The organism is Nocardia sp. 852002-51101_SCH5132738 (assembly GCF_001665695.1).
Classification (GTDB): Bacteria; Actinomycetota; Actinomycetes; order Mycobacteriales; family Mycobacteriaceae; genus Nocardia; species Nocardia nova.
The window spans coordinates 1-57,671 of record NZ_LZML01000160.1; the positions used below are offsets into that span (position 1 = coordinate 1).

The 57,671-nt window shown below is 67.5% G+C and carries 55 protein-coding genes (1 of these 55 running past the window's edge); 24 read left to right on the forward strand and 31 right to left on the reverse strand.

Annotated features, from left to right (window positions below; genetic code table 11):
* Nucleotides 1-256 precede the first annotated feature (256 nt).
* Nucleotides 257-1,921 carry a cutinase family protein gene (locus tag A5789_RS24890; protein ID WP_064927347.1) on the reverse strand — a complete coding sequence of 555 codons (1,665 nt, stop codon included), beginning with the start codon at nt 1,919-1,921 and terminating at the stop codon, nt 257-259.
* A 251-nt stretch (nt 1,922-2,172) separates the two neighbouring features.
* Between A5789_RS24890 and A5789_RS24895 the strand changes: the two genes are divergently transcribed.
* The gene (locus A5789_RS24895) at nt 2,173-2,757 is read left to right on the forward strand and encodes a helix-turn-helix domain-containing protein (protein WP_063026037.1); all 585 of its coding nucleotides are present in this window, start codon (nt 2,173-2,175) and stop codon (nt 2,755-2,757) included.
* A gap of 46 nt (nt 2,758-2,803) precedes the next feature.
* The gene (locus A5789_RS24900) at nt 2,804-3,655 is read left to right on the forward strand and encodes a helix-turn-helix domain-containing protein (RefSeq protein WP_064906341.1); all 852 of its coding nucleotides are present in this window, start codon (nt 2,804-2,806) and stop codon (nt 3,653-3,655) included.
* Here the strand turns inward: A5789_RS24900 and dnaB are convergent.
* The 5 genes from dnaB to rpsF form a co-directional block, all read right to left on the reverse strand.
* Nucleotides 3,624-6,254 (reverse strand): replicative DNA helicase, encoded by a 2,631-nt coding sequence (dnaB, locus tag A5789_RS24905; RefSeq protein WP_064906342.1) that lies wholly within the window; start codon nt 6,252-6,254, stop codon nt 3,624-3,626. The genes A5789_RS24900 and dnaB overlap by 32 nt on opposite strands.
* A gap of 786 nt (nt 6,255-7,040) precedes the next feature.
* Nucleotides 7,041-7,496, reverse strand: a complete 456-nt coding sequence (gene rplI / locus A5789_RS24910; RefSeq protein WP_064906343.1) for a 50S ribosomal protein L9 — start codon at nt 7,494-7,496, stop codon at nt 7,041-7,043.
* A gap of 16 nt (nt 7,497-7,512) precedes the next feature.
* Nucleotides 7,513-7,785, reverse strand: coding sequence for a 30S ribosomal protein S18 (rpsR, locus tag A5789_RS24915; RefSeq protein WP_025353551.1), 273 nt, complete (start codon nt 7,783-7,785; stop codon nt 7,513-7,515).
* Nucleotides 7,786-7,843: 58 nt separating this feature from the next.
* On the reverse strand, nt 7,844-8,389 hold the full coding sequence (locus A5789_RS24920) for a single-stranded DNA-binding protein (protein WP_064906345.1): 546 nt from the start codon (nt 8,387-8,389) through the stop codon (nt 7,844-7,846).
* A gap of 110 nt (nt 8,390-8,499) precedes the next feature.
* Nucleotides 8,500-8,790 carry a 30S ribosomal protein S6 gene (gene rpsF, locus A5789_RS24925; RefSeq protein ID WP_030514152.1) on the reverse strand — a complete coding sequence of 97 codons (291 nt, stop codon included), beginning with the start codon at nt 8,788-8,790 and terminating at the stop codon, nt 8,500-8,502.
* Between the two features lie 260 nt (nt 8,791-9,050).
* Here rpsF and A5789_RS24930 point away from each other — a divergent pair, with 260 nt between their 5' ends.
* Nucleotides 9,051-10,421 (forward strand): glycosyltransferase 87 family protein, encoded by a 1,371-nt coding sequence (locus tag A5789_RS24930; RefSeq protein WP_064906347.1) that lies wholly within the window; start codon nt 9,051-9,053, stop codon nt 10,419-10,421.
* A 1-nt stretch (nt 10,422) separates the two neighbouring features.
* Here the strand turns inward: A5789_RS24930 and A5789_RS24935 are convergent, their stop codons facing one another.
* Nucleotides 10,423-10,962, reverse strand: coding sequence for an ABATE domain-containing protein (locus A5789_RS24935; RefSeq protein WP_064906349.1), 540 nt, complete (start codon nt 10,960-10,962; stop codon nt 10,423-10,425).
* 83 nt (nt 10,963-11,045) lie between these two features.
* On the opposite strand from A5789_RS24935, the gene A5789_RS24940 reads away from it, so the two are divergent.
* Entirely contained in the window at nt 11,046-11,990 is a 945-nt protein-coding gene (locus A5789_RS24940) for a DMT family transporter (protein ID WP_227463095.1), read from the forward strand.
* A gap of 24 nt (nt 11,991-12,014) precedes the next feature.
* Here A5789_RS24940 and A5789_RS24945 read toward each other — a convergent pair whose 3' ends face one another.
* Nucleotides 12,015-12,380 (reverse strand): MerR family transcriptional regulator, encoded by a 366-nt coding sequence (locus A5789_RS24945; RefSeq protein ID WP_063014400.1) that lies wholly within the window; start codon nt 12,378-12,380, stop codon nt 12,015-12,017.
* Between the two features lie 48 nt (nt 12,381-12,428).
* Between A5789_RS24945 and A5789_RS24950 the strand changes: the two genes are divergently transcribed.
* Complete coding sequence (locus A5789_RS24950) at nt 12,429-13,517, forward strand: alkene reductase (protein WP_064906351.1); 1,089 nt, start codon at nt 12,429-12,431, stop codon at nt 13,515-13,517.
* 141 nt (nt 13,518-13,658) lie between these two features.
* Here A5789_RS24950 and A5789_RS24955 read toward each other — a convergent pair whose 3' ends face one another.
* The 4 genes from A5789_RS24955 to A5789_RS24970 all read right to left on the reverse strand — a co-directional run bounded on the left by A5789_RS24955 (nt 13,659) and on the right by A5789_RS24970 (nt 19,577).
* The gene (locus A5789_RS24955; protein WP_064906353.1) at nt 13,659-14,411 is read right to left on the reverse strand and encodes an isocitrate lyase/phosphoenolpyruvate mutase family protein; all 753 of its coding nucleotides are present in this window, start codon (nt 14,409-14,411) and stop codon (nt 13,659-13,661) included.
* Nucleotides 14,408-16,123 carry a glycosyltransferase family 87 protein gene (locus A5789_RS24960; protein WP_064906395.1) on the reverse strand — a complete coding sequence of 572 codons (1,716 nt, stop codon included), beginning with the start codon at nt 16,121-16,123 and terminating at the stop codon, nt 14,408-14,410. Before A5789_RS24960 ends, A5789_RS24955 begins: the two co-directional genes overlap by 4 nt.
* A 29-nt stretch (nt 16,124-16,152) precedes the next feature.
* On the reverse strand, nt 16,153-18,804 hold the full coding sequence (locus A5789_RS24965) for a transglycosylase domain-containing protein (protein ID WP_227463094.1): 2,652 nt from the start codon (nt 18,802-18,804) through the stop codon (nt 16,153-16,155).
* Nucleotides 18,805-19,163: 359 nt separating this feature from the next.
* Nucleotides 19,164-19,577, reverse strand: coding sequence for a DUF5318 domain-containing protein (locus A5789_RS24970; RefSeq protein WP_030514161.1), 414 nt, complete (start codon nt 19,575-19,577; stop codon nt 19,164-19,166).
* Nucleotides 19,578-19,723: 146 nt separating this feature from the next.
* On the opposite strand from A5789_RS24970, the gene A5789_RS24975 reads away from it, so the two are divergent.
* Nucleotides 19,724-20,281 (forward strand): PadR family transcriptional regulator, encoded by a 558-nt coding sequence (locus A5789_RS24975; RefSeq protein ID WP_036507131.1) that lies wholly within the window; start codon nt 19,724-19,726, stop codon nt 20,279-20,281.
* Nucleotides 20,274-21,368 (forward strand): inositol-3-phosphate synthase, encoded by a 1,095-nt coding sequence (locus A5789_RS24980; RefSeq protein WP_064906355.1) that lies wholly within the window; start codon nt 20,274-20,276, stop codon nt 21,366-21,368. The genes A5789_RS24975 and A5789_RS24980 overlap by 8 nt, the downstream gene beginning before the upstream one ends.
* A gap of 250 nt (nt 21,369-21,618) precedes the next feature.
* On the opposite strand, the gene A5789_RS24985 is transcribed toward A5789_RS24980, so the two are convergent.
* The 3 genes from A5789_RS24985 to A5789_RS24995 form a co-directional block, all read right to left on the reverse strand.
* Nucleotides 21,619-22,044: a GyrI-like domain-containing protein gene (locus A5789_RS24985; protein ID WP_030514164.1), complete on the reverse strand. Its 426-nt coding sequence runs from the start codon at nt 22,042-22,044 to the stop codon at nt 21,619-21,621.
* A gap of 6 nt (nt 22,045-22,050) precedes the next feature.
* On the reverse strand, nt 22,051-22,554 hold the full coding sequence (locus tag A5789_RS24990; RefSeq protein WP_063011594.1) for a GyrI-like domain-containing protein: 504 nt from the start codon (nt 22,552-22,554) through the stop codon (nt 22,051-22,053).
* Between the two features lie 111 nt (nt 22,555-22,665).
* Entirely contained in the window at nt 22,666-24,963 is a 2,298-nt protein-coding gene (locus A5789_RS24995; protein WP_064923392.1) for a transglycosylase domain-containing protein, read from the reverse strand.
* Between the two features lie 1,547 nt (nt 24,964-26,510).
* On the opposite strand from A5789_RS24995, the gene A5789_RS37445 reads away from it, so the two are divergent.
* Nucleotides 26,511-26,666 (forward strand): hypothetical protein, encoded by a 156-nt coding sequence (locus A5789_RS37445; protein WP_197516717.1) that lies wholly within the window; start codon nt 26,511-26,513, stop codon nt 26,664-26,666.
* A complete protein-coding gene (locus A5789_RS25005; RefSeq protein WP_227463093.1) occupies nt 26,660-27,316 on the forward strand; it encodes an HAD-IA family hydrolase in 657 nt (218 codons plus the stop codon). The genes A5789_RS37445 and A5789_RS25005 overlap by 7 nt, the downstream gene beginning before the upstream one ends.
* On the opposite strand, the gene A5789_RS25010 is transcribed toward A5789_RS25005, so the two are convergent.
* The 3 genes from A5789_RS25010 to A5789_RS25020 all read right to left on the reverse strand — a co-directional run bounded on the left by A5789_RS25010 (nt 27,306) and on the right by A5789_RS25020 (nt 30,489).
* Nucleotides 27,306-28,157 (reverse strand): carbohydrate ABC transporter permease, encoded by an 852-nt coding sequence (locus A5789_RS25010; protein WP_063011542.1) that lies wholly within the window; start codon nt 28,155-28,157, stop codon nt 27,306-27,308. The genes A5789_RS25005 and A5789_RS25010 overlap by 11 nt on opposite strands.
* Nucleotides 28,157-29,140, reverse strand: a complete 984-nt coding sequence (locus A5789_RS25015; RefSeq protein ID WP_051043442.1) for a carbohydrate ABC transporter permease — start codon at nt 29,138-29,140, stop codon at nt 28,157-28,159. The genes A5789_RS25010 and A5789_RS25015 overlap by 1 nt, the downstream gene beginning before the upstream one ends.
* Before the next feature lie 86 nt (nt 29,141-29,226).
* The gene (locus A5789_RS25020; RefSeq protein ID WP_030514173.1) at nt 29,227-30,489 is read right to left on the reverse strand and encodes an extracellular solute-binding protein; all 1,263 of its coding nucleotides are present in this window, start codon (nt 30,487-30,489) and stop codon (nt 29,227-29,229) included.
* Nucleotides 30,490-30,778: 289 nt separating this feature from the next.
* Between A5789_RS25020 and A5789_RS25025 the strand changes: the two genes are divergently transcribed.
* On the forward strand, nt 30,779-31,618 hold the full coding sequence (locus A5789_RS25025) for a DUF2786 domain-containing protein (protein ID WP_063011588.1): 840 nt from the start codon (nt 30,779-30,781) through the stop codon (nt 31,616-31,618).
* A 64-nt stretch (nt 31,619-31,682) separates the two neighbouring features.
* Nucleotides 31,683-32,195, forward strand: a complete 513-nt coding sequence (locus A5789_RS25030) for a TIGR04338 family metallohydrolase (RefSeq protein WP_064904946.1) — start codon at nt 31,683-31,685, stop codon at nt 32,193-32,195.
* A gap of 42 nt (nt 32,196-32,237) precedes the next feature.
* On the opposite strand, the gene A5789_RS25035 is transcribed toward A5789_RS25030, so the two are convergent.
* Nucleotides 32,238-33,035: a VOC family protein gene (locus A5789_RS25035; protein ID WP_030514176.1), complete on the reverse strand. Its 798-nt coding sequence runs from the start codon at nt 33,033-33,035 to the stop codon at nt 32,238-32,240.
* 122 nt (nt 33,036-33,157) lie between these two features.
* Nucleotides 33,158-34,129, reverse strand: a complete 972-nt coding sequence (locus A5789_RS25040; RefSeq protein ID WP_227463092.1) for an o-succinylbenzoate synthase — start codon at nt 34,127-34,129, stop codon at nt 33,158-33,160.
* 92 nt (nt 34,130-34,221) lie between these two features.
* On the opposite strand from A5789_RS25040, the gene A5789_RS25045 reads away from it, so the two are divergent.
* Nucleotides 34,222-34,566 (forward strand): hypothetical protein, encoded by a 345-nt coding sequence (locus A5789_RS25045; protein ID WP_064904944.1) that lies wholly within the window; start codon nt 34,222-34,224, stop codon nt 34,564-34,566.
* A 3-nt stretch (nt 34,567-34,569) separates the two neighbouring features.
* Here the strand turns inward: A5789_RS25045 and A5789_RS25050 are convergent, their stop codons facing one another.
* Nucleotides 34,570-35,739, reverse strand: coding sequence for a thiolase family protein (locus tag A5789_RS25050; protein ID WP_064904943.1), 1,170 nt, complete (start codon nt 35,737-35,739; stop codon nt 34,570-34,572).
* Nucleotides 35,740-35,847: 108 nt separating this feature from the next.
* Between A5789_RS25050 and A5789_RS25055 the strand changes: the two genes are divergently transcribed.
* Nucleotides 35,848-36,366, forward strand: coding sequence for a helix-turn-helix domain-containing protein (locus A5789_RS25055; protein ID WP_064904955.1), 519 nt, complete (start codon nt 35,848-35,850; stop codon nt 36,364-36,366).
* 94 nt (nt 36,367-36,460) lie between these two features.
* Here the strand turns inward: A5789_RS25055 and A5789_RS25060 are convergent, their stop codons facing one another.
* Nucleotides 36,461-37,540, reverse strand: a complete 1,080-nt coding sequence (locus tag A5789_RS25060) for an ABC transporter ATP-binding protein (protein WP_063011534.1) — start codon at nt 37,538-37,540, stop codon at nt 36,461-36,463.
* A 168-nt stretch (nt 37,541-37,708) separates the two neighbouring features.
* On the opposite strand from A5789_RS25060, the gene A5789_RS25065 reads away from it, so the two are divergent.
* The 4 genes from A5789_RS25065 to A5789_RS25075 all read left to right on the forward strand — a co-directional run bounded on the left by A5789_RS25065 (nt 37,709) and on the right by A5789_RS25075 (nt 41,262).
* The gene (locus A5789_RS25065; protein WP_030514182.1) at nt 37,709-38,503 is read left to right on the forward strand and encodes an LLM class F420-dependent oxidoreductase; all 795 of its coding nucleotides are present in this window, start codon (nt 37,709-37,711) and stop codon (nt 38,501-38,503) included.
* A gap of 138 nt (nt 38,504-38,641) precedes the next feature.
* Nucleotides 38,642-40,438 carry an ABC transporter substrate-binding protein/permease gene (locus A5789_RS25070; protein WP_064904942.1) on the forward strand — a complete coding sequence of 599 codons (1,797 nt, stop codon included), beginning with the start codon at nt 38,642-38,644 and terminating at the stop codon, nt 40,436-40,438.
* Complete coding sequence (locus tag A5789_RS36895; RefSeq protein ID WP_156773027.1) at nt 40,435-40,590, forward strand: hypothetical protein; 156 nt, start codon at nt 40,435-40,437, stop codon at nt 40,588-40,590. The genes A5789_RS25070 and A5789_RS36895 overlap by 4 nt, the downstream gene beginning before the upstream one ends.
* On the forward strand, nt 40,591-41,262 hold the full coding sequence (locus A5789_RS25075; protein ID WP_156773028.1) for an amino acid ABC transporter ATP-binding protein: 672 nt from the start codon (nt 40,591-40,593) through the stop codon (nt 41,260-41,262).
* Here A5789_RS25075 and A5789_RS25080 read toward each other — a convergent pair.
* Nucleotides 41,259-42,017: a glycoside hydrolase family 25 protein gene (locus A5789_RS25080; protein WP_064904941.1), complete on the reverse strand. Its 759-nt coding sequence runs from the start codon at nt 42,015-42,017 to the stop codon at nt 41,259-41,261. The two genes, A5789_RS25075 and A5789_RS25080, sit on opposite strands and share 4 nt — an antisense overlap.
* Before the next feature lie 51 nt (nt 42,018-42,068).
* Complete coding sequence (locus A5789_RS25085; RefSeq protein ID WP_064904948.1) at nt 42,069-43,403, reverse strand: hypothetical protein; 1,335 nt, start codon at nt 43,401-43,403, stop codon at nt 42,069-42,071.
* A gap of 334 nt (nt 43,404-43,737) precedes the next feature.
* Here A5789_RS25085 and A5789_RS25090 point away from each other — a divergent pair, with 334 nt between their 5' ends.
* Complete coding sequence (locus A5789_RS25090) at nt 43,738-44,448, forward strand: SDR family oxidoreductase (protein WP_064923388.1); 711 nt, start codon at nt 43,738-43,740, stop codon at nt 44,446-44,448.
* Between the two features lie 141 nt (nt 44,449-44,589).
* Complete coding sequence (locus tag A5789_RS25095) at nt 44,590-45,411, forward strand: polysaccharide deacetylase family protein (RefSeq protein ID WP_064923386.1); 822 nt, start codon at nt 44,590-44,592, stop codon at nt 45,409-45,411.
* Nucleotides 45,412-45,431: 20 nt separating this feature from the next.
* Here the strand turns inward: A5789_RS25095 and leuS are convergent, their stop codons facing one another.
* A complete protein-coding gene (leuS, locus tag A5789_RS25100) occupies nt 45,432-48,344 on the reverse strand; it encodes a leucine--tRNA ligase (RefSeq protein WP_063011576.1) in 2,913 nt (970 codons plus the stop codon).
* A gap of 243 nt (nt 48,345-48,587) precedes the next feature.
* On the opposite strand from leuS, the gene A5789_RS25105 reads away from it, so the two are divergent.
* A complete protein-coding gene (locus tag A5789_RS25105; protein ID WP_231509088.1) occupies nt 48,588-48,986 on the forward strand; it encodes an SdpI family protein in 399 nt (132 codons plus the stop codon).
* A gap of 25 nt (nt 48,987-49,011) precedes the next feature.
* Nucleotides 49,012-49,623: an HAD family hydrolase gene (locus tag A5789_RS25110; RefSeq protein WP_064906558.1), complete on the forward strand. Its 612-nt coding sequence runs from the start codon at nt 49,012-49,014 to the stop codon at nt 49,621-49,623.
* A 19-nt stretch (nt 49,624-49,642) separates the two neighbouring features.
* On the opposite strand, the gene A5789_RS25115 is transcribed toward A5789_RS25110, so the two are convergent.
* From A5789_RS25115 to A5789_RS25140, 6 genes are all read right to left on the reverse strand, one after another.
* Nucleotides 49,643-50,032, reverse strand: coding sequence for a cupin domain-containing protein (locus A5789_RS25115; RefSeq protein WP_063011519.1), 390 nt, complete (start codon nt 50,030-50,032; stop codon nt 49,643-49,645).
* Between the two features lie 40 nt (nt 50,033-50,072).
* Entirely contained in the window at nt 50,073-50,405 is a 333-nt protein-coding gene (locus tag A5789_RS25120) for a YnfA family protein (protein ID WP_063011517.1), read from the reverse strand.
* A 72-nt stretch (nt 50,406-50,477) separates the two neighbouring features.
* Nucleotides 50,478-51,827, reverse strand: a complete 1,350-nt coding sequence (gene gdhA / locus A5789_RS25125) for an NADP-specific glutamate dehydrogenase (RefSeq protein ID WP_063011515.1) — start codon at nt 51,825-51,827, stop codon at nt 50,478-50,480.
* A 143-nt stretch (nt 51,828-51,970) separates the two neighbouring features.
* Nucleotides 51,971-52,735, reverse strand: a complete 765-nt coding sequence (locus tag A5789_RS25130) for an ABC transporter permease (RefSeq protein WP_064906557.1) — start codon at nt 52,733-52,735, stop codon at nt 51,971-51,973.
* Complete coding sequence (locus tag A5789_RS25135; RefSeq protein ID WP_064906555.1) at nt 52,732-53,670, reverse strand: ATP-binding cassette domain-containing protein; 939 nt, start codon at nt 53,668-53,670, stop codon at nt 52,732-52,734. The genes A5789_RS25130 and A5789_RS25135 overlap by 4 nt, the downstream gene beginning before the upstream one ends.
* 132 nt (nt 53,671-53,802) lie before the next feature.
* Nucleotides 53,803-54,318 carry an EXLDI protein gene (locus tag A5789_RS25140; RefSeq protein WP_030514196.1) on the reverse strand — a complete coding sequence of 172 codons (516 nt, stop codon included), beginning with the start codon at nt 54,316-54,318 and terminating at the stop codon, nt 53,803-53,805.
* 159 nt (nt 54,319-54,477) lie between these two features.
* Between A5789_RS25140 and A5789_RS25145 the strand changes: the two genes are divergently transcribed.
* The 3 genes in view from A5789_RS25145 to A5789_RS25155 are tightly spaced (at most 12 nt apart) and all read left to right on the forward strand, a layout consistent with a single transcriptional unit that may run on beyond the window.
* Nucleotides 54,478-56,160 (forward strand): thiamine pyrophosphate-binding protein, encoded by a 1,683-nt coding sequence (locus tag A5789_RS25145; RefSeq protein ID WP_064906554.1) that lies wholly within the window; start codon nt 54,478-54,480, stop codon nt 56,158-56,160.
* Nucleotides 56,157-56,825: a hypothetical protein gene (locus tag A5789_RS25150; protein ID WP_063011506.1), complete on the forward strand. Its 669-nt coding sequence runs from the start codon at nt 56,157-56,159 to the stop codon at nt 56,823-56,825. Before A5789_RS25145 ends, A5789_RS25150 begins: the two co-directional genes overlap by 4 nt.
* Nucleotides 56,826-56,837: 12 nt before the next feature.
* Nucleotides 56,838-57,671 carry the 5' portion of a 3-oxoacyl-ACP synthase III family protein gene (locus A5789_RS25155; RefSeq protein ID WP_063011504.1) on the forward strand. Its footprint extends 204 nt past the window's final position, so only the first 834 of its 1,038 coding nucleotides appear in the window; it begins with the start codon at nt 56,838-56,840; the stop codon falls past the right edge of the window.

Below are 57,671 nucleotides of genomic sequence, written 5' to 3' on the forward strand. Positions count from 1 at the left end.
CGGCACCGACCACCACCCAGTCGCCCACCACCCAATCGACGACCACCGAGCCGACGACGACGCAGCCGACCAGCACGTCGGCGGCGCCGACCACGACGGCCACGAAGTAGCCGACCCCAGGTGAGCCGACAACGGCCGGGCCCGTAGCAACGGGCCCGGCCGTTTCAGTTGGCCGCTCGCTCGGCGAGCATCGCGGACGCGGTCAGTTCGACCGATCGGACGCGGTCGGCGATATCGGTGGCGTGGTGGACGAGAATCAGCTCGTCGGCTCCGATCGAGGCGGCGAATTCGTCGATTGGGTGGTGGGCGACTGGGTGGTGGTCGGTGCCGTGGTCTCGACCGGGGCCGCGACCTGCGTCCGAGCCGGCGGTTCGGCCGGCGCGACGGTGGTAGTCGTGGTGGCCGGGGCCTGCGTGGTGGTCGGCGCCGTGCTGCTGCTGGTGGTCGTCGGCGTCGCGGTCGTCGGCGCGGGCGCAGTGGTGGTCGGTGCCGGGCTCGTGGTCGTCGCCGCCTTGGCGTCCGCCGCCTTGGTGTCCTGGACGGTCTTGTATGCCGCCTGGACGTCGGCCTGGGTCGGCTGCGACTTCGGGTCGATCTGCTGACCCGCCTGCGCCTGCTGCGCCAGATGGGTGAGCCACGCCGCCGCATACTCGGCCGAGGTCATCGGCTTGCCGTTCGCGGCATCCGAATCGCGCCAGTAGTCGAAGTGGTGACCGGTGCCGTTGGGGCCCAGGGTCAGCTGGTACGGATCACTCATGATCACCGGGATCGTGTTCTGGTTGGTGACGATCAGGCCGATGATCTCGTTGAGCACCTTCTGCGGCAGATAGGCCAGCGGCGCCATCTGATCGGTCGAAATCGACTGTGCCGGAGCGGGTGCGGGCGGATTGTCGCCCGGCTTGTAGCCCGGCTCGGACACCTTCAGCAGCACCTGCAGGAACGTCTCGTTACTGGCCATCCAATTCGGCTGCGATGCGATGTAGGAGAAGGCGTTCATCGCGATCCGGCCCAGCGTGACCGCCACGTCCTGACCCGTCGCGGGCGTCAGCCCCTCGTTCTGCAAGGCGTCGACGTTCAACTGCCGGCCCACGTTCGCGGCCAGCTGCAGCAGCGAAATGTTCTGCGGCGCAGCGCACGTGAGATCGCCTTCGGAGCAGAAGGAGGCGACCTTGCCGTTCAGCGCACCGAAGTCGCCGGCCTGGTCGGGCAGCGCGCCCTGTCCGGAGATCGGCTTGTTGCCGTTCTGGTAGTTCTGATCGAAACCGTCGGGATGGTTGGGATCCTGGGCGCCGGGGAACGGACCATCGCCCGCGGTACGACCGGCATCCGCCAGAATCACCACGCCCAGAACGTTCTTCGGGTCGACGACATCGTATTTGCCGGCGGCGCCCGGCTGATCGTGGCCGATGCCCATGGCCACGCGGCGCGCGACGTCGGCGCCCTCGCTGTAGCCGACGATGGAGAACTTGGTGTCCGGGCAGGCCTGCGCGATGTCGTGCATGACCTTCTCGGCATTGGCCACACCGGTGTCGACCGCTTGCTCGTAGGTGCTCATATTCGCCGGATACGCGACGTACACCGCGGCGTAGGAACCCGGATCGACCTTGTCGGCGGGTGCGTTGACCACCGGATCGACCCAGTGACTGCTGTAATCACTCGACAGCGCCGCCGGCAGCGCATTGCCGTTCGCGTCGACCAGCATGGCCGTCTTGTTCGGGTCCGGGCTGTCGTTGCGACCGGCCACCGAGATGGTCACCATGTCATGACATTCGGTGACCGACGAGGTGAGCCGCGTATCGCGGGTCTCGGGCGTCGCCATCAGGCCCCACGAGGCCGCGACAATGGCCGCCACCCCCAAAACTGCTGGTCCGGCGGCCGCAGAGGCAATGCGGTGCCGTTTGATGAACTCGCGAAGAGCCATGTCCTGATCCCCAATTCGGTCCGACAAGAAAGCGGGACAGGCCCCCCGACGGGCCGTGTGTGTCACGAGAGGTGTCGGGAACCACAGGCCCGGTGTTACCAGCCGGAACAGTTCTGTGATCTGAACCGCGACGTGTAAACACGAAGCCTTCCCGCAGCGATAAGGCCTTTTTCTCCGCCGCGACGACGACCACTTTGACGATCCGGCAAATTTCTTTGCGTTCGGGGCGCGCCACCGGTCACGGTGAGGGCGTGGACGACGGCTTCGAACCGGTAGTGGCAGCGCTGGGACCACGGCTGCGTGAGTTGCGCCGACGTAGCGGCAGGACGCTGGCCGAGCTTTCGGCCGGAACAGCGATTCCGGTCAGCACCCTGTCGCGGCTCGAGTCCGGGCAGCGCAAACCCGGACTCGAACAGTTGCTGGCACTCGCCCGGGCCTACCGGATTCCGCTGGACGAACTGATCGGCGCCCCGGCGAGCGGTGACCCCCGCGTCTATCCACAACCGTTCACACGCGACGGCATGACCGTCATCCCGCTGACTCGCAATCCGGGTGGCCTGCAGGTATTCCGCCAGATCCTGCCCGCCGGAGGCGGTCACCGCGAGCCGGCGCCGCGCTCGCACGAGGGTTACCACTGGCTGTATGTGCTCGACGGCCGGTTGCGCGTGGTGCTCGGCGACCACGACCTGATACTCGGCACCGGCGAGGTCGCCGAATTCGACACCCACCTGCCGCACTGGTTCGGCAACGCCGACGCCCGCCCGGTGGAATTCCTGAGCATCCTCGGTCCCCAGGGCGAACGTTTCCACCTGCGAGCGCGCTACCGCCCGAACTGAATTCGCCAGGCGCGGCGGATCGGTGAATCGCTCGTACCATGGCGTCATGCCTGTCCAGCCGGTGTCGCTGGCCGGTGCCGCGATGGATGTCGCGGTGCCGGCGGGGCGGGGTATGCCGGGAGTGAGTATGGCCGGGTTCCGCGGCAGAGCCGGGGAATCGGTCGCGTTGCAGATGATTCCGTATCCGGCGCTGACGGTTTTCATCGATGTCGGTGACGCGCTGGTCGTGGACGGTGATCGCACGGGCGGAGCTCTGGTGGTCGGCCTGCCTCGCGGCGCGTTGCGGGGATCGGGCCGCGGGGTCGACCTGCTGCAGATCCGGCTCTCACCCGTGATCGCCCACGCGGTGCTCGGTGGGGGTGCGGAACTGAACGGCATGGTGGTCGGGCTCGGCGAACTGTGGGGTGGTGAAGCCGTGCGAATCCAGGAGCAACTGCGGGCCACGCGCTCGTGGGATACGCGCTTCGCGCTCGCGCACGCCGCGCTGGCTCGGCGACTCTCCACCGGGCCGGAGGTCGATCCGGAGGTCGAATTCGTTTGGCGGAGACTGGCATACAGCCACGGCCGGGCCCGGATCGAACCGCTGGCGGCCGAGGTCGGCTGGAGCCGTCAGCGGCTGTGGTCGCGCTTTCGCGCCCAGATCGGGATCACGCCCAAACAATGCGCCCGCCTGGTCCGGTTCGACCACGTGGCCCATCGCCTCGCCGCCGGCCACCGCCCCGCTCGCGTCGCCGCCGACGCCGGTTTCGTCGATCAGTCCCATCTCCATCGCGACATCGTCGACTTCGCGGGAATGACCTCCGCTGCCGTCGCGGCCGCACCATGGCTCTCGGTCGACCACATCGCCTGGCCGCGGCGACTGACCGCTACCCGCGAGCCATGTCCACGAAGCGGCTGAGGTGGAGCTGATGGGCGACGGTGATCGTCGCGGTGGGCCCGTTTCGGTGTTTGCCGAGGATCAGGTCGGCCTCGCCGCCGCGCGGGTCGTCGCGTTCGAACGCGTCGGGGCGGTGCAGCAGGATCACCATGTCGGCGTCCTGTTCCAGTGAACCGGATTCGCGGAGGTCGGAGACCATGGGGCGCTTGTCCGTTCGCTGTTCGGGACCACGGTTCAGCTGACTGATCGCGACCACCGGAACTTCCAGCTCCTTGGCCAGTAGTTTCAGGCTTCGGGAGAATTCCGAGACTTCCTGCTGGCGAGACTCGACCTTCTTACCGGATGTCATCAGCTGCAGGTAGTCGACCACGACGAGCCGCAGATCGTGGCGCTGTTTGAGCCGCCGCGCCTTGGCCCGGATCTCCATCATGGTCAGGTTCGGCGAGTCGTCGACGAACAACGGCGCCTCACTGATCTCGCTCATCCGCCGCGCGAGCTTGGTCCAGTCGTCGTCGCTCATCCGCCCGGCCCGCATATCCCCGAGCTTGATCTTCGCCTCCGCCGACAGCAGACGCATCACGATCTCGGTCTTACTCATTTCCAGCGAAAAAATAACGCTCGCCAAGCCGTGCTTGATCGAACAACTCCGCATGAAATCCATTCCGAGAGTGGAGTTGTGCGTGGGAACCATCGAGCGCCCGGCCAGGTAGAGGTGGTCGGCGTTGTCGACCTCGACACAGCGGACCGGGACGCTGGGGATCGGCCGGACGTCGACGATGAACCGTGAGTGCGAGCGGGCTGTTCCGGCCGCGCGCCGACGCTGCTTGTGCAGCAGATTCTTCCGGCTCAGACCGAAAACCTCGTCGTCGGTCGCGAACGTGAGGGTATACGCCACCGAACTGTCCGCGGTGCGTCCGCGAACGCTCTTGGTCGATCGGTGGCATCGATAACCGAGGCTGACGATCAGTTCTTCCGCGTCGGAGACCAGCCGTTCGTTCGTCACGGTGAATTGCACCGAACCGCCGTGGGTCACAGTGCCGTCGGTGTCGAGCAGACCGGCCAGCAGCGCCCGCCGCTGTGCTTCGGAGGCACGCAGATAGGCGCTGGGGATGTGCTTGTTCCCCAGGACCCCGATGGTGCGCAACCGTGCCTGCACCGTGCCGGTGGTATCGCGGCAGCCCTGGCACATCCGCAGACCGGTAGAGGGTCGGCCACACTGCGGGCAGGTCGGCCGGGGCGAGGGTGCGGATACGAATCGTGATCGACCACCGCAGGATCGGCCGCAGGTCTTCACCTCGGAGGTGAACGGCACGAACTCGGTGCCGCACACAACGCAGTTGCGAGTAGCGATGGGACCGGGTTCGGGCAACCGCAGGCTGTAGCGCAGCGGGGCGCTCGCCGATGGGACTGCGATCAGCCCCTCGTTCTCGATGCGCAGCACGATTTCCGGGTCCGCGGTCGTCAGTTGGGCGGAGGCGGAGGTGCCGTCGCCCAGCCAGGCGCCCAGGGTATACGGCGGAACCAGCAGATCACGCTCCGGCAGCTGCAGCGGCGCCGCGTTGGTGACCGAATGGTTGAGACGCCCGTCCGCGGTCGCGCAGCGAAGCGTTCCGGCGATGTCCGCAGTGGTCCGAACCTCGGCGAATGTCCGCTGATTCCGGTACCGATTGCGTCCGGCCGCGGCTTGCTGCGCAGAGCGCCGTGAGGCGCGTGTTTCGGTGAGCCACTGATGTTCGGCATCCGCGACGATCACCGTGCCGTCGGAGAATTCCACCTCGTAGCAAGGGCGTTCGTACATCGTCTCGGTGGCGGCCACGACCCGAGTCGGTCGTCCGTGCGCGTCGAGCAGGTGGTCTCCGACCGCCACCTCACCCATGGTCGTCCAGCCGGCCGGAGTGGGCAGCGGGGTATCGAGTGCGAGCGCCTTACCCACACCGGGCCTGGCCGCGACGATGATCATCTGGCCGGGGTGCAGGCCGTTGGTGACCTCGTCGAGTTCGGTGAAGCCGGTCGGTACGCCGAGGGAGATGCCGCCGCGGCTGGCGATGGAGTCGATTTCGTCCATCGTGGGCTGGAGCAGTTCCTCCAGGGGCAGGAAGTCCTCGGTGGACCGGCGTTCGGTGACCTCGTAGATCTCGGCCTGGGCGCGGTCGACGACCTCGGCGACGTCCTGGCCCTCGGAGCCGGCGTAGCCGAATTGGACGATGCGCGTGCCGGCTTCGACCAGGCGCCGCAGAATCGCCTTCTCCGCGACGATTTCGGCGTAGTAGGAGGCGTTGGCCGCCGTCGGCACGGTTTGGGTCAGGGTGACCAGATACGGCGCGCCGCCGATGCGTTTGAGTTCGCCGCGGCGATCCAGGGTGGCGGCGACGGTGACCGGGTCCGCGGGTTCGCCACGGCCGTAGAGGTCGAGAATCGCGTCGTAGACGGCCTGGTGCGCCGGGCGGTAGAAGTCGCCGGGACGGATGACCTCGACGACGTCGGCGATGGCGTCCTTGCTGAGCAACATGCCGCCCAGAACCGACTGTTCCGCGGCCATATCGTGCGGCGGCTGCCGACCGAAATCCTCGCCGGGCTGATCGTTGTAGTCCGAGTGCCCGCGATCGTCGACGACTGCCACTCGACCGTCCTCTCTCATCGCACCCGGCCTGATCCCACCCGGCTTCGACCCTATTGATGACTTGTTGTACGCCCGGGTACCGACACGTCGGAACATGGCACGCCGGACGTCGGCGCGGCCATCACATGATCGGAAACCCGCTGTAGCTAACGATTTCTCGTAGCGAGAACCGCGGCGTTCCCGGCGCGTGATGACGGCGCCTGGAAGAACCTAAGGGACCGAGTTGGGGATCGCCAAACCGTCCTGTGGAAACAACTGTGGATAAACTGGGCACAGTTCACCCGCTGTTGTGTAGGCCTTGTGCATCAACTGGGGATAACCCGGTATGCGCAGTGGCTATGACCAGGTGGAACCACGTTTTTTCGATTTCCCACATGTGGATCGAAATCCCGTCGGCGTGTCATTCAAGATGAACAGCCGGGCGTGTTGGGTAAACACCGCTCTCTCACGCTATGGCGCAGATCACATTCCAGACGGTCGGTTCGGCTACTTGTCCACAAATCCCCAGGAGCTGGGTAAAAAGTGAGCACGATGCGTCGGCGGCGAGATCCGGTGCCTGCCGTCACCATCTAGCAAATCTTTCGCAACTCTATCGTGTCGGATCCGATTCCGCCCCGAAATGCGACAAGAGCCGTTGACGGGCCTGTCCGGCCCGGGCGAACGCGCGCAGGCGAAGACCATCCCCGCAGTGACTACGGGGATGGTCTTCGAAGAACTGTGATCCACCGTCCGGAGCGAGCACATCGGCGAACCGATGCGGGACCCCGCCGGACGGCGGAGCGGATATCACTCCGCGGCCGCAACCTGCAGATCGAACTTGGCAATCACGTCGGGGTGCAGGTGCACGGTGACGTTGTGCTTGCCGGTGCTCTTGATGTGCGACTTCGGCAGCTCGATGCTGCGCTTGTCGAGCACCGGGCCGCCCGCGGCCTTGACCGCACCGGCGACGTCGGCGGTGGTGACCGAACCGAACAGCTTGCCGGTGCCGGCGGTCTTCACCGCCAGGGACACGCCCTCCAGACCCTCGATCGCGGCCTTGAGCTCCTTGGCGTGGTCCAGGTCGCGCACGCGGCGAGCGTCCTGCGCCCGGCGGATGCCCTCGACCTGCTTCTCGGCACCGCGGGTGGCGACGATCGCCAGGCCGCGCGGCAGCAGGTAGTTACGGCCGTAGCCGTCCTTGACCTCCACGGTGTCGCCGGGCGCACCGAGGTTGTCCACATCAGCAGTCAGAATCAGCTTCATCGTCTGCCTCCCGTTCTCAGCGAGCCGTGGACACGTAGGGCAGCAGCGCAACCTCGCGAGAGTTCTTCACCGCGACGGCGATGTCCCGCTGGTGCTGCACGCAGTTGCCGGTGACGCGGCGGGCGCGGATCTTGCCGCGGTCGCTGACGAACTTGCGCAGCAGCGCCGTGTCCTTGTAGTCGATGACGGCGCCGGTGCCCGAGCCGTCCTTCTTGGCTTTCTTGTCGTCCTTGCAGAACGCGCAAGCCTTCTTCTTCAGCACCTTTTCGCGTGCCGGTGCTTTGGCCATGGGTCTTCACTCCGTTTGCCTGGGAGCCGCATAGCGCGGGCCCCGATATGTGAGCCGTTCAGAACGGCGGTTCGTCGTCCATCTGGCCGCCTCCGAAGGAGCCGGCCGCGGGAGCGCTGCCCCACGGATCGTCGCCGGCGGAACCCTGTCCGCCGCGACTGCCACCGTTGGAGCCGCCTAAGCCCCCACCACTGCCGCCGGAATTGCCGCCGCCGAAACCACCACTGCCGCCACCGCCGCGCGAGGTCTTGTTGACCTTCGCGGTCGCGTAGCGCAGGGAGGGACCGACCTCGTCGACCTCGAGTTCCACGACCGTGCGCTTCTCACCCTCGCGGGTTTCGTAGGAGCGCTGCTTGAGCCGTCCGCTCACGATCACGCGAGCGCCTCGGGTCAGACTCTCGGCGACATTCTCCGCGGCCTCACGCCAAATGTTGCAGCGCAGGAACAGTGCCTCGCCGTCTTTCCATTCGTTGGCGTTGCGGTCGAACACCCGGGGAGTCGAGGCGACGGTGAAATTGGCCACCGCCGCGCCCGCGGGCGTGAATCGAAGTTCCGGATCTGCCGTCAAATTGCCGATGACGGTGATTACGGTGTCGCCTGCCATGGTTCCTCCTGGTCTCCGGTGCGATCAGCTGTGCACTCGCCTGTTGCGCTAGAGCCTAAGGCCAGGCAACGACAAGTGCGGTTTGCTTTCCGGCAGGTATGCCAGGGGTCTTACTTCTTGTCCTGCCGCAGCACCTTGGTGCGCAACACCGACTCGTTCAGGCCCAGCTGACGGTCGAGCTCGCTGACCGTGGCCGGCTCGGCGGTCAGGTCGACGACGGCGTAGATGCCCTCGGCGCGCTTCTCGATTTCGTAGGCCAGCCGGCGGCGGCCCCAGAGGTCGACCTTGTCGATCTTGCCGCCCTGTTGCGAGACCACACTGAGCATCTTGTCCAAGTTCGGACCGACAGTGCGCTCGTCCAGGTTCGGATCGAGGATGACCATCACTTCGTAATGACGCACGGGAACCCATCACCTCCTGTGGACTGTGAACGGCCACGGACTTTCCGTGGCAGGAGGGGTCGTTGCGTCAGCAACCCGACAAGGCTACATGAACGGCCGGTCCGGACCCGAATCCGGGGCACCGGGTGCGAAATGGGTCTCCTTCCCGGGGAATAACGCCGTCCGCGGGGTAGCCCACCTATCGTGGTGCACATGCCGATTCGACCCGCCGATCGTTGGGACCGCGGCGGCGGCGACGGCGTGGCCGCGGAGGTGGCCGCGTGGCCGATGCCGTAGTCCGGGCGCGCGCCACCGGCCGGGTCGCGGCCGCGGCCGCGGTGCTGGCCTGCGCGGTGACGCTGATCTTCGCCTATCTCAACAAGGCCCGCTGCGCGGGCGCGCCGTTCGACGGCGACGGGCGCAGTCTGATCTTCGACCGCATCAAGGATGCCGAGGTCTGCTATTCCGACATCCAGTTCCTCTGGCTCGGCCGCGGCATCGACGAGCATCTGTTTCCGTACGTCGGCGGCGGCATCACCCCCGACGGCACGCTGACCGGTGGCGCCGTGGAATATCCGGTGCTCAGCGGACTGCTGATGTGGCTCGGCGCGGCCGGGGTGCACGACGACGCCGGCTTCCTGCTGCACTCGGCCCTGCTGCTGGCGCCGTTCGCCCTGCTGACCGCCTGGATGCTGGGCCGGATGTCGGGAGCCGTCGCGCTGCTGTGGTCGGTGGGCCCGCCGCTGGTGCTCTACGCCTTCCACAACTGGGAACTCCCGGTGGTGTGCACGGCCGTCGGCGCGGTCTACGTGATGACGACGCTGACTCGATATTCGTTGCGCACCAGGGGAATTGTCGCGGCGGTCCTGCTGGGCATCGGGTTCTGCCTGAAGTTGTATCCAGGGATCTTCGTGCTGCCGCTGATGCTTCACATATTTCTCGGCGAGCCGGACCCCGGCGAGCCGCGGCCGGATACCCACCGCCGCGGCTACGACCCGGGCGGTGCGCTCGCGGCCGCGGGTGCGGCGATCGCGACGGTGGTGGCGATCAACCTGCCCTTCGCGCTGCTCGGCTACGACGGCTGGCGGTCCTCGTTCATTTTTCAGCAGATGCGCCAGGCCGACATCACCACCAACTCCGTCTGGTACTGGGGACTGCGGCCGATGTTCGCGCAGGGGCAGAGCGGGGAGGCGTCGTTCCAGGACGTCGTGGCGACGGCCTCGCCGATCCTGGTGGTCGTCTCGTTTGCGCTGGCTATCTGGTTGGGGTGGAAGCGTTTTCCCGCCCTCGGCTACTACCCGTGGGTGGGCGTGAGCGCGGCGATGCTGTGTGGATTCCTGCTGTTCCACAAGGTGCACTCACCGCAGTACACGCTGTGGATACTGCCGTTCTTCGTCCTGCTCGAGGTGCCGTGGGCGGCGATCGGCGCCTATCTGCTGGCCGATCTGGCGCTCGGCATCGGGGTCTTCCGCTACTTCCATGCCCTGGGCAGCGGGACGGGTGCGGACTTCTACGAGAAACTCGTGCAGTTCGGGGTGTGGGGACGCGCGATACTGCTGGTGTTCTTCTTCTTCGCGTTCGTCCGCGCCCGCCCGCGCGGATATCGGCCGATGGTGTCGCCGGTGGCGCGCGAACTCGTTCCCGCGCGGTGACTTACGGCTTGCCGCGGCGAGCGCGGAACGACGCGCTCTTGGCGCGGTTGCCGCACAGCGTCATATCGCACCAGCGTCGCGAACCCGCGCGGGAGGTGTCGAGGTAGAGGCGTGTGCAGGTGTCGCGGCCGCATTGTTTGATCCGATCGCGATCGGGTCCGCCGAGAAGTTCGATCGCCTCGGTCGCGATCCGGGCGAGGGCGTGATCGCAATCGCCGCGCCGGGTCACGCCGGTGTCGGCACGCAGGGCGATCGAGGGTTTCGGCCCGTCGGCGATCCGATTCACCAGCACGCGGTCGGCATCGCGCCACGGCTCGCCGACGCTCGTGGCCAGGGCCAGGCGGTACACCGCTTCGCGCAGTTCGACCGCCCGCGCGAGTGCGGCCGCGTCGCACTGTGCCGCGGAGTCCAGTAGTCCGGCCGCGATCAGCCATTCGTCGAGTGCGGCGGGAGCCGTCAGCAGATCGATGAAACCGGCGTTGCGCTCCTGGACCGTGCCGGCGAAATCCAGGGCCAGGTTGCCGCTGACGAAGGTGAACACCTCCCCATAGTAACCCCCTTGACAGGTTAGTTGCCCCGATGTCAGGGTTGATAACCAGTTGAAGCGGTTACTTGGGAGGCGTCGTGCGGAACCGACTGATGGAGACGGCCGCGCCCGCGGCCTTCGTCGTGATGTGGAGCAGCGCGTTCATCGCCGGCATCATCGGCGTCGGCGCGGCGCCGCCGATGGTGGTGCTGTTCGCACGCTTCGCCTTCGCCGGGGTGGCCTTGGCCGCGTATGCCGTTGCCGTGCGGGCGACATGGCCGCGTGGCCGGGAACTACTGCATGTCGCCGTCGCCGGCTTGCTCATGCAAATGGTGCAGTTCGGGGCCTTCTACACGGCCATGGCCGATCATGTGTCCGCGGCGGTGATCTCCCTGGTACAGGGATTGAATCCGGTGGTGATCGCACTGTTCGCCGGGACCGTGCTCGGGGAGTCGGTCACCGTGCGGCAATGGATCGGATTCGGTGTCGGCGGCATCGGGGTCGGACTGGCCGTCTTCGATCAATCCCATTTCTCCGCAACGGGTGTGGTGCTGTGTGTGCTCGGTCTGCTGGGCCTGAGTCTCGGCACGGTCTATCAGAAGCGTTTCGTGCCGCAGGTCGACCCTCGCACCAATACCGCTGTGCACGTTCTGGTCAGCGCGCCGGTGGCCGGAATCTTCATGCTCGCGAGCGGCAGTACCCAAATCGCCGATCCCCTTCGGTTCGCCGGCTCGCTGGTGTGGATGGTGGCGATCAACGCCGTCGCGTGCTTCCTGTTGCTGAACGCCATGCTGCGGCGCTGGGACGCCACCCGTGTCGGCAAGCTGTTCTTCGTCACCCCGCTGGTCACGGCGGTGCTGGCCTGGCTGCTGATCGCACAACCGTTGCGCCCGTCGACGATTGCGGGCCTCGGCGTCGGCCTGATCGGTATGGTGCTGGCCTCGCTGCGGTCCGGAACCCGGCGGGATGCCGCGCCGGCCGGGGAGCCGACATCGCCGGTACCCGGCGGTGTCCGGGAGCATCGGGCGGGCGTGGCCGCCTGACGTGCGGGCGCGCCCGACCGGGCGTTACTGCGGCTCGCCCCGCGCCGCGCTGATCACGCCGTCGAGCACGTCCCTGGTGCGGACCAAATCCTTGATGCACGCCTCGATGCGCTTGCGTTCGGCGGCAAGGGTTTCCGTGAGCCACGGTGTCGCGGTCGCCGCGGGCGTGCCGTCGGTGTCGTTGATGCACGGGAGCAGTTCGGCGATGGTGCGGCTGTGCAGTCCCGCGGCGAACATCTCCTGAATGCGAACGACACGGTCCACTGCCTGCTCACGGTATTCGCGCTGACCGCCGGAGGTCCGGGTCGAGGCGAGCAGGCCCTGGCTCTCGTAGTACCGCAACGACCGCACGCTGACGCCCGTGCGTCGTGCCAGTTCACCGATGCGCACCGGTTTCTCCTTGCACCTCACATTGATGTCAGGTTCTACGGTACGCGCATGCTGTTGCTGACCGACTATCACGCACACCACCTGCATCTGCCCAATCGCGTCGTGATGGCGCCGATGACTCGGCTGCGCTCCCGTCCCGACGGTTCACCCACCGCCGATGTGGCGACCTACTACGCCCAGCGGGCGGAGGCCGGACTCATTGTCACCGAGGGCATCTGGCCGCATTCCAGCGGGCAGAGCGAGGCGTGGGTGCCGGGCCTGGCCACCGAGACGCACATCGCCGAATGGCGCCGGGTCACCGACGCCCTCCACGGCGCGGGCGGCCGGATCTTCGCCCAGCTCATGCACGGTGGCCGGTGGGGCCATCCGCTCGCCCGGATCGACGGCACCCTGCCGGCCGGTCCGTCCGCGGTGCCGGCATCCGATCCGGTCCACCTGCTCGACGGCGGGAAGGCTCCGGCGCCGCACCCCCGTGCCATGACCCGCGCCGAGATCGCACAGGCCGTCCAGCATTACGCCGATGCCGCCGCCAACGCGCTCGCCGCCGGATTCGACGGTGTCGAAATCCACGGGGCGAACAGCTATCTCGTTCATCAGTTCCTGGCCGACAACACCAATCTGCGCACCGACGAATACGGCGGCACGATCTCCAATCGCATGCGATTCGCACTCGAGGTCATCGATGCCGCTGCCGCGGTGGCGGGTTCGCATCGAGTCGGGATCCGGCTGTCCCCGGGCAATCCGCAGTTCGGGATGCGCGAGGCAGATCCGGCGCCGCTCTATCGCGCCCTGGTGGGTGAACTCGCAGGGAGAGATCTCGCCTATCTGCACCTCACCGACAACGACGACTATCCGGCGCTCGACGATCTGCGCCCGCGCTGGAACGGCACACTCATCGCCAATGTCGGCGAGAACCGCGCGCCGACCACACCGGCGGCGGCCGAGCGGGTACTCGCCGACGGCCGAGCGGATCTGGTGTCCTTCGGGCGCGCCTTCATCGCCAACCCCGATCTGGTGTCGCGGATTCGGCACGGGCGAGCGCCGGCACCGGTGCGCGAGGATGGTCTCTACGGCCGGGGACCGATCGGATACACGGACTACCCGTCCTGGACCGACCGCGACGAGTGGGTCGCTTGAACGGCGATCACAGCGCCGATGACCGCCCCGTTCGCATGCCGTCGGCTCGCTCATCTCGGGCTTCGTGGCATGCGTTGCGACGGGCATCGGCGTGTTCCATTGTCACAGAACCGCACCCGGTTCGGTGCCGGGGTTCCGGGATTACTGCCAGCGGGCCAGCAACCGGTTCGCCTCGGTGCTCAGTGCGCGTTGCAGGAAAGGCCCGAAACTGACTCGGGCAATACCCAATTCGGCGAACCACGCCCGATCGCCCTGATCCGGCAGACCGATGGCGTTGACGGGCAACGGAAGTTCGGCACAGAGCCGGCGCAGGATCTCCGGATCGCGCTGGCCCACCGGATACAGCACGTCGGCACCCGCGTCGGCCGCCAGCCGCATCCGCTCCAGCACCCGCTCCACGCGATCCGGGGTGTTCTGGTCCTCGCGCAGGAACAGATCGGTGCGGGCGTTGACCACCACGTGCACACCGGCGGCATCGGCCGCCTGCCGCAGTCCGGCAACGAAGTCGGCGTGCTCGCTCGGCTCACGCAGGCGGCCACCCTCGCTGTGCACCGAATCCTCGATGTTGAGGCCGACCGCGCCCGCCTCCAGCAGCCCGTCGATCAGTTGTGCCGGCTTCAGGCCGTAGCCGGATTCGATATCGACCGAGACGGGAATGTCCACGGCCGCGGTGATTTCGCGAACCCGGGCCATCGACTCGGGATAGGTCATCCCCTCCTGATCCGATTTGCCCAGCGAATCCGCCAGCGGATGGCTGCCGACGGTCAGTGCGGCGAAACCGGCCGCCTGCACCAGATTCGCCGACCACGCGTCCCAGACGGTCGGCAGAATCGCCGGGTCGCCGGGGCGGTGCAACTCGAGGAAGGTGGTCGCCTGCTCGCTCAATGCGGTCATGTGTCGATCCTGGCCCATGAGCGGGTGTTCGCGCCAGAGGCCGGATACGGCGCCCTGGGTTGCAGGGCCGACGGCAACCACGGCAGCGCCGGGTCCTGCGCGCGGTCCAGAATTCCGCCCACCGGATCGTCGGCGCCGTCGCTTCGCGCGAGGTCCAGGTCGGGCCGGTAGATCTGGCGGACCACCAACGCGCACAGGCCCACGACCGCGAGGTCGCGGATCAGGACCGCGCTGGTGAACCACTGTTCGGGGACGCCCTTGTCCTCGGTGCCGAGGTAGTAGTACATGCGCGGGAACCACACCAGCGCGTCGATCGTCATCCATGCCAGCAGGATTCGCCGGTGCGGCAGGGCCAGCACCGCCAGCGGCACCAGCCACAGTGAATACTGCGGACTCCACACCTTGTTGGTCAGCAGGAACGCCGCCACCACCAGGAAGGCCAGCTGTGCCACCCGGGGCCGGCGGGCGGCGGTCAGCGCGATGTAGCCGATCACCGCGCAGGCGGCCGCGAACAACACCAGCGACACCGTATTCAGTGCGGTCGGAGTGTCGGAGGAGGCGAGTGGACCGTCGAACCCCTGCCAGCCGGTGAAGGAGGTGACCACGTTGTAGAGCGAATCCGGATCGGCATGGCGTTCACTGTTGAGCCGGAAGAATTCCCACCAGCCCTCGGTGAACGGCACGGCGATGGGCAGATTCACCGCCAGCCAGGCCAGCACCGCCGACAGCACCGTCACCAGCGCCGCGCGCAGCGGGCTGATCCGCGCCCCGGCCAGATAGTCGCGCAGCGCGGCGATCACGTTGTTGCCGTTGCGCCGCAGCTGTTCTCGCAGGCCCGGCAAGCGGTCGCGGCCGTCGACGCGCAGGCACAGCACCACGATCGGGCCCAGCAGCAACAGCGGATACAGCTTGGCCGCACCGCCCAGCCCGAGCAGTATCCCGGCCAGGACCGGTCGCCGCCTGGCCCACGCCAGCAGGCCCGTGGCCGCGAAAGCCGTTGCCAGGGCGTCGAAATTGGTGAATATGTGCACGAGCACCAGCGGTGAGAGGGCCACCAGCGCGGCATCCCAGATGCGGCGGCCCGAGAGCATCGCCGACGCCCACACCGTCACCAGCCAGGCCAGTGCCAGTCCCACGGCGACGACGTTGAAATACACCACCACCGACAGCGCCTTCGGCAACGGCAGCGACATCCAGATGTTGGCGACCTCCATCGCCAGGTACTGGTAGAGGCCCGACAGCACCGGATACTCCATGTACCGGGTCTGCAGCTTGCCGTCGGGACCGACCTCGGTCCACTTCTTCTTGTAGGGGAACGCGCCCTCGTCGAGATGCTCGGCGCCGTAGAGCGGCACCGTGTCCGAGTAGCACATGGCCACGTACTGGCGGCCGTTGTTCCAGTCGAGGGTGAGATGGCCCTCCGAGGTGGTCGTCTGCTGGATGCAGCCGGCCTTACCGGCCCAGCCGAAGGCGAGGAACACCACCGCGAAGGCCAGCAGGATGCGCAGCGGAGTCCAGAAGCGGGCCCTGCCGATCAGGGCGTGGTCGCCGACCGGGCCGCCGATCGTGCTGCTCAACTGCGCGGTCATCGAATCGGTGCGGCTGGGTTTGTCCCGGCGGGCCGCCGACCTCCGATCCGCCGCGAGGGGCGCCGCGGAAACGAAACCGGTGGCGGTCTCGACACCTTCGTCACCGAACGTCGAGGCCGCCACCGGCTGTTGTTCACTCACGCCACCCGAGGCTACCGGTGACTGTTGGTGTACCCGTCTCCTGTCCCGTCGGTACTGTTGCCGACGCCCGCACCCGGACGCTGGGACCGTGAATTGCCGCTGGTGTCACCGGAGTTGGAGGTGCTCGGTGACGTGCCGTCGGCGGGCGCCACCGGTTGCCCCGGCAGCGGCCCCGTGTCCTGCGACTGCGGCTGGTTCTGCTGCGGTTGTGACCGCGGGTTCGGCTGGATGCCCGGCACCGGAATGGTGATGCCCGGCAGGATCTCGACCTGCGACGGCTTCACCACGACCGGCGGCTGATACTCCTGCTGCGTGGTGCTCGGCGCGGTGTAGGGCGCCGAGAAGGACGGCACACCGGCCTGACCGCCGATCGCGGCCGGCTTCGGGAAGTTCTCCTTCGGCGTCCCCTCGAGCGCGCCGTCCATGGTGTCCTTCCAGATATCCGACGGCAGGCCGGAGCCGTACATGATCGAGCCGCCGGGCGTCTTCAGCGCGACACCGTCCGCGGTACCTACCCAGACCGCTGTCGACAGCGACGGGGTGAAGCCGATCATCCACGCGTCCTTGTTCTGACCGGTGTCACCGAGCTGGGTGGTACCGGTCTTGGAGCCGGACAGCCGGCCGCCGGCCAGGCCGTGGTTGCGGGAGGACGCGGCGATCGGTTGCATCGCCGACGAGAGGTTGTCGGCGACTGCTGCGGAGATCCGCTGCTCCCCGGCGACCTGTCCGCGGTCGAGCAGCACCTGACCGTCGGCCGTGACGACCTTCTGCACGAAATGCGGCTTGTGATACACACCCGAGGCCGCGATGGTCGCGTACGCGGAGGCCATATCCAGCGGCCGCACCTGGTACTGACCGAGGATGATGCCGTTGTTGGGTCCGGAACCATCGGGTTCGGTCAGGGTCTGGCCCACACCCGGAATCGTGTCGGGGATGCCCATCCGATGCGCCATCGCCGCGATCTTGGCCGGGCCGTCCGGCATATCGAGTTCCATGCGGTAGAAGCTGGTGTTCAGCGACCGCTTGAGTGCCTCGGCGATGGTGCAGGTGCCGCAGGTTTCGCCTTCGGCGTTGGTGATCTTGATGCCGTTGACGGTCAGATCGGAACTGTCGTACATCGTCGACAGCGGCTTGCCGAGCTCCAGATTCTCGGCCAGGCCGAAGACCTTGAAGGTCGAGCCGGACTGCAACCCGGCATTGGCGAAGTCCCAGCCGGTTGCGTTGTCGCCACCGTAATAGGCGCGCACCGCACCGGATTTCGGATCGACCGAGACGACCGCCGTCCGGACCTCGTCGCGTTCACCCTGCATGTTCTTGTGCACGGAATCGATCGCCGCCTGCTGGGCCTTCTGATCGATCGTCGTGGTGATCTGCAGACCCTCGGTGTTCAGCTGGGTATCGCTGATGCCGGCCTCGGACAGCTCGCTGAGCACCTGCCGCTTGATCAAGCCGTTGGGGCCCGCGGTCTTGTTCTCGCTGTCGTCCTTGGCGCTGGACGGCAGAACCTTGGGATACACCATCTTGGCGCGTTCGGCGGCGGGTACGGAACCGGCCTTGACCATGCCGTCGAGGACGTAGTTCCAGCGCTGTTCGGCGCCCTTCGGGTTGTTCTCCGGGTCCAGGCCGTACGGCTGGTTGATGGTGGCGGCCAGCATCGCGCCCTCTTCGACCGTCAGCTGTTCGACCGACTTGCCGAAGTAGGCCTTGGCCGCGGCGTCGATGCCGAAGGTGCCGCGACCGAACGGAATCGTGTTCAGATACGCGGTGAGGATGTCGTCCTTGCTCCACTGCCGCGCCATCTTCGCCGAGATCACCAGCTCGCGCATCTTGCGGCTCAGCGAATGCTGATTGCCGACCATCGCGTTCTTGACGTACTGCTGGGTGATCGTCGAACCACCACCGGCGGTGTCCTTGCCCATCAGGTTGTCGCGCGCGGCGCGGGCGAAACCGCTGATGGAGAAGCCCGGGTTGGAGTAGAAGTCCCGGTCCTCGGCCGCGATCACCGCATTGCGCACGTGCGGCGGGATCTGGTCGATGGTGACGTCGGTCCGGTTACCTTCCGGCGGAACGATTCTGCTGATCTGCGTGGTGCCGTCGGAGGCCAGGATCGTGGCGACCTGAGGGGTTTTGAGATCGCCCGGCTGGGGTATCGAGACCGTCGTGTACGCGATCAGGAAGACCGCGCTCGGCACCACGATGGCCAATGCCACCAGGACATAGATCACTCGGCGCACGATGCGCCACGGGGATTTCTTCTTGGTCTTCGGGCCCCTGCCCGCCGATCCACCCGGACCGTCACCGCCGCCGTTGCCCTTGCGCGGCGGCGGACCCGACGGGGGCGTACCGCCGGCAACCGCGCGGCGTCCGCCGGTGCCCGGACCGGATCCGGGACGCGTCCCGGCGCCACCGGGAGCCGACCGGTTGGCCGCGGTCGAGCGCGGGCCGCGCTGCGCCATCGCCTCACCGAGGGTTCCGGCCGCGATCTTCTGGGTGGCCTGAGGTTTCTGCTCGCCCGGTTTGGCGATCTTCTGCGTTGCCCCCGCCCCCGGACGCGGTGCCGGGTTCGCGGGACGGCGCGGCGGGCCACCGGCCGAATTCGGCTGACCGCCGCGCACCGTGGGCTGCCCGCCCGTGCGTGGCGGGCCACCGGCCGGGCCGCGCATCGGCGGCGTGCGGTCACCGCCGGGCGGCGGGCCGGGGCGTCGCGGTGGGCCACCGGCCGGATTCGGCGGTCCGCCCGGCTGGCCGCCGCGGGGACCGCCCGGTCCCGGGGGCGGTGCCTGGCGACGCGGCGGTAGCGGCCGGGCGCCGGGCGGGTTGCCGCCTGCCGGACGCGGTGGTTGACCACCGGGTCCGGATTGCGGGCCGCGCGGGGGCCGACCGCCGTTCGGTCCATCGTCGTAAGGCGAAGTCACAGCCTGGATCTCCATAACTCGATACGGTCCGGATAGCTCGGTGCGGGCGTGCGCGGCCGTCGTCGGCCGGTATGGGAACCGCTCCACATATCAGTCGAGTGTGCCCGTCATTCGGCGGCAGTCCGACGAGCGCCGCCACCACGACGGCGCCGCGGTGCCGGGGTGTGCCCCAGCACATACGACTGCACCAGATGATTCCAACTACAGGTCCGGCACACCTCGACCACGTGCACCGAGAACTCTTCCCGAGTCTCGGCCAGCCGCACCAGTTCCTCGGGGGTTCGGGCCGAACCCGCGATCGGTCCCAATCCGTCGCCGTAGACCCACGAAACGAGCGTGAGCTGCTCTTTTCGGCAGATCGGACAGGTGACCTCGCTCCCCCGCCCGTGGAATTTCGCCGCACGCAGCAGGTACGGATTCGCATCACATACCTCGGCGACGTCCACACGGCCCGCATAGACATCGGCCAGCAGCGACCTGCGCCGGAGCGCATAGTCGACCACCTGCCGCTGAATTCGCACGGGTCCCAGAGTACTTGCGTCGGCGGGGGCACGGCATGCCACCGAGAGAAGCCACACGTTCCTTTCCACTCACTATATCGGTCCGATATAGTTTGTAATCGCATCCATCGGTTAGGTCTGTTCAATACAGTCAGGAGGTGAGGCCCGTGCTCGAACTCGCGATTCTCGGGCTGCTCCTGGAGTCACCCATGCACGGCTACGAGCTGCGCAAACGGTTGACGGGCCTGTTGGGACCGTTCCGGGCCTTCTCCTACGGGTCGCTGTACCCGACGCTGCGGCGCATGCAGACCGACGGTCTGATCGCCGAGGAGAGTCCGGCCGGCGCGGTCACCCGCCGGGCCCGCCGGGTCTACCAACTGACCGAATCGGGTCGAGAGCGGTTCGGTGAACTGCTCGCCGATACCGGCCCGCAGAACTACACCGATGACGGCTTCGGCGTTCATCTCGCCTTCTTCAGCCGCACCCCCGCCGAGGCGCGGATGCGGATCCTCGAGGGCAGACGACGGCAGGTCGAGGAGCGCCGAGAAGGACTGCGGGAGGCGATCAAACGCGCCAGCGGAACACTGGATCGCTACACCCGCCAGCTCCATCAACTCGGTCTCGAATCAAGCGAGCGCGAAGTGCGCTGGCTCAACGAGTTGATTGCAGCGGAGCAATCAATGAAGGCGGCACCACAGAAAGAGGGAAATGTCGGCCATGAGTGATGTCAACCCGGCTGCCAATGAGATTCGCGTGGCCATCGTCGGCGTGGGCAACTGCGCCTCCTCGCTGGTCCAGGGCGTGCAGTACTACAAGGACGCAGACGAGAACTCGACTGTGCCCGGCCTCATGCACGTCAAGTTCGGCCAGTACCACGTGCGCGATGTGAAGTTCGTCGCCGCATTCGACGTCGACGCGAAGAAGGTCGGATTCGACCTGTCCGATGCGATCTTCGCCAGCGAGAACAACACCATCAAGATCTCCGACGTGCCGCCGACCGGCGTCACCGTCCAGCGGGGCCCGACCCTCGACGGCATCGGCAAGTACTACGCGCAGACCATCGAACTCTCCGAGGCCGAGCCGGTCGACGTCGTGCAGACGCTGAAGGATGCCAAGGTCGACGTGCTGGTTTCGTACCTGCCCGTCGGTTCGGAAGATGCCGACAAGTTCTACGCGCAGTGTGCCATCGACGCCAACGTCGCATTCGTGAACGCGCTGCCCGTCTTCATCGCCTCCGACCCGGCCTGGGCGCAGAAATTCGTCGACGCCGGCGTGCCGATCGTCGGTGACGACATCAAGTCTCAGGTCGGCGCGACCATCACCCACCGCGTGATGGCCAAGCTGTTCGAGGACCGCGGCGTGCAGCTGGACCGCACCATGCAGCTCAACGTCGGCGGCAACATGGACTTCAAGAACATGCTCGAGCGCGAGCGCCTGGAGTCCAAGAAGATCTCCAAGACCCAGGCGGTCACCAGCAACCTGAAGAAGGAGCTGGGCGCCAACGACGTGCATATCGGCCCGTCCGACCACGTCGGCTGGCTCGACGACCGCAAGTGGGCCTACGTGCGCCTCGAGGGCCGCGCCTTCGGTGACGTGCCGCTGAACCTGGAGTACAAGCTCGAGGTGTGGGACTCGCCGAACTCGGCTGGCATCATCATCGACGCCGTGCGCGCCGCCAAGATCGCCAAGGACCGCGGCATCGGCGGACCCGTCATCCCGGCCTCGGCCTACCTGATGAAGTCCCCGCCGAAGCAGCTCGCCGACGACATCGCGCGCACCCAGCTGGAAGCGTTCATCATCGGCGCTGAATAGTTCGGCCTCGCTTCGCTCGGCGGGTTCCCGGCCCCTAGGGCTCGCCGATGCGGCGCCGTGGCTTGCTCCTTCGTCGCTTGCGCCACGGCACCGCATCGGCGAGCCGGCCGCGAACGGGGCCTCCTCGAGGTCGGCCCGTGCGGGGTTGCGTCAGGCGCGAATGTCGCTGTGAATATCAGGCTTCGAAATCAGGCTGGGCCCCTGCGGAATCGCGGGGGCCCAGCCTGATTCGTTGCTTTTCGTTCGGCGGTCAGTCGAGCGACACGTACACCTCGACCGAGGTGGGGCCGGTGTAGCGTTCGATCTCCGCGGTGTGGGAGCGGGTGATCGTGCCGGCGCTTTCGGCCTTGGCGACCTTGGCCCAGGCGGTGCGGAGCAGATCGTAGGGCTTGTCGGAGACGACGAATTTGGCATAGCGGCCTGCGGGAATGCGGGTGATCACGTCGCCGGTGTCGAGTTCGTCGAGTCCGCCGAGTTCGTAGCCGAGGACCGCGACGGCGTGGTCGTCCTGGCCGATGTAGGCCGCGACGCGCGGGACGTTCTTCTCCCGCGACAGATAGCGGTCCCAGGTGAAGTTCACCAGATCCAGATCTCGTGCGGTCACCTCGCGCCCGGCCAGCGGGACGGTGAGTCCCCCGACGAGGCTCGGTTCCAGGGTGACGATTTCGAAGTCCACGAGTCCCTACCTGTTCTCGCCGGAATCGGCTTGGGCCACACCGTTGTTCAACGCGTCGGTCAGCGGATCGCTCTGCAGGGCGACGAACACCTCGACCGTGCGCGCCTCCGGATAGTGCTCGAAATCGCCGGTGTAGGCCCGCACCAGCGCGCCGGCCGCTTCCAGATCCCAGACCGCGCGCCAGATCGAGACGATGGTGTCGCCCAGGTTGTCGCCGGTGCGCAGGAAGCGCGCGAACTTCGCCGCGGGGACGCGGGCCAGCACATCACCGGGCTGCAGATCGTCGAGGCTCTCGCACCGGTAGCCGACGATATGGGTCAGATAGGAACCGATCTCGGGCGCGTGGTCGACATATGCGGTCGCCGGCGGGCCGGGTAACCGGCGCGCCAGAGTTCGCTTCCACGCCTCTTCCACCTTCTGCCGGCGCGGTCCCTCGACCGCCAGCGCCGGGCTGCGTAGCACCGTGCCCGCCACCAGTGTCTCGTGGCGCTCCACCACTTCGAAATCCACCCGTGTCGCCCCTAATGTCTCGTGTTCAACCCCGTTCCACCCTATCGGCGTGTGCTGGATGATGGCCGGATTACTCCAATTCGTTTCATCACAGCGTGCCGGATCGGACCGTCATCCCGGAACCGGGACGGTCAGCCCCGGAAAGATCTCCACCTGCCGCGGCGGCGGGGGTGGTGGCGGTGGCGGCGGAGCGGGCGGAATGACGATCACCGGCGGCGGCTGCTGCTCCGACTGCGACGGCGGTTGCAGGACGTCGAACGGCGCGTTCCCGGTCGGCTGCGGCGCCGCGGTCTGGGGCTCCGGCTCCGTGAACGGCCCCGCCGAATTCGGTGGCGGGGGCGCCGCGAACGGCCCGGCCGCCGCGCTCGGATCGGGATTGGCGAACTGCTCGACCGGAGTGCCGGCGAGCGCGCCGTCCATGGTGCGCTTCCAGATGTCGGACGGCAGCCCGGAGCCGTAGATCAGGCCGCCGCCCGCCGTCCGGATCGGCTCCGGCTGATCGGTACCCACCCAGACCGCGGTGGACAGCGACGGGGTGAAACCGATCATCCAGGCGTCCTTGTTCTCGCCGGTGTCTCCGAGCTGCGTCGTCCCGGTCTTGGCCGCCGACGGACGCCCGGCCAGCGTGTGGCCGTTCGAATACGCCGGGATGGGCTGCATCGCCTTGGTGGCCGTATCGGTGATCCCGCGCGGGAAGCGCTGCTGCGGCGGCGGCAGCTGCCCGCCCCCGGGCGCCCCGCGATCGAGCAGTACCCGGCCGTCACCGGCCACCACTCGCTGCACGAAGTACGGCTGGTGATAGCTGCCCGACGCCGCGATGGTGGCATAGGCCGACGCCATATCGATGGGCCGCACCGAGTACACGCCGAGGACGACCGTCGGCGCCGGCTGCCCGTCGGGTTCCGACAGTGAGGTGCCCGGTACGCCCGGGATCTGCTGGGGGATACCGGCTTGGTGGGCGGCATCGGCCACCGCCCGGGGCCCGATGGCTTGGGTGAGCCGGATGAAACTGGTGTTCAGCGAACGCTTGTAGGCCTCGGCGAGACTGCAGGTTCCGCAGGATTCACCCTCGACGTTGGTCACCCTCACCCCGTTGACAACGACCGGCGAACTGTCCAGCTGGGACGTCAGCGTGAAGCCCTGCTGCAGCGCCGCCAGCACGGCGAAGGTCTTGAAGGAGGACCCGGTCTGCAGGGTAGCCTGGGCGAAGTCGTAGCCGACTCCGTCCTCGCCGCCGTAGTAGGCCCGGATCGCACCCGAACGCGGATCGATCGACACCACCGCACTGCGCAGCTGCGGCGGCTGGCCGTCGAGGGTGCGGTGCACCGCGTCCAGCGCGGCCTCCTGCGCTTTGGCGTCGATGGTCGTCGTGATCTGCAGCGCACCGGTGTTGATCTCTTGATCGCTGATCCCCGCCGCGCGCAACTCCTTCAGCACTTGGGTGCGGATCAGCCCGGCGGGGCCGCGGGCGGCGTCGTCGTCGGGTTTGGGTGCGGGCGCGATCGTCGGGAATTGCACCTTGTCGCGTTCGCCGAGTGTCAGCACGCCCATCCCGACCATGCCGTCGAGCACGTAGTTCCACCGGGCTTTCAGCTGGTCGAGGTGCGTCTCGGGGTCCAGGATCGACGGCGTGCGCACCACCGCCGCCAGCACCGCGCCCTCGGCCAGGGTCAGCTGCGAGACCGGTTTGTCGAAGTAGGCGCGCGCGGCCGCCGCGATCCCGTAGGCATCCCGGCCGTAGTAGATGGTGTTGAGGTACGCGGCGAGAATGTCGTCCTTACTCCACTGCCGCGCCATCTTCGCCGAGATCACCAGCTCCCGCATCTTGCGCGACAGGGTGCGCTCCGAGCTGAGGAAGGCGTTCTTGACGTACTGCTGGGTGATGGTCGATCCACCGCCCGCGTCGTCGCGGCCGAGCAGATTGTCGCGCGCCGCGCGCAGGAAGGCCGGCGCCGAGAATCCGGGATTGCGGTAGAAGTCGCGATCCTCGGCCGAAAGCATGGCGTCGCGCATGGTCTGCGGCACCTCCGACAGCGGCACCGGCGTGCGATTGCCTTCGGGGGGAACGATTTTCGCCAGGACGGTCGTTCCGTCGGCGGCGGTGACGGTGGCGATCTGATTGGTCTGCACCGCACTCGGATCGGGTATCTCGGCGCTCCAGTACGCGAGAACCAACAGCAACGACGGAATCGCGACGAAGATCAGGAACAGGGCCAGCAGCAGACGCCGAATCCGCTGACCGCGTGTGCGCGGCGGGCGTTCGCGGGCGCCGGCCGGTTTCTCGCGGCGGCGGGGACGCCCGCTGTTCGGCCGGGACACACCGTCGAGTTGCTTCCACCCGGCAATCGAGGCATAAGGCGCCGTTTCCGGGCGGCCGCGCCGCGGTTTGCGGGTCGAGCTCACGATCATCTCCTCCCGGAGCGTCGGCGAACCAGCGAGAAACAACGATCCCGTCCAGCCTACGGGGCCGGTCGGTGGTCAACCAGAACAGCTAATACCCAGTAAATCGTGATCCCGCTCGAAAACCGGTCACGACCGGCCGACGGCGCATCGGTGTGAGCCGAATAACCACGTCGGCAACCGCACTCGCCGCCATGAAGCAGAGGCAGAACGCAACGTATTTCCGACACCGTGTCGACCGCCCGGTTGCCGGGACCGAAACGGATGAATTAGACATCCGACATGCATTTTGTGAAGTGAGGCACCAGCGGTCGTTCCGAATGGTAGCTCGACAAACTGCCTGGTAGCTTCCGTTTTGCTCACGTGCAACGTCGCGCATCGCATTCGACCTCTCACTCGCCGAACGTCTTTCTCCCCGCCGTCCGTGTGCCTCTGCCCCTGGCAAGAGGCGGGAATCGTCATATCCGTCCACCGCCGATCGCGCGGGTCGTCGTCGACCCCGAAATCGGTGGCGGCACTGATGGAGCCTTCATGACACGCACCATCGCGATGCCTCCGAATCGCGTACTCGACATACCCGACGACGTCGTCCGGAGCCGTGGCCTGCTGACGGGTTACTTCGCCGGCCTCGGCGTCGTGATGGCCGTCTGGGGAACACGGATCCCCGCGGTCCAGGAATCCGCCGGACTCGGCACGGCCGGGCTGGCCGGGGTCCTGCTCGCCGCCGCGGTCGGCATGGTCGCCGGCCTCCAGGTCGGCGGTCGCCTCGCCCGGCCTGCTCGGTTGCCCCAGCTGTTGACCGTCGGCGGGGTCGGTCTGGCCCTGAGTCTCGCCCTGGTCGGCAGCTGCCGGATGCCGATCGCGCTCGCCGCCGCGGCGCTGTGCTTCGGCGCCGCGCACGGGGTACTGGACGTCGCGGCGAATGCCGCCGCGGTGCGCTGCCAGAACGCCTACGGCCGGCCGATCATGTCCGGCCTGCACGCGGCCTACAGCCTCGGCGCGCTGGGCGGAGCGGTGATGGCCGTTGTCGCCGCGCATATTTCGCACACCTACGTCTTCGGCATCACCGCGGCCGCGGTCGTCCTCGCGACGATCGCCGCGGCGCCCGCCACGCGCTGTGTCGGCTCGCCGCTTGCCGACCCGGGGGTGGTGGTGGGTGAGCGTGCGCCCCGACTGTCCCGGTCTCGGATCTGGCTGCTGGGCGCACTGGCCGCGGCATGTCTGCTCGGCGAGGGCGCGGCGGCCGACTGGTCGGCGGTCCACCTGACCGGCCTGCACGCCTCGGCCGCGGTCGGTGCCGCCGCATACGCCGCGTACAGCGCCGCGATGGCGGCCGGACGCCTCGTCGGCGATCGGCTCACCGCCCGCTTCGGAGCGCCGAAAGTTGTTCGGGCAGGCGCGATTCTGGCGTCGGCCGGACTTCTCACCGGTGTGTCGGTGAACGATGTGCCGTTCGCGTTGGCCGGCTGGGCCGTCTTCGGCCTCGGCCTGGCCGTCACGATTCCTTCCCTGTTCAGCACGGCCGCGGCACGGGAGGTCCGCGCGCCGTCGCCGCCGTGGCCGTCGCCGGATATCTCGGACTACTCGCGGGACCGGCCCTCATCGGGGCCGTGGCCACCGTCACGACCCTGCCCGTCGCCCTCGTGCTGCCCGCCCTGCTCGCCGCGGGCGTGGCCGCTCTGTCTCATCGAGCATTGGAGAACCAGTGGTAAGCGCTCTGTCTCACTCGTCCACCGACCTCGACGCGGTCATCTTCGACTACAACGGCGTCATCGGCCTGCAGCCGACCACTCCCATGTGGAGCGGTCTCGCCGAACTCGCCGGATGGCGCACCGAAGACCTCACTCATTTCCAGACCGCCTTCTGGAGCGCTCGCGAACCCTACGATTCCGGCGAGTTCGACGACACGGACTTCTGGACCGCGGTGCTCGGCCGCCGGCCCGCACCGGCATTGCTCACCCGCTTACGTGCCGTCGACACCGCGTTGTGGACAAGGACCGACCACCGCGTCGTCGGCCTCCTGCACCGGGCCCGCCAGGCGGATCTGCCGATGGTCTTGCTGTCCAACGCGCCCCACCCGGTCGGCGACGCGCTCGACGCCTCCGACTGGCGCGGCCTGATGACCGACGCCCTCTACTCGGCCCGGCTCGGCATGAACAAACCGCACCTCGACACCTACCGAAATGCCCTGGCCGCCACCGGAGTCGGAGATCCGGGTCGTGTGATGTTCATCGACGACCGGCCCGACAACTGCGAAGCGGCGGCACGACTCGGCCTGCGAACCCTCCACTACGCCGGCTCACCCGCCGATATCGAAAGGCAGCTCGGGACGAAATCGGTCGCCGCCTGCCCTAGCTCTTGACGCCGCCCGCGGTGAGGCCGGAGATGATGCGGCGCTGGAACAGCAACACCATGATCACCAGCGGCACGGTGACGATGATGCCCGCCGCCATGATCGCCGCATACGGCTGCACCAGCGGATCGTTACCGGAGAACCGCGCGATCGCGACCGTCACGGGTTCGGTCCGGTCGACCGAGAGCAGACTGGCCAGCAGGTACTCGTTCACCGCGGCGATGAACGCCAGGATCGCCGTGGTGAACACCGCGGGCGCGGCCAGCGGCAGCATCACCAGCCGGAACGCCTGGAACCGGCTCGCGCCGTCGATCCGGGCCGCTTCCTCGAGCTCCCAGGGCAGCTCGGCGAAGAACGAGGCCAGGACGTAGACCGTCATCGGCAGCACGAACGAGATGTTCGGGATGATCATCGCCTGGTAGTGCCCGATCCAGCCGATGTTGGTGAACAGCTGGAACAGCGGCGTCACCAGGACGACCACCGGGAACATCGAGGCGCTCAGGATCAAGCCGGCGACTAGGGTCTTACCGCGAAAGGCCATGCGCGCCAAGGCGTAGGCGGCCATCATGCCGATCAGCAGTGCGATCACGGTGGTGGCCGCGCCGATGACGACGCTGTTGGTCAGCGCCCGGCCGAAGTCGTTGCCGCGGCTGGTGTCGAACGCGTTGCGGAAGTTCTCGAAGGTCAGGTGGGTGGGCCACGGGGTGTTGTCGAAGGTGTAGTCCGGATCGCGGAAGGCGGTCACCGCCATCCAGTAGAACGGGGCCAGGCCCCAGATCAGCACGATCAGCGCACCGACGTACACCCGCGCGGACCGCCACGGTTTGCGCCCAGAGGTAGCAGTGGTCATCAGTGTGCCTTCCGCTGTTCTTCCTGCGTCGCCACCGCATTGGCGCCCAGTATCTTCACCAGCACGAATGCCACCGCGAAAATCATCAGGAAGGTGAGCACCGACAGCGCGGCCGCGCTGTTGGAGCCCTGCCGCACCTGATCGACCACGAGGATCGAAATGGTCCGGGTCGCCGGGTTGCCCTGCATCATGATGGCCGGCAGGTCGTAGAGGCGCAGCGCGTCCATGGTCCGGAACAGCACCGCGACCAGCAGTGCGGGCTTCAGCAGCGGCAGCGTGATGTGGGTGAAGCGCTGCCATGCCGAGGCGCCGTCGACCTTGGCCGCCTCGTACACGTCGTTCGGGATCACCTGCAGTCCGGCGAGAATCAGCAACGCCATGAACGGGGTGGTCTTCCAGACGTCGGCGATGATCACCGCGAATCGCGACCACCACGGATCGGTCTGCCACAGGATGTGCGTGTGCAGCACCCGGTTGACCACGCCGTTGTACTGGAACATGAACTCCCACAACCGGGCTGTCACCGCGGTAGGGATGGCCCAGGGGATCAGCACCGCGGCACGCAGCAGCGCCCGCCCGCGGAAGGTCTTGCCCATCACGGTCGCCATGCCGAGGCCGATGGTCGCCTCGAGCGTCACGGTGATCACCGTGAACAGCAGGGTGATCCCGATGGCCGCCCAGAACTGCGAACCCAGGTTGCCGGTGGGGCACGGCTCGGTTCCGCCGCCGGGCAGGGTGCACTGCTGCAGCAGCCAGTGCGTGTAGTTGCTGAACCCGGCGCTGCCGCCCTCGACGAACATGCCGGTGGCGGGGTCGAGCCCGGCGTCCTTCTGGAACGACATCCACACCGCGCGCACCACCGGATAGCCGATGACGACCGCGAGCGCCACCAGCACCGGTGCGACGAACAACCACGCGCGGCCCGACCCCTGCGGGAGCCGTAAGCCCCGGGAGTTACTGTCGCGCTTCGGTTTCGGGCTCACCGGCAAATCGTCGGGTGGCGCGAGATCGGTGGCACCCGAAGGACTCGACACGTTCAACTCTCCTACGGGGCAGACTGCGGACAGGGTCAGGAGCCGGCGGCTTCGATGCCCTTCTGCATGCCGATGATCGCGTCATCGACTGATTTCTTACCGGTCAACGCAGCATATGCGTTGTCCTGGATGGCCTTCGACACCGCCGGGTAGAAGGGGGTCACCGGGCGCGGCACGGCGCTGGCGATCGAATCCTTCAGCGCGGGCAGATACGGGAACTTCGCGATCAGCGCCGGATCGTCGTACATCGACGACCGCACCGACGGGAACGCGCCCTCGGCGACGATGCGCTGGGCATCCTCGCTGATCAGGAAGCGCAGGAAGTCCAGCGCGGTGGCCTTGTTCTTGGAGTAGGCGCTGATGGCGGCGTTGTAACCACCGAGCGTGGAGGCGCCGATGCCGTCCTTACCGGGCAGTGGGGAGACGCCGAAATTGCCCTTCACCGCGGAGGAGTCGGCCTGGGCCACACCGTAGAAGTTGGGCCAGGTGCGCAGGAACAGCAGCTTGCCCGAGGCGAAGGCGTTCTGGCTCTCCGGCTCCTTGAAGGAGATGGCCTCCTTGGGGATGTCGCCGTTCTTGTAGGCGTCGGTGAGCACCTGCAGGCCGGCGCGCGACTGCGGGGAGTTCACGGTCGCGGTCTTGCCGTCCGGGCCGACGAACGAGCCGCCGTAGGCGTTGATCACCTCGGCCGCGTTCACGGTCAGACCTTCGTAGGGTGCGAACTGCCCTGCGTAGCAGCCGATTCCGTGATCGCGCGCGATATTGCAGTCGGCCAGCAGTTCCGGCCAGGTCTTCGGCGGATTCGGAACCAGATCCTTGCGGTAGTACAGCAGGCCGCCGTTGGTGTTGCGCGGCGCGGCGTAGAGGGTGCCCTGGTAGGTCGCGCTGGCGACGGTCGGCGAGAGCAGCGTGGAGGTGTCGAGGGCGAAGGAGTCCTTCAGCGGCTGAATCCAGCCCTTGGCCGCGAACTCGGCGGTCCACGGCACGTCCAGCGCCATCACGTCGTAGTCGGACTGTTTGGCCCGCATGTGCTGGGCCAGGTCGTCGTACTGCTGGGAGGCGTCGTTGGACTGCTCTTTGAACGTCACCTGCTCGTTCGGATGGGCGGCGTTCCACCGGTCGATGAGCTGCTTGACCGCACCCGTCTCGGTGGTGTCCTTACCCTCGACGTAGGTGATCGGACCGCGCCCGCCCAGGTTCTGGCCGGTCGGGTTGCTGCCGTCGCCGCTCGAACAGGCGCTCGTCAACCCGGCGGTGAGCAGTGCCACCGACGCGGTGGCCAGTGCGGCGCGGGACACGAGGGACGAGCGTCGTGACGCGGCGCGCGCGCGAGCCTTACGCGCCTTGTTCGAGGACGCCTTGTTCAAAGCCATCGATACTCCAGGGTCGTAACGAACACAGGTGCCAAGCGTGAGCGCCCGCACACTGCGCCGGTTGCACAAGGCAAGATACATTGTTCGGCTGCTGCGTGGGATACGGCGTCCGCCCCCGCCCTTCGTGGTTCCGCGAGCTACCGCCTTCCGCCCCCGCCCGATCGTGTGGGGATGTCGGTGCGTTCTCGTATCCTGGCGCTCGATGTCGACCCAGATGCCCCAGGACAAGTTGCTCACCCGGATCGGTGGGCTGTTGCGTCAGGCCGAGTCGACCGACAACGAGCACGAGGCCGAGGCGTTCATGGCGGCTGCCCAGCGCCTGGCGACCCGTTCGTCGATCGACCTGGCGGTGGCCCGTGCCCATATCGCCGGCCGCGAACGCCGCCCGACACCGATGCAGAAGGTCGTCCCGATCGGCGAGGCGGGGAAGAAAGGGCTGCGCACCTACGTGCAGTTGTTCGTGGCGATCGCCGCGGCCAACGATGTGCGCTGCGATGTGACCCGCACGTCCACGCAGGTGTACGCCTACGGCTTCGACACCGATATCGCGACCTGCGAGGCGCTGTACACGAGCCTGCTGGTGCAGATGGTGCGGGCGTCGGACCACTACATCAAATCCGGCGCCTACAAATCGGCGACCGTGGAGAAGGTCGTGGTGGAGACGCGCTGGGGTCGCAGGGTGCAGCGTCGCATACAGGCCCCTGTCGCAGCGGTGACGGCTCGGCTGAATTTCCAGATGGCGTTCGCCGATCGGATCGGCCGCCGGCTGGCGCAGGTGAAGGCGGATGTGGAGGCCGAGGCGGTGCGCGACGATCCCGGCTCCGCGGAATCGGCCGCGGGCACCGCGCTGGCCCTACGCAACAAGGACCTCGAGCTCACCGATTTCTACTCCCGCACCTCCGACGCCCGCGGCACCTGGCGCGGCCCGCAGGAATCCACGGGGTACTCGCCGGCCGCGCGACGTGCCGGGGATCGTGCCGGCCGAAGCGCACGGCTGGGTCTGTCCCCCGAATTGCCCACCGGGCGAGGGCGTCTCGAAGCGCCCGGAGCATGAGCCGCACGAGAGCGGCGCAGTGCGGCGCCGTCCTGATGTGCCCGGCGCACCGCGAGCCGCAGTTGTGACGCCCCGGGATTCGCAGCGCAGCCGCGTCTACGATGCCGAGGGTCTGGTGCGGCGGATGTTCGAACGAGCCGAGGAATTCGGGGCTCGCACGGTCGACTTGCACGGCTCGCAGCTCACGCTGCCGATCGAGCGGAAGTTCGCCTCGGTCGAGTCGGTCCAGAGCTATGTGGACCGAGTCCTGGCATTGAATTGGGTACGCGCGCAATGGCTTCGGGCCGATACGCCGCTCGCGGTGCGTGCCCGCGCGGGCACCGGCGCGGCGCACTACGAAACCGGCCGCGCCGTCCTGGCCGTACCCCTGCACACCGGCGGAACCGCGTGGGCGCTGCGCGAATTGGTCATACTCCACGAAATCGCCCACCACTTGGAGCCGCCCGGCGCCGACCTCGCCCCGCACGGCCCGGAATTCTGTACGCGCTACCTCGAGCTGGTCGACGGGATCATCGGCCCGGAAGCCGCCCTTCTTCTGCGCGCCACTCTGCACGACTGTGGCGCCCGAGTGGGCTGAACCGATGCCCCGGGCCGTACCGCACGGCCCGGGACACGAGCGCTACTGCCCGGGCGCCTCCGCCCGCACCGTCGGGTCGATGAGGCCGAAGATCTCGCCCTGGGGAGCCTGGACGACGGCGGAGCGGCCGAACGGGGTGTCGTCCGGTCCCATCAGTGCCGTGGCACCGAGTTCGGTTGCGCGGGAGAGCTTTTCGTCCGTCCCGGCGACCTGGAACCAGGTGAGCCAGTAGGGCGGGTTGTCGCCGGGTGCGCTGCCGGCGTCCATGACGCCGCCGGCGACGTCCGCACCGGGCGGGGAGAAGGTGGAATAGACGAAGTTCTCACCGTCGCCGATTTCGTCGAAGGTCCAGCCGAAGACGCGGCGGTAGAACTCCTGTGCGGTGGCGTAGTCGCCGGTGTGCAGTTCGTTCCAGCAGTAGGAGCCGGGTTCGTTGTAGATACCGGCACCGGTGTGGGCCTTGGCCTGCCAGACGCCGAAGATGCCGCCGGTCGGATCGGCGGCCACGCACATGCGGCCCACGTCCATGACGTCGAAGGGCGGGACGAACACGGTGCCCCCGGCCGCGCCGATGGCCTCGGCGACCGCGTCGACATCGTCGGCGGCGAGGTAGGTGGTCCACACCGAGGGCATCGGCGCCTCGCCCATCTTGGGCCCGATTCCGGCGGCCGGTTTACCGTTCAGCATCGCCATCAGATATCCCCCGGCCTCGGGCGGGCTGTCCATGATCTCCCACCCCAGCAAACCGGAGTAGAAGTCGCGGGCAGCCTGCGGATCGTCGACCGAACAGTCGATCCAGCAGGGCGTACCCTGCGGCCACGCAGAATCACGAGTGGGCATTGCGGAACTCCTATCGTGTGTTCGAGCACGTGAGAACTGCCGATGGCACACGATCAGCTAATCACAGACGGGCGGGTGGGAAAACCCTCGTCCCGCACCCGCCGAGGCGTGCGAGGCCGCGATCAATCAAGGAGCCGCAGCACCCGCTCCAGCCGGCTTCGCCACCACGCCGTGCGCTCCGGATCGGGATGGCGGAAGCGTTCCAGCAGTGCGGGATCCGGGTTCGGCGGGGTGCGCGGAACGCTCAGATATCCGTCGACGGGGCGCAGTGACTCCGCGACCACGTCGCCGGCGAACAGGTTGACGGTGCCCAGCCCGCAGGCGTGGTCGAGTTCCGGCAGGGCACCGGCCAGCGCGAGCTGGGCCGACAGTCCGACGCTCGTCTCCAGTGCCGAGGAGATCACGCACGGCAGTCCCGCCGCCTGCGCCACCCGCAGTGCCCGCCGCACTCCGCCGAGCGGTGTGCATTTCAGTACGGCGATATCGGCCGCTCCCGCCACCGCGACCCGCAGCGGATCCTCGGCACGCCGGATGGATTCGTCCGCGGCGATGGGAATGTCGACCCGCCGCCGGACCGCCGCCAGCTCCTCGATCGTCCGGCACGGTTGCTCGGCGTATTCCAAACCCTGTGCGGCACGGTCGATCTGACGCAAGTTGGTGACCGCGGTATCGACATCCCAGACCGCGTTGGCATCGACCCGGACGGCACCGTCGCCACCCAGCGCATCGCGGACGGCCGCGACCCGCTCGATATCCTCGGCGAGCGAGTCGGGATGATCGGCGATCTTGACTTTCGCGGTGCGGCAACCGGATTCGGCGACGATGGCATACGCGCGCTCGGGTCCGACCGCGGGAACGGTGCAATTGACCGGAATGCGATCCCGGACCGGTTCCGGCCAGCCCTCCTCGATCTGCTCGACCGTGGTGGCGAGCCAGTTCGCGGCCTCGCGGTCGTCGTATTCGACGAACGGGCAGAACTCACCCCAGCCGCGCGGTCCTTCGAGCAGCATCCCCTCACGGACGGTGATGCCGCGGAAGCGAGTACGCAGCGGAATCGCGTAAACCAGGGCCGACGCCGGATCCAGATCGCTCACCCGGGCCAGCCTAACCCTGCGAAACGGCGACGGACCGGCGGTCGACCAGTGGTGCTTGCGAGCACCGGTCGAAGGGATTTCCATAAGTAGCCATGGAGTTCCGGCCGGCTCGCCCGCCGCTGCGGCGCGGCGATGCCGTGCTGAGTGCCGCGGTCTATCTGGCCGGTTGCGGTGTGGCGTGGGTGATCTGGCGGTACGGCCTGCCGTACCGGGATATGGCGCGGCAGCGCACTCGGCCGGGGGACAGTCATCTGCCGCTGGCCTACGCCGTGGCGTTCCTGTCCCTGGTCGGTGCGCTGCTGCTGGCCGGGCGGTGGACCCTGCGGGCGTTGCGGGAACGCCGCCCGGCCTGGCCTTACGCGCTGCTCACCCTGCCGCTGCTGGCCGAGGCGTGGCTGCTCGGTTTCGCGGCGGCGCTGGTCGTGGTGTCGGTCTGAGGCTCAGAGCCGCTCGTAGATGGTCGCGTTCGCCAAACCGCCTGCCTCACACATGGTTTGCAGTCCGAAGCGGGCCCCGCGTTCGTGCAGTGCGTGGACCAGCGTGGTCGCCAGCCGCGCACCGGAGGCGCCGAGCGGATGCCCCAGCGCGATCGCGCCGCCGTTGACGTTCACCCGGGACAGATCCGCGCCGGTATCGGCGGCCCAGGCCAGTACCACCGAGGCGAAGGCCTCGTTGACCTCGAACAGGTCGATATCGGCCAACGACAGGCCCGAGCGCTGCAACACCTTCCGAGTCGCCGGGATCACCGCGGTGAGCATCAGCAGCGGATCGTCGCCCGCGACCGCGAAACTGTGCAGCCGGGCCAGTGGCCGCAGGCCCAGTTGCGCCGCCTTCTCACTGGTCATGATCAGCACTGCCGCGCTGCCGTCGTTGATCTGACTCGCATTGGCGGCGGTCACGTTCCAGCCGATCTCGGGGAATCGGGCGGCATAGGCCTCGCTGTAGTAGGCCGGCCGCAGCCCGGCCAGGGTTTCCAGGGTGCTGCCGACGCGAATGCCCTCGTCGGTGCTCAACCCGGCCAACGGCGCCAGTTGTGCCTCGAAGGATCCGTTCTTCGTTGCGGTGGCGGCCTTTTCGTGACTGGCGAGCGAGAATTCGTCCATGGCGATGCGCGAGATGCCCCAGCGCGCCGCGATCAGTTCCGCGCTGATCCCCTGCGGTACCAGCTCGTCCGGATACCGCTCGGTGAAGGCCACGCCGTTGATATCGGTGGCGCCCGCCACGCTCGACCCCATCGGCACCCGGCTCATCGACTCCAGACCGCCGGCGACGACGATGTCGTAGGCCCCGGCCAGCACGCCCTGCGCGGCGAAGTGGATGGCCTGCTGGCTGCTACCGCACTGCCGGTCGACCGTGGTGGCCGGAACGGATTCCGGATATCCGGCCGCGAGCGCGGCCCGGCGGGTGATGTTGACCGACTGCTCGCCGACCTGGGTGACCACACCGCCGATGACGTCGTCGATCAGCACCGGATCGATCCCGCTGCGTCGCACGACCTCGCGCAGGCTGTGGGCGAACAGGTCGACCGGATGCAGTTCGTGCAGCGCTCCGGTGGCTTTGCCCTTGCCGATCGGGGTGCGTACGGCCTCGACGATCACTGCGTCTCTCATGGCGATTCCTCCGGTATCGCGCCGTTGCGACATCTGACTCAGTCGCTCTAAAGCCAGGTTAGGAGCTGGCATTAGTTGTGGCAAGTCAGAGTTGGTATGATCGTCGTCATGCCCGTGAAGTTGGAAGGACCCCTGCGTGATCTGAATTCGTGGAAGCCGGACGGCTGTTCCATCGTGAAGGCGCTGGATATCGTCGGCGCCCGCTCGACGATGCTGATTCTGCGCGAATCCATCTACGGCACCACCCGCTTCGACGGTTTCGCGGCGCGGGTGGGTATCACCGATGCCGCCGCGGCCGCCGCGCTGCGCAAACTGACCGACGCGGGACTGCTGCGCAAACAGCCGTATCGGGAAGAGGGTAAGCGCACCCGCAACGAGTACGTGCTCACCGAGATGGGCCGGGATCTGCTGCCGGCGATCTTCGCGCTGTGGCAGTGGGGGGACAAATATCTGCAGGGCGGAGTGCCGCCGCTGGAGCGGATCGAAGACACCACCGGTGAACCGGTGCGGGTGGAGTTGCGCAGCGCCGGCGGTGACGAGGTCGCGCTCGAGGACATCCGGGTCCGGGTCAACCAGGACTGGCGCCGGGCACGCGTCGGAACCCGGGATGTGACCGCACAGCGATGAGACGATCGGCGCGGGTCTTCGGCGGACCGGTGCGTGGGCTGACGATCGTGCCCTCGAGCACCCGGAAGCGTTCGAGGGCAACGATATTCGAGTCCTAGGTCAGTCGCTTACCGCTGGCCGGGTCGAAGAAATAGGTGTGCTCCGCATCGCTGGTGAGCGTCAGCTTGTCGCCCTTCTGCGGCGGATTGCGCCAGTCGGCGCGGGCGACGATCGTCTGATCTCCGCCGGCCTCGCCCAGGGTGCGGCCGTAGATGTAGGCGTCCGAACCCAGCTCCTCGACCACATCGATCTCCATGGCGATGCCGTCGGAACCGCCGGCCGGATCGAAATGCTCCGGCCGGATGCCGACCACCACGGTCTCGCCCGCGGCGTCGGCCACCGTGCGCGGCAGCGCGATCGAATGTCCGCCGACGGTCACCGAACCGTCCGACACCGGCAGGGTGAACAGGTTCATCGCCGGGGAGCCCATGAAGCCCGCGACGAACAGATTCGCCGGATCCCGATACAGATCCCGGGGTGAGGCGCACTGCTGCAGCAGTCCGTCCTTGAGCACCGCCACCCGGTCGCCCATGGTCATCGCCTCCACCTGGTCGTGGGTGACGTAGACCGTGGTGGTGCCGAGCCGGCGCTGCAACTGGGCGATCTGCGTGCGGGTCTGCACGCGCAGTTTCGCGTCCAGATTCGACAGCGGTTCGTCCATCAGGAATACCTGCGGCTGCCGCACGATCGCGCGTCCCATCGCGACCCGCTGACGCTGACCGCCGGACAGCGCCTTGGGCTTGCGGTCCAGGAAGTCCTCGAGGTCGAGCAGTTTCGCCGCCTCCAGCACGCGCTGCGTGCGCTCGGCCTTACCGACCTTGGCCATCTTCAGTGCGAAACCCATGTTCTCCGCGACCGTCATATGCGGATACAGCGCGTAGTTCTGGAAGACCATCGCAATATCGCGCTGTTTGGGTTCGGCGTCGGTGACATCCTTCTCGCCGATCAGAATGCGGCCGTCGTTGACCTCCTCGAGTCCGGCCAGCATGCGCAGCGAGGTGGATTTGCCGCATCCGGACGGTCCGACCAGTACCAGGAATTCGCCGTCGGCGATCTCGAGATTCAGCTTGTCGACGGCGGGTTTGGTCCCACCCGGGTAGAGCCGGGTGGCGTGGTCGAAGGTGACCGTGGCCATGGTGAATCAATCCCTTCACCGGCAGGAACGTGCCGGACGATCCGAGTAGAGGGGTCGGTGCGCGCCCCACAGTAACCCAGCGGCCCGCGCGGGGTGCAGCGGGCGAGTAGCCTCGTCAAGGGCCGCTGACCGGCCGCGAGAGCAGCTCACGAGACGAAGGAGCATCGGATGACTCGACCGGTTCGCATCGGAGTTCAGCTACAGCCGCAACATGCTCCCGACTACGGGCTGATCCGGGATGCCGTGCGCCGGGCCGAGGATGCGGGCGTGGACATCGTCTTCAACTGGGACCACTTCTACCCGCTCTACGGCGATCCCGACGGCGCTCACTTCGAATGCTGGACCATGCTCGGCGCGATCGCCGAGCAGACCGAACGAGTCGAACTCGGCGCCCTGGTGACCGGCGGCGGATATCGCAATCCCGACCTGCTCGCCGATATGGCCCGCACCGTCGACCACATCTCCGGCGGCCGGCTGATCCTCGGCATCGGCGCCGGCTGGTTCCAGAAGGACTACGACGAGTACGGCTACGAATTCGGCACGCCCGGAACACGTCTGGCGTTGCTCAAGGAATATCTCGCCCGCATCGACGCCCGGCTGCCGAAACTGAATCCGGCGCCGACGCGCCACATTCCGATCCTGATCGGCGGCGGTGGTGAGCGAAAGACGTTGCGACTGGTCGCCGAATACGCCGACATCTGGCACAGTTTCGCCGATATCGAAGCGCTGGAACGGAAGTCGAAGATTCTGGCCGAGCACTGCGCCGAGGTCGGCACCGACGCGAACCGGATCGAGCGGTCGGTGTCCTGGCCCGGCGCCGAACAGGCCGAGCGGCTGGTGCAGGCCGGCGCGACCCTGTTCACCGTGGGCGTCGGCGGGCCCGACTACGACCTGAGCGTGGTGGAGCAGGCCGTCGCATGGCGGGACAACTTCAATCCGGAGTCGGTGACCGGTATCGCCTGATCGAACACCGCCTGATCGAACACCGCCGGATCGAATCAGTGGGATTCGATTTCCGCCGGGCGATGTGGCAGGGGCGGCGGCCCGTGGACCCGCGTCGCCGCCCCCGGGGCCCTACCGGCCCGGCTAGGGTTCTCGGCTATGGCCCGTTTGCCCGTCTCGCGCCCGCGTGCGCTGATCGCGCTGATGGTGGCGATGATGCTGCTGTTCGCCGTCGCCTGCAGCTCCGATGGCGGCAGTTCGTCGCGGGCCGCGAACCTGTGCGCACCCCCCGGACCGTCGGCCGCCTCCCCCGCGCCGACGAAACTGGCGAGCGGTGCGACGGCCGGCGCCGACCGATACACCACCGCGACCACCGCGCCGCTGAGTTCGATCGATATCACCAAGCTCGGTTTGTCCCAGCCCGGGGTGCTCAGCGTGGGCACGCTCTCGGACGCGCCGCCGAGTATCTGCGTGGATCCGTCGGGGGCCTTCACCGGATTCGACAACGAACTGCTGAAGGCGATCGGCGCGAAACTCGGACTCCGGGTGCAGTTCTCCGGCACCGAATTCGCCTCGCTGCTCTCGCTCGTCGCCACCGGCCGGTTCGACGTGGGATCGTCGAGCATCACCACCACCGATGCCCGGCGACAGCAGGTCGGCTTCACCAACGGCTACGATTTCGGCTACTTCTCGCTCGTGGTGCCCAACGGCAGTGCGATCCAGGGGTTTTCGGATCTGAAACCGGGCGTGCGGATCGGCGTGGTGCAGGGCACCGTGCAGGACGAATACGTCACCGGCACCTTGCATCTGGACGCGGTGAAATTCCCCGACTACAACACGGCCTACGCGAATCTGAAGACCGGGCAGATCGACGCCTGGGTCGCGCCCTCGCAGCAGGCCACCGGTGCGATCAAACCGGGTGATCCCACCTCGATCGTGCAGAACACCTTCAGCCTGGACAATTTCACCGCCTGGGCGGTGCGCAAGAACAACCAGCCGCTGATCGACGCACTGAATTCCGGCCTCGACGCGGTGATCGCCGACGGAACCTACGCCAAGCTCTATTCCGACTGGGTGCCGCGGCCGCTGCCGCCGGGCTGGAAACCGGGCTCCAAATCGGCTCCGATGCCGCAACTTCCGGACTTCGAGAAGATCGCGGCCGAACATCGGCACGGCGATCAGCAGAACGCTCCGAAATCGACCCTCGCACAATTGAAGGACACGTTCTTCGATTGGTCGTTGTACCGCAAGGCATTTCCCGAACTGTTCAAGACCGGCTTGCCGAATACGATTATTCTGGCGCTGGTTTCGGGCGTGCTCGGCACGCTCATCGGCATTCTGCTCGCGGTGGCCGGTATTTCTCGCACCCGCTGGTTGCGCTGGCCCGCCCGGGTCTACACCGACATCTTCCGCGGTTTGCCGGCGGTGGTGATCATCCTGTTGATCGGCCTGGGCATCGGCCCGGTGGTGAAGGGGATCACCGGGAACAATCCGTACTGGCTGGGCGCGGTGGCGCTGGCGCTGCTGGCCTCGGCCTATATCGGCGAGATCTTCCGCTCGGGCATTCAATCGGTGGAGCCGGGACAGTTGGAGGCCGCGCGGGCGATCGGATTCGGCTATCGGCAGTCGATGACGCTGGTGGTGATTCCCCAGGGCGTGCGGCGAGTGCTGCCGGCGCTGATGAACCAGTTCATCGCGCTGATCAAGGATTCCTCGCTGATCTACTTCCTCGGCCTGCTCGCCTCCCAGCGGGAACTGTTCGCCGTCGGCCGCGACCTGAATTCGCAGACCGGAAATCTGTCACCGCTGGTCGCGGCGGGCCTGGTCTATCTGCTGCTCACGATCCCGCTCACCCATCTGGTGAACTACATCGACCGCCGATTGCGCACCGGCCGCGCCGAAGCCGCCGCCGACGAAATCGACCAGGCTGTCATCACGGAAGGACGCGGAGCGTGAGCGACCAGGATGCCGACGGCGTGAGCGACCAGGATGCCGACGGCGTGAGCGACCAGGATGCCGACGGCGTGAGCGACCAGGATGCCAACGGCGTGCGCACCAGTTCCTCGCTGACCGGCGTCGATCTGCATCTGACCCTGGGCAACAACTAGGTGCTGCGCGGCGTCGACATTCACGTCGATGCCGGGCACACCACCACGGTCATCGGCCCGTCCGGTTCGGGAAAATCCACCCTGTTGCGGGTGCTGAACCGGCTGCACGAACCCGATTCCGGCGATGTGCTGATCGACGGGGTTTCGGTGCTGGGGGAAAATCCGGATCGGCTGCGCCAGCGCATCGGAATGGTCTTTCAGCATTTCAACCTGTTCCCGCACAAGACGGTGGCGGAGAACGTGGCCCTGGGACCGCGGAAATTGCGCGGCCTGAGCAAGGAAGCGGCGCGGGCGCTGGCCCTGGAGCAGCTCGAGGCGGTCGGATTGGCGGCGCGCGCCGATACCCGCCCGGCGAATCTGTCCGGTGGACAGCAGCAGCGTGTCGCCATCGCTCGCGCACTGGCGATGAAGCCGGAATTGATGCTGTTCGACGAGGCGACCTCGGCCCTGGACCCGGAATTGGTCAAGGGTGTGCTCTCGTTGATGGCGGATCTGGCCGCCGGCGGTATGACGATGATCGTGGTGACCCACGAAATGGGTTTCGCCCGTTCGGTTTCCGACAGCGTGGTATTCATGGACCAGGGCAAGGTGGTGGAGTCGGGATCTCCGGACCGCCTCTTCGACGATCCGGAAACCCCACGCCTGCAACAGTTTCTGTCCCAGATCCTCTAACTGCCCGAACTGCTGCCGCTGAACGGCATATTGGCGAACTGCGCGAAATTGCCCTGCGCTCCGCTGTAGACGTTGAGGTCGGTATTGCCCGCGATACCCGGCACACTGCCGGAATCGGTGGTCTGCCAGAAGGTCCACGCCGGCCAGCCGCCGGGCACCTCGGGCTGGGCGTTGCCGCGATAATCGGCGATCCACAGTGGGTACTGGTGGAACTGATCGGAATCGGCCATCGCCGTCTGCCAGAACCGCGGGTAGGTGTAGATGATCGGCACCCGGCCGGTCAATGCCTGCACCGTGGTCAGATAGCGATGGGTCCAATCGATCAGCTCCGCCGGGGGCAGCCTGCCGGAATTCTCCATATCGAGGACCGGCGGCAGATCCAGCGGGCCGTTCTGGCCGAGGACGACCGCGGCGTAGAGGGCGGCCTGCGGTTCCGGCGGCAGATCCGGATGGGCGTAGTGATAGGTCCCGCGCGCCACCCCGGCCGCGCGCATCAGCAGGCTGTCGGGGACGAAATAGGGATTGACGTAGTTCAGCCCCTCGGTGGCCTTCACCATGGCGAAGTTGTGCCCGGAGGCCCGGACCGCGAACCAGTCGATCAGACGGCCGTCGATGTGCTGCCAGGACGACACGTCCGGCCCGGTGGGTCCAGCGGAGGCGATACCGGTTGCCGAGAATATGCCGGCAACGGCGAGCAGCGGCAGGGCTGCGGTGAAGCGACGGACTTTCGGACGAGCCACGGTGCGTCGATACATGGCTACGAGAGTAGGCAGCCGAGGCGCTTGTGACCAGTGTTTACGCGTGACTCATCCGAGCCAGTCGAGGACCGCGGCTGCCGTCCACGACTGCTGCATGCTCCCCAGCGGATCCCCGGTGAACGGGTCGTAGTACTCCGCGAAGCTGCCGTCGCCCGCCTGCCGCAAACCTTCCGCACGCAGCATGAAGGACCGTTCGGCCCAGCCGCGGCGGGCGAAGACCCAGGAGAACAGCCAGCTCATCACCGGCCACACCGGCCCGCGCCAATATTCGCGCGGGCGGAAATCCTTCGACACCGGCGAGGTCGAGGGCGGCAGCGCGTAGCGCAGATCGGGGTGGCCGCAGAAGCGTGGCCCCTCGAACAGGCGCAGCAGACTGCGTTCGGTGGCGCGCGGCAGTCCGCCGCACAGCAGCGGCGCGAACATGGCCAGCGTTTCGGTGCCGATCCATTCGTCGGTGCGCAGGTCGAAGTCGCGCGCGGCGCCGGAGCGCGGATCGGCGGTGGCGATCACGCCGGCGCGGAAATAATCGGCCCACTCGTAGAGCTCGCGCACATCGGCGTGCGGCATGCGGTAGTCCTCCCCGATTCCGGCCAGCACCTCACACGCCAGCGCGAAGACGGCGGTGACGAAGACATCCTCCACGGCGAAGCTCATCGTCGAGGCCAGCTGGAAATCGTCGTAGCCACACCGACGCATTTGTTCCACGAGCCACAGGTAGCGGTCGTATTCGCGATCGGTGGGACGCTGCGCCGGGTCGACCACGTCGATATCGGCGCGCCGATACGGCGGCAGGTCGCCGACCACCACATTGGTGTAGGCGCGATCCCACCGCGGCGAATTGTCCATCCCGGACTCCCAGCCGTGATACAGGGTGATCCGGCCGTGCTGTTTGGGGTCGCGGGCATGCGCCAGCCAGCGATGCCAGCGCATCAGATCGACCCAGCGCCGATCCAGGAATTCCGCGGCGACCGCCCGGGTGGTGCGGCCGTGGCGCCGGGAGTGGTCGAGAATCCGCTGGACCGCGATCGCGTGCACCGGTGGCTGGGTGATGCCCGACGTGTCGACACCGGCGGGGGCGTTCGCTGCCAGCCGACGGCACTCCCACCGGCTCGGTCCCGGGAAGTAGCCGTCCACGCCGTTGGCGAACACGATGTGCGGGATCATCCCGTTGCGCCATTGCGCGGAGAGCAGAGTGTCGAGTTCGACGACAGCGCGCTCCACACTCAGCGGGGCCAGGCCGACCGCGACGAAGGCGGCGTCCCAGCTCCACATATGGGGGTAGAGCTTGGGCGCCGCGCTGGTCATGGTCCCCAGATCGTTGCCGCGGAGCAGATAGGCGGCCCGGGCAGCCAGCTGGGTGGGGGTGAAGCCGGGACCGTTCATTTCCCTATTCTGCGACGTCACCTTCAGATATGCGCGGCGCCCGGGCGTCGCGTGCCGCACAGCGGCCGCCGCGGGGGCATGGTCCGGTCCGGTCACCTGTTCGGCAGTGTCCACCCTCATCGCCTCGTTCTGTGTCATGCGCGGTGTCCGTCCCCCGCCCGCCGCTGTGAACCGGTTGCTCGAGTCTGGATTACACCCATCGGCATCGGCTCGCCACCGATGGACGACAGATGTCCGGTCGCGGCGGTGCAATTGTCCGGACCCGCCCGTGTGATCGTCCGCGCCGCCCGGGTGCGTAGCACTGCGGTGGGCGCGCGGGGTTTACGGTGAGCACATGGCCGCACCTTCGGAAAGCACTGCCGCGCAGGATCTACCGACCGCGCTGATCACCGGCGCCAGCCGGGGACTGGGAGCCGCGATCGCGCGGGAGCTCGCGGGGACGCATCGACTGCTGCTGGGCGCGCGTTCGGCGCAATCGCTGGCGAAGATCCGGACGGAACTTCCCGATGCCGAACCCTGGCCGGTTGATCTGACCGATTACGCCACGCTGCCCGCGGCGACGGCGCCGATCGGCCGTCTGGATGTGCTGGTGCACAACGCGGGCGTCGCCGAACTGGGGTCGATCGCCGACGCGTCGGTCGAGCTGTGGCGAAATACGCTGGAAGCCAATCTGATTGCCGTCGCCGAGCTGACCCGGCTGCTGCTGCCCGCCCTGCGCGCCGCCGGCGGCCATGTGGTGCTGATCAATTCGGGTGCCGGGCTGCGCGCCAATCCACACTGGGGTGTGTACGCCGCGAGCAAATTCGGTCTGCGCGCTTTCGGTGACGCGCTGCGGCTCGAGGAACCGCGCCTGCGTGTCACCTCCGTCCACCCGGGACGCATCGACACCGAGATGCAGCGCGCGATCGTCGCCTCCGAACAGCGGGATTACAACCCCGACGAGTTCTTGACCGCGGCGACGGTCGCCCGGGCCGTCCGCAACGCCGTCGAGACGCCGCGCGACGCGCACCCGACCGAGATCGTGCTGCGCCCGATCGCCCGCTGAGTCGGTGCTGTCGGCCGGGCTGAATCGGGCGCCCTCGGCGGTCCCGGCGACGCGCCGGAACGACCGGTGCCGGGCCGGCGAGGGTGTCGAGGGTGCGGTAGCTTAGGGCAGAAATGACCTCTTACCAGGGGCGACACCGGCATGGGTGACGCGCGATCGAATCGGCGGCAGCTGCTCACGCTGCTCGCCGCGGGCACGGCGGTCGCCTTGACCGGCTGTACGACGGCCCACAGTGCGACCGGGGAAAGGGCGAAACCTGTAGCCGCGGCGGTCACCCCACCCCTGCCCCCGGCGCCTCCGTCCTCGCTGTTACCCCCGCCGCCAACCGGGCCGAAGACCGTGGCGCCCTCGGGCACGATGACCGCTCTGCCGGGCGCCGGCGCGAATCTCGCGCTCACGGTGGACGACGGCGCGAGCCCCGAGGTGGTCGGCGCGTATATCCGCTTCGCCCGCGATACCGGCGCCCGCTTCACGTTCTTCGTGACCGCCGCCTACGACTCGTGGACCGTGCACCGGGACGCGCTGCGCCCGCTGGTGGAGTCCGGGCAGATCCAGCTGGGCAACCACACCTGGGATCATCCCGCGCTCACCAAGATCTCCGCCGGCGCCGTCGCCGACCAGATCCGTCGCACGAAAACGTTCCTGCACAACAACTTCGGCGTGGACGGAACACCCTATTACCGACCGCCCTACGGGTACCACAACGCCGCGGTGGACCGGGTCGCCGCCGATCTCGGATATACGGTGCCGACGCTGTGGTTCGGTTCGCTGTCGGACTCCTCGATCGTCACCGAGGACTTTCTGATGCAGATGGCCGCGAAGTACTTCAACCCGCAGGCGATCGTCATCGGTCACGCCAACCATCCGGCCGTCACACACTGCTACGGCCGGTTGGTCGACATCATCCGCGAGCGCCACCTCTCGATGGTCACCCTCGACGACGTGCTGCTGCCGCCGCGCTGAACACCCAGCGCGGGAGAAACTTACGCGACGACGTTGACCAGCTTGCCGGGGACCACGATGACCTTGCGCGGGGTCTTGCCGGCCAGGAATTCCAGCAGCTTCTCGTCGGCGAGCGCCGCCGCCTCCACCGCCTTCGCATCGGCGTCCGCCGGTACGCTGACCCGGCTGCGGACCTTGCCGTTGACCTGGATCGGATATTCGACCGAATCCTCCACCAGCAGTGCGGGATCCGCGATCGGGAAGGGCCCGTGCGCCAGCGCCGTGGTGTGGCCCAGGCGTTCCCACAGTTCCTCGGCGATATGCGGGGCCATCGGTGCCAGCATCAGCACCAGCGGTTCCACCACCGTGCGCGGGGCGCCCTGCGGGTACTGCTTGGTCAGATGGTTGGTCAGCTCGATCAGCTTCGCGCCCGCGGTGTTGTCGCGCAGGGCGGCGTAGTCGGCGTCGACACCGTCGATCGTCTTGTGCAGCAGGCGAAGGGTGGCATCGGCCGGCTCGGCGTCGGTGACCCGCGCGGCCCCGGACTCCTCGTCGACCACCAGGCGCCACACCCGCTGCAGGAAGCGGTGCGCGCCGACGACATCCTTGGTCGCCCAGGGACGCGAGGTGTCCAGCGGGCCCATCGACATCTCGTACAGCCGGAAGGTGTCCGCGCCGTACAGATCGCACATCTCATCGGGGGAGATGGCGTTCTTCAGCGATTTGCCGATCTTGCCGTACTCCTGGAAGACCTCGATCTCCACGCCGGAGGTGTTCGTCCAGAAGAACCTGCCGTCGCGCTCGACCACCTCGGCGGCCGGGATGTAGGTGCCGCGCTCGTCGGTGTAGGCGAAGGCCTGGATGTAACCCTGGTTGAACAAGCGCCGGTACGGTTCCGGGCCCGACACCTCACCCAGATCGAACAGCACCTTCTGCCAGAACCGCGCGTACAGCAGATGCAGTACCGCGTGTTCCACGCCGCCGACGTACAGATCCACGCCGCCGGGGTCGTTCGCACCGTGTTCGGCCGGGCGCGGGCCCAGCCAGTAGCGCTCGTTCTCCGGCGCGCAGAACGCCTCCGTATTGGTCGGGTCGGTGTAGCGCAGCTGGTACCAGGAGCTACCGGCCCACTGCGGCATCACGTTGGTGTCGCGGCGATAGGTCTTCACCCCGTCGCCCAGATCCAGTTCGACGGTCACCCAGTCGGTGGCCTTGGCCAGCGGCGGCGACGGTTCGGAATCGGCGTCGTCCGGATCGAAGGTGACCGGCGCGAAGTCGCGCACCTCCGGAAGTTCCACCGGCAGCATGGATTCCGGCAGCGGATGCGCCGCGCCCTGCTCGTCGTAGACGATCGGGAACGGCTCGCCCCAGTAACGCTGGCGGGCGAACAGCCAGTCGCGCAGTTTGTACTGGATGGTGCCCTTGCCGTGGCCGTCGCGTTCCAGGCGCTCGACGACAGTGGCCTTGGCGGTCTCGACGTCCAGCCCGTTCAGGTAGTCGGAGTTCACCAGCAGGCCGTCGCCCGAATACGCGGACTCCGAGATGTCGCCTCCGGCAATGACTTCCACGATCGGCAGGCCGAACGCCCGCGCGAACTCCCAGTCGCGCTGGTCGTGGCCGGGTACCGCCATGATCGCGCCGGTGCCGTAGCCCGACAGCACATAGTCGGCGATGAAGATCGGCAGCTGCGCCCCGTTGACCGGGTTGGTGGCGTAGGCGCCCAGGAAGACGCCGGTCTTCTCCTTGTTCTCCTGCCGCTCCAGATCGGACTTGGCGGCGATCGACTTGCGGTAGGCCGCAACGGCTTCGGCCGGCGAGGCAGCGTCGAAGGTCCACCGGGGGTCGACGTCGGCGGGCCACTGCGCGACGGCCAGCCGGTCCACCAGTTCGTGTTCCGGGGCCAGCACCACATAGCTCGCCCCGAACAGCGTGTCGGGCCGGGTGGTGAAGACCTCGATGTTCTCCCCGTTCGCTGTATCGACGGTGGCGCTCCCGGGGCGCTCCGTGGTTACGCCGGCTGCCTCCTCCGCGCCCGTCGCTCGCACCACGGCGAACGAGACCTCGGCACCACGCGAGCGTCCGATCCAGTTGCGCTGCATGGCCTTCACGTTGTCCGGCCAGTCCAGCAGGTCCAGATCGTCGACCAGGCGGTCGGAGTAGGCGGTGATGCGCATCATCCACTGCCGCAGGCGTTTCCGGAACACCGGGAAGTTGCCGCGCTCACTGCGGCCGTCGGCGGTGACCTCCTCGTTGGCCAGCACGGTGCCCAGTCCGGGGCACCAGTTGACCATCGAATCCGATTGATAGACCAGGCGATACGAGTCCAGCACCGCGCCCTGTTCGGCGGGCGACAAGTCGGCCCACGCGCGACCGTCCGGGGTGGGGCGCTCACCCGCGGCGAATTCGGCCACCAGATCCGCGATCGGGCGGGCCTTGTTCGCCGAGGTGTCGTACCAGGCGTTGTAGATGCGCAGGAAGATCCACTGCGTCCACTTGTAGAACTCGGGGTCGGTGGTCGCGAACGAGCGGCGCCGGTCGTGGCCCAGGCCCAGCCGGTCCAGCTGGCGCTGCATGGTCGCGATATTGGATTCCGTGGTCACCCGCGGATGCGCGCCGGTCTGTACCGCGTACTGCTCGGCGGGCAGGCCGAAGGCGTCGTAACCCAGCGCATGCAGCACGTTGCGGCCGTGCATGCGGTGGTAGCGCGCGAACACATCGGTGGCGATGTAGCCCAGCGGATGGCCGACGTGCAGACCCGCACCCGACGGATACGGGAACATGTCCTGGATGAACAGCTTGTCGGCCGGGGTCTCGCCGGCCAGCGGGCCGACCGGATTCGGCGCGTGGAAGGTGCCGCGCTCCGCCCACACCCGCTGCCATTTGCCCTCCAGGGCGCCGGCCAGTTCCGCGTTGTAGCGGTGCGCGGGCACATCGGTTCCGGGAAGCGTGGGCAGGCTGCTTTCGGGCCCGTCACCCCGGCCGGTCGATGCGCCGGCTGTATCGGTTGCACGAGTGTCCTGCACGGTCCTGCCTTCTTGTCGCCGAGTTCCCCTGGTGAACGTCTGTGGACAACGTCGTCACTCAGGGTAGAGCGTGCGCACGTCAGCACCCAAAAAGGGGTGAGCGGGTCGTTCGCGGCGGCGGCGAGCCCCGCGGGCGCCCGGTTTTGATACCGGAGTACCGTATTCCGGGTGTTCGTGGTCGCGCTCCTCCTGTTTCTGCCGGCGGCCGTGGCCGTTGTCACGGGTGTGCTCGGGCTGACCGGCACCCTGCCACCCAATCGGTTCTTCGGTGTGCATACCGAAGAAGCCCTCCGCACCGAAGAGGCGTATCGCGTCGCCAACCGCGTCGCCGGGCCCACCTCGGTCGGTGCGGGTCTGCTGCTGGCCGCCGCCGGTGCGATCGCGCTGGTCGCGACGGTATGGGTGGGCTTGGCTGCCGCCGCGGTGGCACTGGTCGTGGCCCTGTTCACGCTGGGCGCCGGGGTCAACGCGGCCAACGACGCGATCGCGGGGCTCGCGCCCGCCGAGGTCGGCGGCTGTGGCAACTCCTGCGGCGCGTGCTCACTGCGCGACGCCTGCCAGCCCGCCAATTGATCCCTCCGGTGTCCGGCCGTCCGGTATGACAGGCCCGCTCACGGTCGGCTTCGACCTCGACATGACCTTGATCGACTCGCGTCCCGGCATCCGCGCCTGCTATCGCGAGCTGTCGAGACGCACCGGCACCCCCATCGACAGCGATCTGGTCGTCACCCGCCTCGGGCCGCCGCTGGAGCACGAGCTGGCCAACTGGTTCCCCGCCGACCGCGTCCCGGCGGTGGCCGATATGTATCGGGCCATGTATCCGGATTTCGCGATCACCGGCACGGTGGAACTGCCCGGCGCCCGCGCGGCGACAGCGGCGGTCCGGGCGCTGGGCGGCCGCGTGATCGTGGTCACCGGCAAATACGAACCCAACGCCGAATTGCACCTCACCCACCTCGACATTCCGGCCGACGCCGTGATCGGCGACCTGTGGGCCGAACAGAAGGCCCAGGCCCTGCGCGACCACGAGGCGAGCGTGTACATCGGTGACCACATCGGCGATATGCGCGGCGCCCGCGCGGCGTCGGCGTATGCGGTCGGGGTGACCAGCGGTCCATGTGACGCGGCGCAGCTGCGGGCAGCCGGCGCCGATGTCGTCCTGCGTGATCTCACCGAATTCCCCGGTTTGCTGCGCGAGCTCGCGAGCTGATACCAGGCAGGCGCACGTCCTATCGCCGGTCCGGGTCGCACTCCGGTGCGGGGATCGAGCGGGAGAGCGGACTACCGGCCGGGAGCACGTAGAACACCGTGAGCCGCAAGGGTTTTCGCGTGCGGTTGCGGGCGGTGTGGGCGTGGGCGGCGCCGGCGGGCTCGCGAAATATCCGCCCCGGGCGATAGGCGACCGGGACGCCGTCGGTGCCGGGATGGTCGAGAGTGCTGCCGGTGACCAGGACGAACAGCGTGCCGTCGTGATAGTGCCAACCACTGTCACCGCCCGGTTCGACGATCGTCTGCCGGAGCAGGAACTGCCACCGCGCCACCCGCAGCCGTATCAGCACCCGGCTGCGAGTACCGGCGGCCGGCTGCGGATTGGGCCGAAACGTTCCGAGGACGGGCATGGCACCGATGATGCCGGATACCGGTCGGCCGCGTACCGGGTCAGCCGCGCGGCGCGTACATGATCACGGCGACGCCCACCAGGCAGGTCGCCGCGCCCGCCACATCCCAGCGGTCCGGCCGGAAGCCGTCGAACGCGATGGCCCACAGCAGCGACCCCGCGACGAACACACCGCCGTAGGCGGCCAGGATCCGGCCGAAATGAGCATCCGGCTGGAGCGTCGCGACGAATCCGTACAGCCCCAGCGCGATCACCCCGGCCCCCGCCCAGGCGAACCCGCGATGCTCACGCACCCCTTGCCACACCAGCCACGCCCCGCCGATCTCGGCGAGCGCGGCCAGGACGAACAGCAGGATCGAGCGCACCACGGTCACGAACGGCGAGCCTAAGAGACTCGGTGCCGGTGGATCCGGACGGGACGGCCGGCGCGTTGCCGGCCGCGGCGTCTAGACGATCCCCAGTGCCAGCATCGCGTCGGCGACCTGGGTGAAACCGGCGATGTTCGCACCGGCGACGTAATCGCCCGGGGTCCCGTACTCTTCGGCGGTCTCGAGGCAGCGGTCGTGGATGCCGCGCATGATCGTCTCGAGGCGCTGTTCGGTGTGTTCGAAGCTCCACGAATCGCGGGAAGCGTTCTGCTGCATCTCGAGTGCGCTGGTGGCCACCCCGCCCGCATTGGCGGCCTTGCCCGGTGCGAAGGTCACGCCCGCGTCGACCAGCAACCGGGATGCCTCGGGGGTGCAGGGCATATTGGCGCCTTCGGCCACGATGGCGCAACCGTTGTCGATCAACCGGCGGGCATCGCTGCCGTTGAGTTCGTTCTGCGTCGCACACGGCAGCGCGATATCGCAGGGCACCGCCCAGATCGAGCCGGAATCCACGAAATACGCCGAGCCACGGGCGATGTCGGGATATTCGTGAATGCGCCCGCGCCGGTCGTGCTTGATCTCCTTGAGCAGTTCGAGATCGATACCCTTGTCGTCGACGATGTAGCCCGAGGAGTCCGAACAGGCGACGACGGTGCCGCCCAGTTGGTGCACCTTCTCCACGGCGTAGATGGCGACATTGCCCGAGCCGGAGATCACCACGCGTTTGCCCTCGAAGCTGTCGGCGCGCCGGTCGAGGATCTGCTCGGTGAAGAAGACGGTGCCGTATCCGGTCGCCTCGGGGCGCACCTGCGAGCCACCCCAGCTCAGCCCCTTGCCCGTGAGCACGCCGGATTCGTAGCGGTTGGTGATGCGTTTGTACTGGCCGAACAGATAGCCGATCTCGCGACCGCCCACGCCGATATCACCGGCCGGAACGTCGGTGTGCTCGCCGATATGCCGGTAGAGCTCGGTCATGAAGGACTGGCAGAAGCGCATCACCTCCGCGTCCGACCGCCCCTTCGGGTCGAAATCCGAACCACCCTTACCGCCGCCGATCGGCATTCCGGTGAGCGCGTTCTTGAAGATCTGCTCGAATCCCAGGAATTTGACGATGCCCAGATAGACCGACGGATGGAACCGCAGGCCGCCTTTGTAGGGGCCGAGCGCGGAGTTGAACTCGACCCGGAAACCGCGGTTGATCTGCACCGTGCCACTGTCGTCGACCCACGGCACGCGGAAGATTATCTGCCGCTCGGGCTCGCACAACCGCCGGATCACCGCCGCGTCGACGTACTGGGGATGTTTGGCGACGACCGGTCCGAGGCTGTCGAGCACCTCGCGCACGGCTTGGTGGAATTCCGATTCACCGGGGTTGCGCTGCAGTACCTCGGCATAGATGTCCTGCAGCTTCTCGTCCAGGGCGGCCATGGACGCACTCCTTCCGGTCGTCGACTGCGCCGACGACCCGGGCCGGATGGCACCGACCCGGGCCCGATCGGCCTCGTTCCTACGTTCTCACGCGAGGACGACGGGGTTTCGACCGGTATGTCCGTTAATCACTGGGTAGTAGCTCAGTTGGTCTTGCGGCGGAACAGCGAGCGCGACCAGAGATAGCCGACCACCGCGAAGCCGACGCACCAGACCACCGCCGCGATGCCGTTGCCTCCGATGGCCGTGCCCATGAGCAGTCCGCGCAGCGTTTCGGTCAGGGGCGTGAAGGGCTGGTACTCGGCGAATTGCCGGACACCGGCGGGCATGGTGTCGGTGGGAGCCAGGCCGCTGCCGAGAAAGGGGAGGAAGATCAGCGGAGTCGGGGTATTGCTCGCGCTCTCCGGTGTTTTGGCGGCCAATCCGAAACCCACTCCGAGCCATGCCAATCCGAAGATCACCAGGGCGATGAGGCCGAAGGCGGCGAGCCATTCCACGACGGTGGCATCGGGACGGAAGCCGATCAGCGCCGCGACTGCGACCATCAGGCCGACACCCAGCACGCCTTGGATCACGGTCCCGGCGACCTGGCCGGTGAGGATCGAGGAATGTGCCATGGGCATGGTCCGGAACCGGTTCACGATGCCCTTGGTCATATCCGAGGCGATGGCCACCGCGACCCCGACCACCAGATAGGCCGGAATGATCAGCATCATGCCGGGGACCAGGTAGTCGATGTAACTGCCGCCGGTGGCTTTCTCCAGTGCGCCACCGAAGATGTAATTGAACATCAGCAACATCACCAGCGGCATGATGAACATGCTGATCGTCATGCCGGGATAACGCTTGGCGTGCACCAGGTTCCGGCGCAGCATCGTGCGGGAGTCGGCGAGGGTGTGCGTGGTCATCGTGCGGATTCCTTCTCGGGTGCGGTGCGGCCGGTGAGGGTGAGGAAGACGTCGTCGAGATCGGGGGTGTGCACCGACAGGCTTTCGGGCTCGATGCGGGCGCGGCCGAGCCGGTCCAGAACATCGCGCAGCGAGGCGACGCCGCCGTCGCTGGGCACCGCCAGGGTCGAGTCCGTGGTCGTTCCGCCGAGTAGTTCGGCGGCGCTGCGCAACTGTTCCTCGTCGCCGAAGGTCAGGCGGATATGTCCGCCCGGCACAAGGCGTTTCAGCTGTTCGGGCGTGCCTTCGGCGACGATGTGGCCGTGGTCGAGCACCGCGATCCGATGCGCGAGCTGGTCGGCCTCCTCCAGATACTGGGTGGTGAGGAAGATGGTGACGCCGTCGGCGACCAGTTCGCGGATGATGTCCCACATCCCGCGCCGGCTGCGTGGATCGAGGCCGACCGTGGGTTCGTCGAGGAAGATGATGCGCGGCTCGCCGACCAGGGTCATCGCCAGGTCGAGCCGGCGCGTCATACCGCCGGAGTAGCTCCCGGCCACCTTGTCGGCGGCGTCCAGCAGGTCGAAGCGGGTCAGCAGGTCGTCGGCGATGCGCCGGCCCTCGCCACGGGGCAGATGGTGCAGATCCGCCATCAGCAGCAGGTTCTCGCGACCGGTGAGCAGTTCGTCGACCGCCGAGAACTGCCCGGTCACGCCGATGGCGGTGCGGACGGCGTCGGGTTCGATGACCGGGTCGTGGCCCCCGACGCGCAGGTTGCCGTCGTCGGGCCGGGTGAGGGTGGCGAGGATGTGGACGGTGGTGGTCTTGCCGGCGCCGTTGGGGCCGAGCAGCGCGAAGATCCTGCCCTCCGGGACAGTGAGGTCGATACCGTCCAGCACCACGTGGTCGGCGAACGATTTCCGCAGACCGGTGACCGATATGGCCGGTGAACTCATGGTCGCCCTTTCATAATAAGATTGCGATGAATGCATGCGTCGACCGAGCCGTGTCCGCGGGATTTCGGCGGACAAGGTGGGTCGATATCGAGTTGTCGTGCGGCCGAGGCTAGTTCGGCTCGAAGTGGTCGATCAGATGTCGAGATCCTCGATCTGCGGATGCTCGGTCAGATCGCTGATGCGGTTGTACAGCTTGTCGGGAACCCTGCCTTTCAGGTCGGCCGGTGAGTCGTAGATGTCCATGGTGAATTCGCCCCAGTCCGGATCGGTGACGCCGAGCATCCGCCGCCAGTTGGTCAGATCCTTCAGCCAGTTCGTGTCGGTCGGGTAGTCGGTCCATTCCGAACGCTGCCGGTGCAGCACGAATTTGCCCTTGCGCGTGCGGAATACGCGAATGCGCTCGAAACGCTCGTCGCCCATATCGCTCGACTCGGTGAGCAGCACCCCCGAGAATCGCACCTGCCGGGCGCCGTTGTGGCCGACGCGCAGGACGATCTCGTCGAATCCCTGCAGCCGGCCCTCCTCCAGCTCGATGTATCGGCGCAGTGCCGTCACGATCGCACCCGAGAGATTGCCGCCGACCAGCTCCTGCGCGCGCTGGAACAGGGGGAGATCGTCATCGGAGACATACACGGTCTTGTTCGGCATGGCCCAACTATACGTAGATGTATACATACACACAAGTGGATCCTTTTGCGAAGGCACGCGGGAACGGTGAACCGGTCGGGTGCGTGCTTCGTATCCCCGCTGAGTGCGTTCGTTCCGGCAGCGCGGCCGGCTTCGGAACCCATACGGGAAGGAGCGGCGATGCCGTCACGACTGGTCGACTACCTGGTGCAGGCCGTATCGGACATGGGAGTGCGACACATCTTCGGCGTCGACGGCGCCAACATCGAAGATCTCTACGACGCGGCCTACGACGCCTCCGACCGAATCACGGCGGTGGTGGCCAAACACGAATTCGCCGCCGCCACCATGGCCGACGGTTATGCCCGTTCCACCGCGGGTCTCGGCGTCGTCTGCGCGACCTCCGGTGGTGGAGCGATGAATCTCGTTGCCGGACTGGCGGAATCGCACGCCTCCCGGGTGCCCGTGCTCGCGTTGGTGGGGCAGGCGCCGACCGGTCTCGAAGGTAAAGGCGCCTTCCAGGATTCCAGCGGCCGGGCCGGAACCTTCGACGCCGCCGAACTTTTCGACACGATCGCGCTGTATTGCGCACGGGTAGAGACGCCCGCCTCGCTTCCGGACCATCTCTCGCGCGCCGTCGCGGCCGCCCGAGCGGGCGGACCGGCGGTTCTGCTGCTGCCCAAGGATGTTCAGCAGGCCGAACTTCGCGCCCGCCCGTTCGTCGCACCGCGTCCGGTACACGGCCGGGACGACGCCGGTATCGAGCGGCTCCTGGAGGGGCTACGGGCGGCCCGGGCGGTCGGCAAGGTCGTGATCATCGCGGGCGCGCAGGTCGCCCGCGACGATGCTCGTGCCGAACTGCGTGATCTGGCAGCGGTTCTCGACGCGGGGGTCGGCGTCGCGCCGGACGCCAAGGATGTGTACGACTGCACCGAACAAGGATTCCTCGGTGTCGCCGGAAGTATGGGCCATACCGAACTGGCCGACGCCCTGCACGGCAGCGCCCTGTGCCTGCTGGTCGGCACCCGGATGCCGGTCACCGCGCGCGCCGGACTGGAATCGGTGCTCGGCGCGTCGACGGCGTCGGTCGGCGGTGAGCCGCCCTACCTCCCCGCGGTTCACGCCACCAGTACCGATCTGGCCGCCACACTCCGCGAACTCACATCGGCGCTGAGTGCCGGCGCGGGCCGGGTGCACCGGGTGGATCCCCGGCGCCCGCGGACGCCGGATCCGCTGCCGGTGCCGCCCGCGGACGGACCGGGCCTGCGCTATCGCGACATAGTCGAAACACTCAACGGCACACTGCATTCCGATACCGATATCTTCGCCGACGCGGGCAATACCGGGGCATCGGTGGTGCATCATCTCCGTCCGCCGCGCGACGGCCGCTTCGTCGTCGCCCTCGGTATGGGCGGTATGGGCTACGCCTTCGGCGCCGCCATCGGGTCCTGTTTCGCCCGCCGGCACCGCGACGACGGGACCGAGCGGCGCACCGTGGTCGTGGCCGGCGACGGCGCCTTCTACATGCACGGCATGGAGATTCACACCGCGATCCAGTACGGGCTGCCGGTGACCTTCGTCGTACTCGACAATTCCGCGCATGCCATGTGCGTGACCCGGGAGCAACTGTTCTACGGAGATCGCTACAGCTTCAACAGATTCCACAAAGCACATCTGGGAGCCGGCATGGCGGCGATGTTCCCGGATCTGCCCTCCTTCTCGCCGGCTACGCCGGCCGAGCTCGCGACAGTGCTGTCGTACTGCCTGGAAACGCCCGGGCCCTCGTTCGTTTCGATCGATTGTGATCCCGACGAGATACCGCCGTTCATCCCCTTCCTGTCCGCATCGAGGAGGAATCCGTGACCATCAGCACCGCACCCGCTCTCAGTGATATTCCCGATCTTCCGCACCGCGCAATTCCCGGGTTGTTGCGCATCGAGAATTCCGATCGCGAGGAGACCACGCCGATCATCATGGATATGCTGCGCTCGGTCTATCCCCACGACCAGATCTTCGGTCAATTCTGCCCGGTGCAGGACTATATCGCCGCACCCCCGCGCGAACTGTACGAATACCTGTCGCACACACAGAGTTTGGAGGAGTGGACCTACAGTCTGCGCGGATTCACCGAAACCGCCACCCCGGGGCTGTGGGAATCCTACGACCGGCTGGGCAAGGACACCCGGATCTTCACGCGCACCGAGGCCAATCCGGATGCGATGACCGTGGATTACCACTGTGCGTGGGATCAGGGTGAACACCTGTGGATGATCTATCTGATGCGGGTCGTCGACGCCCAGGTGGTGTTGAACAAGCCCGGATCGGTGGTGCTGTGGACCAATTGCCGGCACCCGTTCTACGACGCGAATCCCTACCCCGACAAGGCCCCGGCAGGCCGCAAGGTCTGGGTCGGCGATTTCTGGGAGATGTTCTCCGCCGGACACCGGCTGGAGCTGGACAACCTGAAAGCGATCGCCGAATACCGTGCCGCGCACGGACTTCCGATCACCCCCGAGTGGATGAAGTGAGGATACGCCGAGATGGATTTCACCGATCCCGCCCTGCGGCTGGCACCGGTCAGTCTGGTCGATGTGGCCTGCTATCTGCCGGGTGAGCCGGTAGGTACCGAGTACTTCACGCAATTCTCGCGTTCGGAGCGGATGGCGAAGAACGTCATGTTCCGCGCGCCGCACGGTCGCCATCACAAGGGCCGCGACGAAACCGCCGTGGATATGGTGGAACGCGCGGTCGCGCCGCTGATCGATCGGCACGGCGCCGGCACGCTCGCCGATATCGACGTGCTGCTCACCCATACCCAGCTCCCCGACAATCCGGTCATGGGCGCCGGGCCGGAGGTGGCGCGGCGGCTGGGGATGAATCCGAAATGGGTGTTCGACGTGCACAACGGCGGCTGCGCGGCATTCATCCACATGATGATGCTGGCGCGGATGATTCTGCAGACGACCGACGCCCGCACCGCCCTGATCGCGACGACGCAGAACACCGCGGGTCCGGTCTTCACCCAGACCGAGATTCGCAAACTCGCGCAGGCGCCGGTGCCCGGGGACGGCTGCGGGGTGGGATTGCTGGTCAAGGACAACAGTGCGCCGATCCTCGATATCGAATGCCGCACCTTCCCGGAATTCGCCGGCGATATGGATTTCTCCACCGGCTCCGAACGTAAGTACTGGGAGCCCGGGGAAGGACAGGGCTGCGTGAGTTTCACCGAATCGAAGGTGACCAAGGTCTTCGCGCGCGGCAACCGGCTGGTCCCGGAACTCGCCCTCGCGGTATGCGACCGCATAGGGGTGAAAGGCCGCGATATCGACACCTTCGTCACCAATCAGCCGAATCGGCTGTTCCTGCGGAACTGG

Coding starts and splice junctions, on each gene's coding strand:
- A5789_RS24890 (WP_064927347.1), bottom strand. CDS start 1,921: ATGGCTCTTCGCGAGTTCATCAAACGGCACCGCATTGCCTCTGCGGCC.
- A5789_RS25095 (WP_064923386.1), top strand. CDS start 44,590: ATGGGTGACGCGCGATCGAATCGGCGGCAGCTGCTCACGCTGCTCGCC.
- A5789_RS25135 (WP_064906555.1), bottom strand. CDS start 53,670: ATGAGTTCACCGGCCATATCGGTCACCGGTCTGCGGAAATCGTTCGCC.
- A5789_RS25025 (WP_063011588.1), top strand. CDS start 30,779: ATGCCCCAGGACAAGTTGCTCACCCGGATCGGTGGGCTGTTGCGTCAG.
- rpsR (WP_025353551.1), bottom strand. CDS start 7,785: ATGGCCAAAGCACCGGCACGCGAAAAGGTGCTGAAGAAGAAGGCTTGC.
- A5789_RS25145 (WP_064906554.1), top strand. CDS start 54,478: ATGCCGTCACGACTGGTCGACTACCTGGTGCAGGCCGTATCGGACATG.
- A5789_RS25065 (WP_030514182.1), top strand. CDS start 37,709: ATGACTCGACCGGTTCGCATCGGAGTTCAGCTACAGCCGCAACATGCT.
- A5789_RS24950 (WP_064906351.1), top strand. CDS start 12,429: ATGCTGTTGCTGACCGACTATCACGCACACCACCTGCATCTGCCCAAT.
- A5789_RS25050 (WP_064904943.1), bottom strand. CDS start 35,739: ATGAGAGACGCAGTGATCGTCGAGGCCGTACGCACCCCGATCGGCAAG.
- A5789_RS24995 (WP_064923392.1), bottom strand. CDS start 24,963: ATGATCGTGAGCTCGACCCGCAAACCGCGGCGCGGCCGCCCGGAAACG.
- A5789_RS24980 (WP_064906355.1), top strand. CDS start 20,274: ATGAGTGATGTCAACCCGGCTGCCAATGAGATTCGCGTGGCCATCGTC.
- A5789_RS25060 (WP_063011534.1), bottom strand. CDS start 37,540: ATGGCCACGGTCACCTTCGACCACGCCACCCGGCTCTACCCGGGTGGG.
- A5789_RS25010 (WP_063011542.1), bottom strand. CDS start 28,157: ATGACCACTGCTACCTCTGGGCGCAAACCGTGGCGGTCCGCGCGGGTG.
- A5789_RS24920 (WP_064906345.1), bottom strand. CDS start 8,389: ATGGCAGGCGACACCGTAATCACCGTCATCGGCAATTTGACGGCAGAT.
- A5789_RS25090 (WP_064923388.1), top strand. CDS start 43,738: ATGGCCGCACCTTCGGAAAGCACTGCCGCGCAGGATCTACCGACCGCG.
- A5789_RS25085 (WP_064904948.1), bottom strand. CDS start 43,403: ATGAACGGTCCCGGCTTCACCCCCACCCAGCTGGCTGCCCGGGCCGCC.
- A5789_RS25055 (WP_064904955.1), top strand. CDS start 35,848: ATGCCCGTGAAGTTGGAAGGACCCCTGCGTGATCTGAATTCGTGGAAG.
- A5789_RS25070 (WP_064904942.1), top strand. CDS start 38,642: ATGGCCCGTTTGCCCGTCTCGCGCCCGCGTGCGCTGATCGCGCTGATG.
- A5789_RS24955 (WP_064906353.1), bottom strand. CDS start 14,411: ATGACCGCATTGAGCGAGCAGGCGACCACCTTCCTCGAGTTGCACCGC.
- rplI (WP_064906343.1), bottom strand. CDS start 7,496: ATGAAGCTGATTCTGACTGCTGATGTGGACAACCTCGGTGCGCCCGGC.
- A5789_RS24965 (WP_227463094.1), bottom strand. CDS start 18,804: ATGCGCGGCCCGGCCGGTGGCCCGCCACGCACGGGCGGGCAGCCCACG.
- A5789_RS25115 (WP_063011519.1), bottom strand. CDS start 50,032: ATGCCCGTCCTCGGAACGTTTCGGCCCAATCCGCAGCCGGCCGCCGGT.
- A5789_RS25035 (WP_030514176.1), bottom strand. CDS start 33,035: ATGCCCACTCGTGATTCTGCGTGGCCGCAGGGTACGCCCTGCTGGATC.
- gdhA (WP_063011515.1), bottom strand. CDS start 51,827: ATGGCCGCCCTGGACGAGAAGCTGCAGGACATCTATGCCGAGGTACTG.
- A5789_RS25110 (WP_064906558.1), top strand. CDS start 49,012: ATGACAGGCCCGCTCACGGTCGGCTTCGACCTCGACATGACCTTGATC.
- A5789_RS24900 (WP_064906341.1), top strand. CDS start 2,804: ATGCCTGTCCAGCCGGTGTCGCTGGCCGGTGCCGCGATGGATGTCGCG.
- A5789_RS25045 (WP_064904944.1), top strand. CDS start 34,222: ATGGAGTTCCGGCCGGCTCGCCCGCCGCTGCGGCGCGGCGATGCCGTG.
- A5789_RS25130 (WP_064906557.1), bottom strand. CDS start 52,735: ATGACCACGCACACCCTCGCCGACTCCCGCACGATGCTGCGCCGGAAC.
- A5789_RS25140 (WP_030514196.1), bottom strand. CDS start 54,318: ATGCCGAACAAGACCGTGTATGTCTCCGATGACGATCTCCCCCTGTTC.
- A5789_RS25080 (WP_064904941.1), bottom strand. CDS start 42,017: ATGTATCGACGCACCGTGGCTCGTCCGAAAGTCCGTCGCTTCACCGCA.